Annotated in this window: 50 protein-coding genes, 1 other RNA gene and 1 pseudogene (2 of these 52 only partly in view); 20 read left to right on the top strand and 32 right to left on the bottom strand. The window is 67.9% G+C overall.

The window, feature by feature from the left end:
* The 5 genes in view from ACSG06_RS16455 to ACSG06_RS16435 are tightly spaced (at most 25 nt apart) and all read left to right on the top strand, a layout consistent with a single transcriptional unit that may run on beyond the window.
* On the top strand, positions 1–433 hold the 3' portion of the coding sequence (locus ACSG06_RS16455; protein ID WP_440991356.1) for a chemotaxis protein CheA. The gene continues 3,113 nt to the left of window position 1, outside the view; only the last 433 of its 3,546 coding nucleotides appear in the window; its start codon lies beyond the left edge, outside the window; its stop codon occupies positions 431–433.
* Between the two features lie 25 nt (positions 434–458).
* Complete coding sequence (locus ACSG06_RS16450; RefSeq protein WP_089733111.1) at positions 459–1,064, top strand: chemotaxis protein CheC; 606 nt, start codon at positions 459–461, stop codon at positions 1,062–1,064.
* The gene (locus tag ACSG06_RS16445; RefSeq protein WP_440991355.1) at positions 1,061–2,305 is read left to right on the top strand and encodes a chemotaxis protein CheC; all 1,245 of its coding nucleotides are present in this window, start codon (positions 1,061–1,063) and stop codon (positions 2,303–2,305) included. Before ACSG06_RS16450 ends, ACSG06_RS16445 begins: the two co-directional genes overlap by 4 nt.
* Complete coding sequence (locus tag ACSG06_RS16440; protein ID WP_440991354.1) at positions 2,302–2,823, top strand: chemotaxis protein CheD; 522 nt, start codon at positions 2,302–2,304, stop codon at positions 2,821–2,823. Before ACSG06_RS16445 ends, ACSG06_RS16440 begins: the two co-directional genes overlap by 4 nt.
* The gene (locus tag ACSG06_RS16435; RefSeq protein ID WP_440991353.1) at positions 2,820–3,623 is read left to right on the top strand and encodes a CheR family methyltransferase; all 804 of its coding nucleotides are present in this window, start codon (positions 2,820–2,822) and stop codon (positions 3,621–3,623) included. Before ACSG06_RS16440 ends, ACSG06_RS16435 begins: the two co-directional genes overlap by 4 nt.
* Before the next feature lie 146 nt (positions 3,624–3,769).
* On the opposite strand, the gene ACSG06_RS16430 is transcribed toward ACSG06_RS16435, so the two are convergent.
* Positions 3,770–7,045 carry a methyl-accepting chemotaxis protein gene (locus tag ACSG06_RS16430; protein WP_440991352.1) on the bottom strand — a complete coding sequence of 1,092 codons (3,276 nt, stop codon included), beginning with the start codon at positions 7,043–7,045 and terminating at the stop codon, positions 3,770–3,772.
* A 280-nt stretch (positions 7,046–7,325) separates the two neighbouring features.
* Here ACSG06_RS16430 and ACSG06_RS16425 point away from each other — a divergent pair, with 280 nt between their 5' ends.
* From ACSG06_RS16425 to ACSG06_RS16400, 6 genes are all read left to right on the top strand, one after another.
* Entirely contained in the window at positions 7,326–8,537 is a 1,212-nt protein-coding gene (locus ACSG06_RS16425; RefSeq protein WP_440991351.1) for a hypothetical protein, read from the top strand.
* A 75-nt stretch (positions 8,538–8,612) separates the two neighbouring features.
* A complete protein-coding gene (locus ACSG06_RS16420) occupies positions 8,613–9,605 on the top strand; it encodes a glutathione S-transferase family protein (protein WP_440991350.1) in 993 nt (330 codons plus the stop codon).
* Positions 9,606–9,902: 297 nt separating this feature from the next.
* Entirely contained in the window at positions 9,903–13,640 is a 3,738-nt protein-coding gene (locus tag ACSG06_RS16415) for a vWA domain-containing protein (protein WP_440991349.1), read from the top strand.
* A gap of 46 nt (positions 13,641–13,686) precedes the next feature.
* Positions 13,687–14,544 carry a geranylgeranylglycerol-phosphate geranylgeranyltransferase gene (locus ACSG06_RS16410; RefSeq protein WP_440991348.1) on the top strand — a complete coding sequence of 286 codons (858 nt, stop codon included), beginning with the start codon at positions 13,687–13,689 and terminating at the stop codon, positions 14,542–14,544.
* A 141-nt stretch (positions 14,545–14,685) separates the two neighbouring features.
* Complete coding sequence (locus ACSG06_RS16405) at positions 14,686–15,318, top strand: RAD55 family ATPase (protein WP_440991347.1); 633 nt, start codon at positions 14,686–14,688, stop codon at positions 15,316–15,318.
* Positions 15,319–15,357: 39 nt separating this feature from the next.
* Positions 15,358–15,768, top strand: coding sequence for a CoA-binding protein (locus ACSG06_RS16400; protein WP_440991346.1), 411 nt, complete (start codon positions 15,358–15,360; stop codon positions 15,766–15,768).
* A gap of 23 nt (positions 15,769–15,791) precedes the next feature.
* Here the strand turns inward: ACSG06_RS16400 and ACSG06_RS16395 are convergent, their stop codons facing one another.
* Positions 15,792–16,772 carry a PLP-dependent cysteine synthase family protein gene (locus ACSG06_RS16395; RefSeq protein WP_440991345.1) on the bottom strand — a complete coding sequence of 327 codons (981 nt, stop codon included), beginning with the start codon at positions 16,770–16,772 and terminating at the stop codon, positions 15,792–15,794.
* A gap of 36 nt (positions 16,773–16,808) precedes the next feature.
* Entirely contained in the window at positions 16,809–17,201 is a 393-nt protein-coding gene (locus tag ACSG06_RS16390) for a DUF5798 family protein (RefSeq protein ID WP_440991344.1), read from the bottom strand.
* Between the two features lie 103 nt (positions 17,202–17,304).
* On the opposite strand from ACSG06_RS16390, the gene ACSG06_RS16385 reads away from it, so the two are divergent.
* The gene (locus ACSG06_RS16385; RefSeq protein ID WP_440991343.1) at positions 17,305–17,730 is read left to right on the top strand and encodes a DUF7548 family protein; all 426 of its coding nucleotides are present in this window, start codon (positions 17,305–17,307) and stop codon (positions 17,728–17,730) included.
* A 72-nt stretch (positions 17,731–17,802) separates the two neighbouring features.
* An RNA gene (gene ffs / locus ACSG06_RS16380) (signal recognition particle sRNA) lies at positions 17,803–18,113 on the top strand.
* Positions 18,114–18,229: 116 nt separating this feature from the next.
* Here ffs and ACSG06_RS16375 read toward each other — a convergent pair.
* The 6 genes from ACSG06_RS16375 to ACSG06_RS16350 form a co-directional block, all read right to left on the bottom strand.
* On the bottom strand, positions 18,230–19,135 hold the full coding sequence (locus ACSG06_RS16375) for a mechanosensitive ion channel family protein (protein ID WP_440991342.1): 906 nt from the start codon (positions 19,133–19,135) through the stop codon (positions 18,230–18,232).
* Entirely contained in the window at positions 19,135–19,380 is a 246-nt protein-coding gene (locus tag ACSG06_RS16370; protein ID WP_256299532.1) for a YhbY family RNA-binding protein, read from the bottom strand. The genes ACSG06_RS16375 and ACSG06_RS16370 overlap by 1 nt, the downstream gene beginning before the upstream one ends.
* A 99-nt stretch (positions 19,381–19,479) precedes the next feature.
* Entirely contained in the window at positions 19,480–19,755 is a 276-nt protein-coding gene (locus tag ACSG06_RS16365; protein ID WP_440991341.1) for a ribonuclease P protein component 4, read from the bottom strand.
* A gap of 112 nt (positions 19,756–19,867) precedes the next feature.
* A complete protein-coding gene (locus tag ACSG06_RS16360) occupies positions 19,868–20,950 on the bottom strand; it encodes a PAS domain-containing sensor histidine kinase (protein ID WP_440991340.1) in 1,083 nt (360 codons plus the stop codon).
* A gap of 46 nt (positions 20,951–20,996) precedes the next feature.
* Entirely contained in the window at positions 20,997–21,809 is an 813-nt protein-coding gene (locus ACSG06_RS16355) for an ABC transporter permease (RefSeq protein ID WP_440991339.1), read from the bottom strand.
* Entirely contained in the window at positions 21,806–22,837 is a 1,032-nt protein-coding gene (locus ACSG06_RS16350; RefSeq protein ID WP_440991338.1) for an ABC transporter ATP-binding protein, read from the bottom strand. The genes ACSG06_RS16355 and ACSG06_RS16350 overlap by 4 nt, the downstream gene beginning before the upstream one ends.
* 110 nt (positions 22,838–22,947) lie before the next feature.
* Here ACSG06_RS16350 and ACSG06_RS16345 point away from each other — a divergent pair, with 110 nt between their 5' ends.
* Entirely contained in the window at positions 22,948–23,952 is a 1,005-nt protein-coding gene (locus tag ACSG06_RS16345; RefSeq protein ID WP_440991337.1) for a DUF7351 domain-containing protein, read from the top strand.
* Position 23,953: 1 nt separating this feature from the next.
* Here ACSG06_RS16345 and ACSG06_RS16340 read toward each other — a convergent pair whose 3' ends face one another.
* The gene (locus tag ACSG06_RS16340; protein ID WP_440991336.1) at positions 23,954–24,754 is read right to left on the bottom strand and encodes a CBS pair associated ParBc domain-containing protein; all 801 of its coding nucleotides are present in this window, start codon (positions 24,752–24,754) and stop codon (positions 23,954–23,956) included.
* 111 nt (positions 24,755–24,865) lie between these two features.
* Between ACSG06_RS16340 and ACSG06_RS16335 the strand changes: the two genes are divergently transcribed.
* Positions 24,866–26,428: a hypothetical protein gene (locus ACSG06_RS16335; RefSeq protein WP_440991335.1), complete on the top strand. Its 1,563-nt coding sequence runs from the start codon at positions 24,866–24,868 to the stop codon at positions 26,426–26,428.
* Between the two features lie 38 nt (positions 26,429–26,466).
* Positions 26,467–27,999 carry a hypothetical protein gene (locus ACSG06_RS16330; RefSeq protein WP_440991334.1) on the top strand — a complete coding sequence of 511 codons (1,533 nt, stop codon included), beginning with the start codon at positions 26,467–26,469 and terminating at the stop codon, positions 27,997–27,999.
* Between the two features lies 1 nt (position 28,000).
* Here the strand turns inward: ACSG06_RS16330 and ACSG06_RS16325 are convergent, their stop codons facing one another.
* The 15 genes and pseudogenes from ACSG06_RS16325 to ACSG06_RS16255 all read right to left on the bottom strand — a co-directional run bounded on the left by ACSG06_RS16325 (position 28,001) and on the right by ACSG06_RS16255 (position 44,528).
* Positions 28,001–29,470: a DHH family phosphoesterase gene (locus ACSG06_RS16325; RefSeq protein WP_440991333.1), complete on the bottom strand. Its 1,470-nt coding sequence runs from the start codon at positions 29,468–29,470 to the stop codon at positions 28,001–28,003.
* Positions 29,471–29,531: 61 nt separating this feature from the next.
* Positions 29,532–31,208: an NADH-quinone oxidoreductase subunit N gene (locus tag ACSG06_RS16320; protein ID WP_440991332.1), complete on the bottom strand. Its 1,677-nt coding sequence runs from the start codon at positions 31,206–31,208 to the stop codon at positions 29,532–29,534.
* Entirely contained in the window at positions 31,208–32,770 is a 1,563-nt protein-coding gene (locus tag ACSG06_RS16315; RefSeq protein ID WP_440991444.1) for a complex I subunit 4 family protein, read from the bottom strand. Before ACSG06_RS16315 ends, ACSG06_RS16320 begins: the two co-directional genes overlap by 1 nt.
* Complete coding sequence (gene nuoL / locus ACSG06_RS16310; protein ID WP_440991331.1) at positions 32,770–34,848, bottom strand: NADH-quinone oxidoreductase subunit L; 2,079 nt, start codon at positions 34,846–34,848, stop codon at positions 32,770–32,772. Before nuoL ends, ACSG06_RS16315 begins: the two co-directional genes overlap by 1 nt.
* 2 nt (positions 34,849–34,850) lie before the next feature.
* A complete protein-coding gene (nuoK, locus tag ACSG06_RS16305) occupies positions 34,851–35,156 on the bottom strand; it encodes an NADH-quinone oxidoreductase subunit NuoK (protein WP_256299421.1) in 306 nt (101 codons plus the stop codon).
* A 486-nt stretch (positions 35,157–35,642) separates the two neighbouring features.
* Positions 35,643–35,774 (bottom strand): annotated as a pseudogene (locus ACSG06_RS16300) (proton-conducting membrane transporter); the annotation flags it as partial.
* Positions 35,771–36,040: an NADH-quinone oxidoreductase subunit J gene (locus tag ACSG06_RS16295; protein ID WP_440991330.1), complete on the bottom strand. Its 270-nt coding sequence runs from the start codon at positions 36,038–36,040 to the stop codon at positions 35,771–35,773. The pseudogene ACSG06_RS16300 and the gene ACSG06_RS16295, both read right to left, overlap by 4 nt.
* Before the next feature lie 54 nt (positions 36,041–36,094).
* Positions 36,095–36,556, bottom strand: coding sequence for a NuoI/complex I 23 kDa subunit family protein (locus tag ACSG06_RS16290; protein WP_256299415.1), 462 nt, complete (start codon positions 36,554–36,556; stop codon positions 36,095–36,097).
* A complete protein-coding gene (locus ACSG06_RS16285) occupies positions 36,553–37,623 on the bottom strand; it encodes a complex I subunit 1/NuoH family protein (RefSeq protein WP_440991329.1) in 1,071 nt (356 codons plus the stop codon). Before ACSG06_RS16285 ends, ACSG06_RS16290 begins: the two co-directional genes overlap by 4 nt.
* Positions 37,623–39,284 carry an NADH-quinone oxidoreductase subunit D gene (locus tag ACSG06_RS16280; protein ID WP_440991328.1) on the bottom strand — a complete coding sequence of 554 codons (1,662 nt, stop codon included), beginning with the start codon at positions 39,282–39,284 and terminating at the stop codon, positions 37,623–37,625. The genes ACSG06_RS16285 and ACSG06_RS16280 overlap by 1 nt, the downstream gene beginning before the upstream one ends.
* On the bottom strand, positions 39,281–39,982 hold the full coding sequence (locus ACSG06_RS16275; protein ID WP_440991327.1) for an NADH-quinone oxidoreductase subunit B: 702 nt from the start codon (positions 39,980–39,982) through the stop codon (positions 39,281–39,283). Before ACSG06_RS16275 ends, ACSG06_RS16280 begins: the two co-directional genes overlap by 4 nt.
* Positions 39,979–40,389, bottom strand: coding sequence for an NADH-quinone oxidoreductase subunit A (locus ACSG06_RS16270; RefSeq protein WP_440991326.1), 411 nt, complete (start codon positions 40,387–40,389; stop codon positions 39,979–39,981). Before ACSG06_RS16270 ends, ACSG06_RS16275 begins: the two co-directional genes overlap by 4 nt.
* A 199-nt stretch (positions 40,390–40,588) precedes the next feature.
* Complete coding sequence (locus ACSG06_RS16265) at positions 40,589–41,230, bottom strand: AIR carboxylase family protein (protein WP_440991325.1); 642 nt, start codon at positions 41,228–41,230, stop codon at positions 40,589–40,591.
* A gap of 34 nt (positions 41,231–41,264) precedes the next feature.
* Complete coding sequence (locus ACSG06_RS16260) at positions 41,265–42,422, bottom strand: 5-(carboxyamino)imidazole ribonucleotide synthase (protein WP_440991324.1); 1,158 nt, start codon at positions 42,420–42,422, stop codon at positions 41,265–41,267.
* Positions 42,423–42,461: 39 nt separating this feature from the next.
* Entirely contained in the window at positions 42,462–44,528 is a 2,067-nt protein-coding gene (locus ACSG06_RS16255; RefSeq protein ID WP_440991323.1) for a flippase activity-associated protein Agl23, read from the bottom strand.
* Between the two features lie 183 nt (positions 44,529–44,711).
* Here ACSG06_RS16255 and ribH point away from each other — a divergent pair, with 183 nt between their 5' ends.
* Positions 44,712–45,113 (top strand): 6,7-dimethyl-8-ribityllumazine synthase, encoded by a 402-nt coding sequence (gene ribH, locus ACSG06_RS16250; RefSeq protein ID WP_440991322.1) that lies wholly within the window; start codon positions 44,712–44,714, stop codon positions 45,111–45,113.
* Positions 45,110–46,261 (top strand): pyridoxal phosphate-dependent aminotransferase, encoded by a 1,152-nt coding sequence (locus ACSG06_RS16245; protein ID WP_440991321.1) that lies wholly within the window; start codon positions 45,110–45,112, stop codon positions 46,259–46,261. Before ribH ends, ACSG06_RS16245 begins: the two co-directional genes overlap by 4 nt.
* A gap of 42 nt (positions 46,262–46,303) precedes the next feature.
* Here ACSG06_RS16245 and ACSG06_RS16240 read toward each other — a convergent pair whose 3' ends face one another.
* From ACSG06_RS16240 to ACSG06_RS16230, 3 genes are read right to left on the bottom strand one after another with little or no spacing between them, the layout of a single operon-like run.
* The gene (locus tag ACSG06_RS16240; protein ID WP_440991320.1) at positions 46,304–48,244 is read right to left on the bottom strand and encodes a sensor histidine kinase; all 1,941 of its coding nucleotides are present in this window, start codon (positions 48,242–48,244) and stop codon (positions 46,304–46,306) included.
* Positions 48,245–48,298: 54 nt separating this feature from the next.
* Entirely contained in the window at positions 48,299–48,742 is a 444-nt protein-coding gene (locus ACSG06_RS16235; protein WP_440991319.1) for an FAD synthase family protein, read from the bottom strand.
* Positions 48,739–49,242, bottom strand: a complete 504-nt coding sequence (locus tag ACSG06_RS16230; RefSeq protein WP_440991318.1) for a Mov34/MPN/PAD-1 family protein — start codon at positions 49,240–49,242, stop codon at positions 48,739–48,741. Before ACSG06_RS16230 ends, ACSG06_RS16235 begins: the two co-directional genes overlap by 4 nt.
* A 94-nt stretch (positions 49,243–49,336) precedes the next feature.
* Here ACSG06_RS16230 and han point away from each other — a divergent pair, with 94 nt between their 5' ends.
* The gene (gene han / locus ACSG06_RS16225; RefSeq protein WP_440991317.1) at positions 49,337–51,241 is read left to right on the top strand and encodes a Hef-associated nuclease; all 1,905 of its coding nucleotides are present in this window, start codon (positions 49,337–49,339) and stop codon (positions 51,239–51,241) included.
* A 33-nt stretch (positions 51,242–51,274) separates the two neighbouring features.
* Here han and ACSG06_RS16220 read toward each other — a convergent pair whose 3' ends face one another.
* Genes ACSG06_RS16220 through ACSG06_RS16210 form a run of 3 tightly spaced genes read right to left on the bottom strand, consistent with a single transcriptional unit; the run spans position 51,275 to position 54,990 of the window.
* Positions 51,275–52,945, bottom strand: a complete 1,671-nt coding sequence (locus ACSG06_RS16220) for a phospholipase D-like domain-containing protein (protein ID WP_440991316.1) — start codon at positions 52,943–52,945, stop codon at positions 51,275–51,277.
* Positions 52,946–52,983: 38 nt separating this feature from the next.
* Complete coding sequence (locus ACSG06_RS16215; protein WP_440991315.1) at positions 52,984–54,216, bottom strand: HEAT repeat domain-containing protein; 1,233 nt, start codon at positions 54,214–54,216, stop codon at positions 52,984–52,986.
* Between the two features lie 54 nt (positions 54,217–54,270).
* Entirely contained in the window at positions 54,271–54,990 is a 720-nt protein-coding gene (locus tag ACSG06_RS16210; RefSeq protein WP_440991314.1) for a protein sorting system archaetidylserine synthase, read from the bottom strand.
* A 106-nt stretch (positions 54,991–55,096) separates the two neighbouring features.
* On the opposite strand from ACSG06_RS16210, the gene ACSG06_RS16205 reads away from it, so the two are divergent.
* The gene (locus ACSG06_RS16205) at positions 55,097–56,461 is read left to right on the top strand and encodes an NAD(P)/FAD-dependent oxidoreductase (RefSeq protein WP_440991313.1); all 1,365 of its coding nucleotides are present in this window, start codon (positions 55,097–55,099) and stop codon (positions 56,459–56,461) included.
* Positions 56,462–56,486: 25 nt separating this feature from the next.
* Here ACSG06_RS16205 and ACSG06_RS16200 read toward each other — a convergent pair whose 3' ends face one another.
* On the bottom strand, positions 56,487–56,900 hold the final stretch of the coding sequence (locus ACSG06_RS16200; RefSeq protein WP_440991312.1) for a Na+/H+ antiporter NhaC family protein. Its footprint extends 1,308 nt past the window's final position; only the last 414 of its 1,722 coding nucleotides appear in the window; its start codon lies beyond the right edge, outside the window; its stop codon occupies positions 56,487–56,489.

Genomic DNA, 56,900 nt, shown 5'->3' with positions numbered 1-56,900 from the left:
CACCCCCGGCGAGGGGACGACCATCCGGATGCTGCTTCCGGTCACCGTCGCCATCGCCGACGTGATGTTCGTGACCTCCGGCGACGAGGAGTTCGGCGTCCCGGTCAAGGACATCCAGGACATCGGCGACGCTGCGGAGATATCAGTCGAGGACGGCCAGGAGGTCGTCCGCGCTGGCGACCGCTCGTATCCGCTCGTCCGGCTCAACGAGGCGCTCGAGACGCCGGGCAGAGCGAGAAACGGCGACGGCATGCTGTTGCGTATCCGTGACGAGGTCCGCCCCGTGGCGGTCCACTGCGATCAGGTTCGCGGGCAGCAGGAGGTCGTCGTGAAGCCCTTCGAGGGCGTCCTCGGAGGGATCCCCGGGCTGAGCGGTGCGACAGTGCTGGGCGAAGGTGAGGTAGTCAACATCCTTGACGTGAAGACACTATGAACGGACGAAAACACTGGAGGAAGCTATGAGTCTGATGGTCGACATCCGGAAGCTGAGTTTCATCAACGAGATGGCCAAGGTCGGCACCAACGGGGTCGCCGACAACATGAGCAAACTGACAGGCGAGGATGCCAAGATGGAGGTGACGAAGACGAACTTCATCGACATCCAGGACATCAAGACCCAGATGGACGCCGGCAAGCGCGTCGGGGTCCGTGTCCGTCTGATGGAGCCCCCGCACGGGCACATCCTCATCCTGTTCCCGGAGGCGAGCGCCCGCAAGATAACGGCGCTCATGCTCTCTGACATGGTCGACGACATGTCCGAGGTGTCGGGCGAGATGGCCCGCTCCGCGGTCGAGGAGCTCGGCAACATGATGGCCTCGGGCTTCATCGACGGCTGGGCGGACGTGCTCGGCCGGACCATCGACATCGCCACACCGCAGCTCGTGTACGCACCGGCCGGTGAGATCGTCGAACGGACCGCGGGCCTCGGCGGCGAGGACCTCGCGCTGTTCTTCGACTCCAATCTGACCGTCCCGAGCTACGACATCGACGCGGAGATATACGCCTTCCCGAACTTGGAGGAGTTCGTGGAGATGGTCAACGGGATCGAAGCCAGGCCCACATGAAGCTGGACATCACCGCGCTCGGCACCTTCTACGACATGGCGCGAGAGGGTGCTGGACTCGCGGCGGGTCGGCTGACCCGCATGACCGACGTGGAGACGCGCGTGGGCATCACCAAGCTCAACTTCATGCGCGGCTCCGAGATCCGCACGGAGTTCGAGGACGGCGTCCCGAAGGTCGGCGTCCGTGTGGAGCTCTCCGGCGGACTCGACGGCCACTCGCTCATCCTGTTCGAGCGTGACGCGGCGCTCCGCGTCGTCAGCGCGCTCGTCGAGGAGGCGTCGGCCGACGAGTTCGACGACATGAGCCGGTCGGCCGCGACCGAGGTCGGCCAGATCATGAACGCCGGCTTCATCGACGGCTGGGCGGACGTGCTCGGCACCGCCATCGACGTCTCCACCCCGGAGTTCATCGAGGGCGAGACGGCCGAGCCGTTCCTCGGCGACCTCGAGGAGGCGCCCACCGACGACGACCTCGCGCTGCTGTTCCAGAGCCAGATCGAGGCGGTCGACACGGAGATCGGGTTCAAGCACTACCTGTTCCCGGAGCGCGAGTCGATGGCCGACATCCTCGACAAGCACACCGACCCGGACAGCAAGGGCATCGAGTACGACAAGCTCGCCGGCTTCGACGAGATGGCCCAGCAGGGCGCGAAGGAGGTCGCCTCGAACATCACGACGCTCACCGGCATCGACACGAGCGTCAAGATCCGGCGGCTGAAGTTCGCCTCGCTGGCGGCCATCCCACAGGAGATCGACGACGAGATGCTCGTCGGCGTCGCCCACGAGCTCGACGGCACGCCGTCGGGCTACCTGCTGTTCCTGTTCGACGAGGCGTCGGCGCGGGAGGTCGTCGAGGCGACCATCCCGAACCCGCCCGAGGACGAGTTCGGCGAACTCGGCAAGAGCGCCATCAAGGAGCTCGGGAACATCATGGCCTCGGGCTTCATCGACGGCTGGGCGAACGTGCTCGATACGACCATCGACCACTCGCCGCCGGAGTACATCCACGACTACGGCGCGGCGGTCATCGACCCCGTCATCATCCAGCTCGGCGAGAACCAGGACTTCGCGTTCGTCTTCGACACGGTCATCAAGGCCGAGGACCGCGAGTTCGACTGCTCGATCTACGCCATCCCGGACGAGGCCGACCTCGAACGGGCGCTGAACAACCTCGACATCGAGAAGATCGAGGACGCACAGACCAAGGCAGATTTCCCCATCGACGAAGTTGAAAACGCATGAAGACGTACGGCAGTGAACCGGGTGCACCCGAGCCGGTCCAGGTCGGTATCTCGGAGTTCGTAGTCAGGGGCAAAGAGTCGACGGAGACGCTGAAGTCCTACGGGCTGGGCTCGTGTCTCGCCATCGCGCTGTACGACCCCGATTCGGGCATCGGTGGGCTGGCCCACGTGATGCTGCCCGACGGCGACGCCGCCGACGGCGCGGACACCCAGCCCGGCAAGTACGCCGACACGGCCATCCGAGCGATGCTCCGCCGGATGGTCGAGAAGGGCGCGGCGTACACCTCCGTCGAGGCGAAGATCGCGGGCGGCAGCGACATGTTCGAGTTCGAGTCCTTCGGCGACGGCGTCGGCAACCGCAACGTCGCCGCCGCGAAGGAGGAACTCGGGAAGCTCGGCGTCCCAATCGTCGGTGAGGACGTCGGCGGGCAGCGCGGTCGGACCGTCGAGTTCGACGTCGGGACTGGAACGCTCCAGATTCGAACCGCCGACGGCGACCGTGGAGTGACGGAGCTGTGACCGACGACTCCGACTTCAGTCGGGTCGCACAGTACATCGAGGACGAGATCGGGTTCGCGACGAGTCATTACAACGACAGCTACCTCAAGCGGCGGCTCTCCTCGCGGATGCGCCGCACCGGCACGTCCGACTACGACGAGTACTACGAGCTACTCGTCGACAACCCCGACGAGGCACAGGAGCTCCTCGACGCGCTCTCGATCAACGTCACCGGCTTCTTCCGTAACCCAGACGTCTGGGAGGGTATCCGGTCGGTGCTGCGGACGCTGTCGGCGGAACAGAACCGCGTCCACGTCTGGTCGGCGGCCTGTGCCGACGGCCGCGAACCGTACTCGCTGGCGATGCTCATCCTCGACGACCCGCGCATCGACGAGTCGAAGTTCCGGGTGTACGGCACGGACATCAACGAGGAATCGCTCGCGACCGCGCAGGACGGCGTCTACCACAGCACCCGTACCATCGACATCGAGGACCAGCTCGGCTTCCTCTCGAACTTCCACGCGTACATCGACCGTGACGACAACCGCTTCGAGGTGACCGACCGCGTGAAGCGGCTGGTCACCTTCGCCAGACACGACCTCATCAACGACGGTCCGAAGTCCGGGTTCGACCTCGTCGTCTGTCGCAACCTGTTCATCTACATCGACAACGAGTACAAACAGCCCATCCTGAAGACGATCGCCCAGTCGATCCGGCCGGATGGCTACTTGGTCATCGGCAAGGCGGAGACGATCCCGCCGCAGCTCAAGTCGGCGTTCGAGGTGCTCGACGGGCGACTCCGCATCTACCAGCGCGAGTGAACCAGCCGTTTCTCCGGTCGCTCGACCGTCCAGATAGCCGTGGCGACACGCTCGTGACGACTGTCCCGGCAGTCTCGCAGTGACACCTCGGCGGGGGAGCCGCCGCTCACGGGGTCGAGCGCGGAAGAAAGGGAATCGAGGGTCGTCTACTCGTCGTCCTCGGGCTCGGTCTGTGCGAACGAGAACATATCGTCCTCGGTGGACGTGTCGGCATCGTCGTCGTCCTCGCCACCCTCCTCGTCACCGGCGTCCTCCGGTTCGGTCTGGGCGTCGGTGTCGGCGGGCATCTCCTCGGTCGTCTCGCTCCCGAAGTCGATGTTCTCGACGCCGGGGACCTCCTTGGTCTCTGTCTCCGGCTCCTCCTCGCCCTCGTCCTCCAGGTCGTCGAAGGAGCCGTCGTCGAAGCCGAGCGCCTCGTCCAGCTGCTTGTCGATCTCCTCCGTGTCCTCGTCGACGATGGGGTCGGCCTCGACCGGGTCGTCGTCGTCCATCGCGGGCGACTCGTCCTCGGTGACCGGTTCCGCCGCGAACCCGTCGTCCGTCCCAGGCTCGGCCGGCTCCTCGTCGACAGCCGGTTCGGCTTCGGCGTCTGCGTCGACCGCAGGCTCGTCCGGCTCGTCCATCTCGGGTGCCGCCGCGCTCGTGTCGAACGCAGCCTCGTCGATACCCGCGTCGTTGGGTTCGCCGTCGCCGAACTCGATGTCCGGGTCGAAGTCCTGGATCTCGTCCGCTCCAGCGTGGTCGTCCGCCTCGTCGAGCTCGGCGTCCACCGGAGCGTCGGTCTCGTCGACCGGAGCCTCGGACTCGGTCGCGTCGTCGACCACCTCGTCGGCGATGGCGTCCGCGTCGGCCGGCTCCGCGTCGGCCGGCTCCACGTCCGCCGCCGGTTCGTCGCTCGGGACCGCATCGTCGAGCTCCAGCCCGTCGGCGTCGACGTCCTCCTCGACCGCGAGGGCATCGTCGTCGCCGAAGCCGCCGGTGTCCTCGAACGGCTCGGCACCGGCGTCTGCGGTCGGCTGGGTGTCCTCGTCGAACGTCGCCGGCGCACCGAGACCGCCACTGCCGCCGTCGTCCTCGTCCATCGTGTCGATGTCGCCCTCGTCAGAGAGCTCCATCACGGCCTCTGCAGCCTCGGCGTCGTCGGTGACGACGGGCTCGTCGGGCTCGGCCTCCACGTCGGCCAGCAGCTCGGCACCGTCCTCGAACTCCATCGCGGCGTCGACGTCGGTGTCGAAGCGGTCCAGCGCCTCGCTCAGGCGGGACGCCTGGTTGGCGAGGTCGCTCGCGCTCTTGGACACCTCGGTGAGTGCGGTGGTCTGCTCCTCGGCGGCTGCCGCGACCGTCTCCGCCTCGCTCGTGGTCTCCTCGGAGATGGTCGCCGCGTCGTCGACCATCGCCACGACCTCCTCAGTGGAGGCCGCCTGCTCCTCGGTCGCCGCCGAGATCTCCTGGACACCCGTGTTGGTGTCCTCCGCGTAGCCCGCAATCTCGTCGAGTGCGTCGACCGTGTCCTCGACGGCGTCGGTGGTCGCGGAGATCTGTTCGGACGCACCCTCGACACCTTCGACGGTCTGCTGGGTGGTCGACTGGATGCGCTCGAGGCGCTGCTCGATGTCCTCGGCAGCGTCCTTCGTCTCCTCCGCCAGGTCCTTGACCTCCTGTGCGACGACGGAGAACCCCTCGCCGGAGGAGCCGGAGCGCGCGGCCTCGATGTTCGCGTTCAGCGCGAGCATGTTCGTCTGCTCTGCGATCTCGGAGATGAAGTCGATCAGCTCGTCGATCTGCTCCATCTCCGTCTCGAGCTGCTCGATCTGCTCGGTGACCTGTTCGCTCTCGCGTTCGAGCTGTGCCATGCGTTCGATCGCGTCCTGTGCGGCGTCGCGACCGTCGCGGCCGGTCTCGGCGGTCCGCTCCGCCAGGTCGGCGACCTCGTTGGAGGAGGACGCAATCTCCTCGATGGTGGTCGACAGGCCGGACATCTCCTGGCTGACGCGCTGGAGGCTGTCGTTCTGCCGGTCCGCACCGTCGGAAATCTCCTGGATGGACTCCGTGACCTGCTCGGAGGCGGACCGGACCTCCTCGCTGGAGGCCGTGACCTCCTCGGAGGAGGTGGCGACCTCGTTCGCGAAGTTCTTGAGCTGTCCGACGGTCTCTTCGATCTCGCCGATCATCTCGTTGAACTCGGTCGCGATGTCGGCCATCGCGTCCGATTCGGACTCGGCGTTCATCCGCTGGGTCATGTCGCCCGCGGACACCTGCTGCATGACGCCGCGGTACTCGTCGGCCTTGCGCTCCAGGTGCCGGTTCATCTGCTCCGCCTCGGCACGGGCGAGCTCGGCCTCCTCGCGTGCGTCGCGGGCCTCCTGGATCTGCTCGCGGAGGGCGTCGCGCATCGACGCGAACCCGTCGTACAGCCGGCCGATGTTGTCGATGCGGTGCGTCTCGAAGTCGACGTTCAGCGTTCCCTCCTCCATCTGCTCGGTCTTCGTGGTCAGACGGTCGATGGAGGCTGCGGTGTTCCGACCGATGATGGTCCCGAACACGACGATGATGGCCATCCCACCGATGGTCGCGTAGAGACCCCACTCGCTCACCGTGTTGACGAAGCCGTACACCTCGGTCTGCGGCGAGCTGATGGTCACCACCATATCCCGGTTGGGAATCTGCGCGTAGCTGACCGCGTACTCGTCTCCGCTGTAGTCGCTGCCGACCATCGCGGCGACCGCCTCGGGCGGCTGGCTCGTGGTGAACGTCCCCCGGCCGCTGAAGGATTCGTCGCTACCGAACGAGCTGCCGATGAACCCATCGGAGTCGACACGGCTGACGTTCGCGAAGGCGACCTCGTTCTCGCTCGTCAGGATCATCGTCGCCTGTCCCTCGTTGTTCTGGATGGTGCGGCCGTAGTCGTTGACGTCCACCGCCGTGACGATGACCTGCGAGCCACTGGTCCCCTTCACGGGGTAGGCGTAGGCGACGACCGTCCGGTCGTCGTGGTTCTGGTAGACGCTGTAGTACGCGCCGTTCTCGGGGACGGTCCCCATACCGCCGCCCGCCAGCGCACTCGCCCAGGCCGTATCGATGTCGTCGACCGAGGACCCGTTGTAGGCGACGTGCGAGGACGCGAGCACGTTGTTGTTCTGGAGGCTCACCCAGTGCATGTCGCGGATGCCCCGCTGGAACTGCAGTTCTGTCGTCCGTTCCTTCAAGACGGACTCGACGGCCGACCGGTCGTTGCTACCGACCGGTTCCTCCAGTGCCGTCGCAGTCGTCTGTGTGATCACCAGGTTGCGTTCGTCCCAGGACTGGAGGTTCCGTGCCTCCTGCTGTGCCTGGTCGGCCAACCTGTCGTTGACGCTCGTCTCCACTTCCTCTGTAATCTGACCGGTCGCGACGAACCCCACCGCCCCGACTGCCAGACCCATGATAAGAAGCGCGATACCGAACTTCAACGCGTAGCTTTTGCGGATAAATTTTGGTACGAGTCGACGGAGTGGGCCCAGCATATGTGCGATACGGTAGGTACTAGAAGATAAAACGCTACCGGAGATTATCACAGATGAAAACACCGTACCGCGGAGGGTCGAGTTACCTGTCTTTAAATTAGTGGCCGTTGCATTACTCGATTAAAAATACTGAGTCCCCGTCGTGTCGACCATCTTGCATGGGTAACATACATCCCGGTGACCGACGTACGCGGGGACGATGGGGCCGGACGAACTGGCAGCGTACGTACAGCGGGCCGAGAGCGCCGTCGCTGCCGCCGCCGAACTCGGCCTCCGGAACACACAGCTGCGACTCGTGGAGCCGTTCCTCGAGTGCCTCGGCTGGGACGTCCGCTCCCCGGCCGTCGAGGCGGCGTTCACCGTCGACGGGGCCGACCGCGTCGTCGACTACGCGCTGCTCGTCGAGGGGCGGCCGGCGGTGTTCGTGGACACGCTGGCCTGCGAATCGTCGTTCGACCCCGCGGACGTGGAGGCCCTGGTGTCCGCGATGGGCACCGCCGGCGTCGAGTGGGGGATACTGACCAACGGCCGCCGGTTCGCCTTCGTCGCCCGCCGTGCCGACGGGGACGACGGGTTCACCTGCTCGCTCGGCGAGCTGCCGTCGCACGCCGACGACCTCGAGCGGTTCACGCCCGAGCGGGCAGGCGAGCACGTTCGCGGACGCGACCAGCGACGGGCTGCGGCCGCGGCTATCGCCGACCACCGGACGGCACTCATCGACGCCATCGTCGGTGAACTGCGCTCGCTCGCGGGCGACGACGCGGCCGCCGTTCCCGTGGCCGAGCTCAGGACGGTCACGGACTCGTTCGTCGACGAGGTGGTCGCGACCGTGGCACCGGAGGCACCTCGGAACGAGGCCACCGCAGACGACGGCGAGGCCACCACCGAACCGGCATCGGAGACGCCCTCCATCGAGCCAGCCACCACGCAGCCGACACGGGACGAGCCGGTGGAGACGGCGAACGGGAGCGACATCGACGGGCCGAACGACGAGGCCACCGACGTGGCATCATCGGACGACGACCACGACGTCGACGGCGCGACCCACGCTCCCATGACCGACGACGGTGAGTACGTCGCCCGGCTGTTCAAGGACCGCACCTCCATCGGTGCCGTCGGGGGCTCCTCCGTCGCCGGGACGATGAAGGAAGCCGCCGACTATCTGCTCGACCAGCACCACCTCGACGTCGGACTGTCGCTCCCCTACGTTCCGGACGACGGCGGGCAGGCAGTCCTGAACCGGGTCCCACGTCATCCGAGCGGCGAGCCGATGGGCGAGTACGTCGAGCTCGACGCCGGTGCGTACCTCTGGACCGGAGGGTCGCTGGACGAACGACGAGAGCGCATCGAGGCGCTCGCACGGGAGGCCGGTCTGCGCGTGATGTTCCAGGGTGACTGGAGACCGCGCTGACGCTGGACCTGAGAAAGCGGTAGGATAGACACGGAGGCAACGCCGTTTTCCCCGGCCGTTTCCTACCCCCGGCCCATGCACATGCTCGTCGACGGCGAGTGGCGCACCGACGCCTACGAGAGCACGAACGAGGACGGCGAGTTCGACCGCCAGGAGACCGCGTTCCGTGACTGGATCCGTGACGAGCCCGGTGCGACGTTCCGCCCCGAGGCGGGGCGCTACCACCTCTACCAGTCACGGGCGTGTCCGTGGGCCCATCGGGTGGTCGTCGCGCGCCGACTGCTCGGGCTGGAGGACGTCGTCAGCATGGACGTCGTCGACCCGTACCGCGAGGCGCACGGCTGGCAGTTCACCCCCACGAAGGACGGCTGTACCGTCGACACCGTCACCGGCGCCGACCACCTCCACGAGGTGTACACGGCCGCAGACCCGTCGTTCACCGGCCGGGTCACGGTTCCGGTGCTCTGGGACCGCGAGACGGAGACCATCGTGAACAACGAGTCCGAGGAGATACTCAAGATGCTCGCAGACGCCTTCGGCGAGTACGGGCGACACGACGTCGACCTCTACCCGGAGGACCGACGCGAGGAGGTCGACCGGGTCATCGACGACATCTACGACCCCATCAACAACGGCGTCTACCGGGCCGGGTTCGCAGATGCACAGGCGGCCCACGAGGACGCCGTCGTGGAGCTGTTCGACGCTCTCGCACACTGGGACGACGTGCTCGCCGACCAGCGGTACCTGCTCGGGGAGCAGCTCACGCTCGCGGACGTCTGCCTGTTCACGACGCTGGTGCGGTTCGACGAGGTGTACCACACGCACTTCAAGTGCAACGTCGCGCGGGTCACCGACTTCGAGAACCTCTGGGGGCACACCCGGGAGCTGTACCAGCTCCCCGGCGTCGCGGAGACGGTGAACATGGACCACATCAAGGAGCACTACTACACGACGCACACCGACCTCAACCCGAAGCGCCACGTCCCGGTCGGTCCCGACCCGTCGTTCGACGCACCCCACCACAGGGGCGATCTGCCGGGTGGTCCACCGGCAGCACTCCGCGAGTGACCCGCCCCGAAATCATACGGACGCAGTCATGTAGATTCAGGACGACGTCTGGTTTCGACGGAAGCTGGATTGGATTAGCGTACACGTCGTAAGTTCATCGCCGATGGTTCTCGAAGGAAGCCTAAATTTGTATTAATAGCTTGTGGCCGCCATTTTCCGAACGTCCGTCACTGATGCGCCTTTCATGCTAAATAATGTGAAAACAACTGCCCCGAATCGGGCAATAATATAAATGATTCGCCCGATACACTTATACAGCGCGCGACGTTGTTATCAGTCAATTCACTGGTGCCACCTATGTTCTCGATATCCCCCAGTTTCGGCCCGTCGGAGCGTCGTGCAGCCTCTGCAATCGTCGGACTGGTGCTTCTTTTCGGGATGGTGATGATTGGCGCCGGCCTCATCCTCGTGGCGAGTATGTCTGCGACGGAGGAGGTCCAGCAGCAGAACGAGCTCAACAACGCCGAGATGTCGCTGCAGGAGGCGAGCGTACGGCTCCAGACGCTCTCCTACCAGGACAGCGACGACGTCGCGGCGTTCGACCTCAGCGGACGTGATTCGAACAACGTCCAGATCGAGCAGTACGGGAACCTGACGTTCCGGTTGAACGGGGAGGCGTCGTGTACAGCCCAGATGGAGCTGGGCTCCATCGTCTACCGGAACGACCGGGGACAGTCCGTCGCCTACCAGGCCGGTGGAGTCTGGCGCGACAGCGGTGACGGGGTGAGCATCGTCTCGCCGCCGGACCTGACCTACCACACCGAGGAGATCGACAACCAGACCGTCAGGAGCCTCGACTTCCCGGTCGTCAACGTCCGCGGCGACCTGCAGTCGTCCTCGGGTGAGGTGACCGCACGGCAGGTCGAGAACCCCTCCGGTCCCAGTCTCGAACAGCAGCTCTGCCTCCCGGCATCGCGGAACGGGACCATCGACCGCGTTCGGATCATCACCATCACCGTCGAGAACAACCCCTACTACGAGGCGTGGGAGCGGTACCTCGACGACGAGTTCGGGAACTCCGTGATGACCAAGGCCGTCTACCACGCCAACCAGTCGGTGCGGTACCGCGTCCCCCTCGGTCAGGATATCACGCCGTCGGAGTTCCGGATGGACGACGCGGAGGTCCAGGCAGCGGTGTGGGGGACCGGAAGCACCCAGATGCTCTTCGAGGACTCCCCGTCCGCCGTGACCCAGCCGACGCGCGTCGACAGCTACGACTCCTCGGTCGCACCACACAGCGTCCAGAACGGATCGAACGCGACGGTGGTGAACAACGGGTCGATGGTCGTCCGCCAGAGCGCCGAGATCATGGGTGACATCGCCGTCGACGGCGACATCACCATCGAGGGCAACGCCGCCGACCCGACGCTCATCGACGGCAGCGTCTCGTACAACGGGACGAACACGACGCCCTCGAACCCGATGCAGTACGAGGTCACCGGGGCGTTCGCGGACGGGTTCTCGTTCGACCCGAGCACCACTCCCGGTCCGAACGCCGACATCATCTACGCCATCGACTCCGCGAACCAGACGAACCACAACAACCGGACCGCCGTCTTCAACGGTACTTTCACCGACAGCGTCCGTCAGGGCGGCACCGTCGAGACGGGCGTCTACTACACCCAGGACTTCGGCGTCGACGGCGGTGAGGCGTTGACGTTCGACACCACCGGGGGCGACATCGTCGTCGCCATCGACGGCGACGTCTCCGTGGACGACCGCATCGAGGTCCGCGGCGACGGGCAGGTCAGACTGTTCGTGATGGGCGACGTGACCATCGACGACGACGTCAAGGTGTACGGGACCAGCACCAGCCCGACGAACGAGTCCAACCGCCTCTGGACGTTCGCACACGACGGTGCCGAGATCGCGCTCACGCCGGGCTCGAGCTACACCGGTGTCATCTACGCCCCCGGCTCCGACCACACGAGACTCGAGTCCAACTGGGTCGGCGTGAACTCCGACCACTCCGAGGTGTACGGCGCCATCGTCACCGGCGAGGCCATCGTCGAGATGGGGTCGCAGGTCCACTTCGACAACCGCGTCCGGACCGGCAGCCTCGACTCCGACGGCGACGGCGTTCCGGACAGCTCCGACAGCAACAACACTGTCCCCGACAGCGACCAGGACGACGTGCCGAACTCCTACGACGACTGTCCGGACGGTGACCAGAACCACGAGGGGGTCAACGGCTGTCTGAGCGTCTCCGAGGACGATTCGCTGAACGCACTCGTCGTGAACCAATCGCAGGCCCGCCTGACCATCGTCGGCTCGATGGTCGCCGACGAGACCACGCGCACCCGGACCGTCGGCGAGCGTCTCCCGCTCGACGTCCAGTTCGCGATCGACGACTCCGGGTCGATGGGGGACCAGCGGATCCGTACCTACTACGACCCCGGCCAGTGGACCACGGTCCACAGGAGTCAGTACTACTGGATCCCCGAGGGACAGACCTGGCGCATCAACCCGGACCGCGGGTCGCCCTACACCGTCTCCGGCGGCCAGTGGGAGCCTCTCTACCGTGGGTACCGCTACAAGATCACCCAGGTGACGGTGCAGGACGGGAACTACTGGAGCGTCGAGTACAACACCGGCGGCACTGACCGGTTCGACGAGGGCGAGACGTTCACCCCGAACAACGTCGACAGGGCGGACGTCTACAGAAGCGGGAACGACCCGAACGACGAGCGGGTCGACGCGACCCAGGCGTTCATCGGTTCGCTCAACAGCTCCCTCGATCAGGTCGGTGTCTACCTGTTCGACGCCAACCCCAACAGGGAACACGACATCCGCGACCACGGGGACGAGTTCGACAACGCGAACAGCAGCGTCGCACTCGTCGACTCGTCCGGGAACACGAACATCGCCGAGACTATCCGTGACGCGACGGACCGGTTCAACCTCAGCACGGACGACGATCGGGTCATCGTGCTGCTGACCGACGGCCAGCACAACGTCGACTCCGACGACGAGGGGTCGACGGGACCGGACGACGAGGTCCGCAACGCCGCGGCTTACGCGCACAACAGGAACGTGACCATCTACTCGGTCGCGCTCGGCGACGGCGCCGACGAGGGGCTGCTCGAGGACATCTCCGAGACGAACAACGAGCACACCAACGGCTCGATGTACCAGGCCGCGGACTACACCGAGCTGGTCGACATCTTCGACCAGATCGCCGGCGAGACGACCGAGCAGGAGTTCAACGTCATCGAGTACAAGAACACGACGGTCGACGTGAACGTCGGCGGGACGAACTACCCGATCAGCCTGAACGCGAACACGCCGACGGACAGCTCGCGCCCGAGCACGACCATCGACATCGCCGGACTGCAGGGTGCGACCGACGACGAGCTGGAGGAGTACGTCGGAACGCTGCTGTCGGCCGAGGTCACCACCCGGTCCTGCCAGAACACCTCGACGTTCAACACGGTCTCCCACGACGGCGAGACCTACGAGGAGGTCACCTGTGACGGGACCACCGGGACCTTCGACGACGTCGACAACGGCTCCAGCACCGACCACGAGATATTCGTCGACGGCGAGTCCGTGCCCACGAACTCGGAGTTCAGCGGGGGCTGGTTCAAGGACCAGAGCTTCCGGCAGGTCATCTACGAGTACGAGAACGACGTCGGTGAGACGCTCATCGACAACGGCACCGATACGTTCGACATCGGTCAGAACGACGCCGTCATCGTGGTCCGGACGAACAGCTCGGGCGGCGACACCGACTACGTCGTCATGCACTTCGAGGCGTTCGACACCAGCGTCACCTACGACGTGAACACGTCGAACACCACCAACGACGCCGGCGACTCGAACGACGACAGCTACTCCGGCGAGGAAGACAACAGCTACGTAATCGACATCGACGAGAGCACCGTCGAGATCGGGAACGAGTCCGCCAGCATCGTCGCCCTCCCGGCCGACATCGCCGACGCGGTGACGACCGGCGCGGCGGGCGTCGGAAGTGACGCGGGAACCGCCCCGTCGATGGCGCTCGCCGCCGACGCTCGCGCCCGCCCTGCGGCCTGAGCCGACAATCACGTGTTTTTTGTCCACCCCCTCGGGAGTGGAGCGTATGACGACGAGGGAGCGGCTGGCCGGACTGCTCGAGCTGACCCGGCCGGTCAACGCGCTGGTCGCCGGTGTGTTGACGTTCATCGGCGCGTTCGTCGCGGTCGGTGCAAACGTGTTCGACCCCGGACCGATGACGAACGCCGTCGCGGCCGTCACGGCCACCGTACTGGCCGCCGCCGCCGGGAACGCCATCAACGACTACTTCGACCGGGAGATCGACCGGATCAACGACCCCGACCGTGCGATCCCACGTGGTGCGGTCACGCCACGTGGCGCCCTCCTCTGGAGTGCCGTACTGTTCGTCGGGGCGGCGGTCGCCGCGCTGTTCCTGCCCGTTCTCGCCATCGGTATCGCGGTCTTCAACCTCGTCTCGCTGGTCCTCTACACCACGTTCTTCAAGGGGACGCCCGGGCTCGGCAACCTGCTCGTGGCGTACCTCGGCGGTAGCACGTTCCTGTTCGGTGGTGCGGCGGTGGGGAACGCCGAGACGTCGGCCACGCTGTTCGCACTGGCGGCGCTCTCGACGGTCAGCCGAGAGATCATCAAGGACGTCGAGGACATCGACGGCGACCGCGAGGAGGGGCTCACGACGCTCCCGGTCGCCATCGGGGAGCACCGGTCCCTCCTGGTCGCCGCCGGTGCGCTCGCGGTCGCCGTGCTCGCGAGCCCGGTCCCGTACTTCACGGGGACGTTCGGTGTGGTCTATCTGGTCGCCGTCCTCCCAGCGGACGCGGTCATGGCCTACGCAGCGTACGAGGGCTTCTCTGACCCGACAGCGAGCCAGTCCCGCCTGAAGTACGGGATGTTCCTCGCGGCCGGTGCATTCATCGTCGGCCGTGCCGTAGTTGCATTCGGCTGACGTCATGGAAATAACCGTTCCTGTCGAGAGTAGGATAATCAAAAACACTATAAGCTGGATGCCGTATCGTTCTATCAGACGAGGGAATGGGTAGCGCGTACAACAGACCGCGGTGCCGGTTTCAGGTGACGAGGGCACGCCATGTATGACCTTGCTGACGTTCTACCGGATGCGGAACTGGACCCGGGGACGAACCTGCTGATTGCGGGACCACCGCTGACGGGGAAACGACGGATCGCACTCGACATACTCGCCAGTGGCTCCGGGCAGGGCGAGGGTTCTATCGTAGTGACGACGAAGGACAGCGCAGAGAAGATACTCGAGGAGTACGCGAGCCGGGTCGAGGACATCGACGCGGCGGACATCGGTGTCGTCGACTGCGTGACGAAGCAACGCGGCGTCGGGAACGTGAAGGACGACGCCCGTATCAAGTACGCGTCGTCGCCCGTCGACATGACGGGCATCGGTATCAAGCTCTCCGAGTTCCTCGAGGAGTTCTACGAGGTGCGTGGTCACCGAAAGAACCGCATCATGCTCCACTCGGTCTCGACGCTACTGATGTACTCAGACCTGCAGACCGTGTTCCGGTTCCTCCACGTGTTCACCGGCCGCGTCCAGTCGGCGGACGCGCTGGGCGTCTACGTCATCGACTCCACGGCCCACGACGACCAGACGATGAACACGCTGAAGCAGCTGTTCGACGCGGTCATCGAGGTCGAGGAGGGCGAGGGCGAGCAGCCGACCCTCCACACCGCGGGCATCCCGAGCAGGTGACGAGATACGCTTTTCGCGCTGGCGACCATCTAGCGGCGCATGCCGATTCAGACCGACGCGGAGCTCGAACACATCTTCGACCTCGACACCATCGCCGTCGTCGGATGCTCGACCACGCCGGGGAAGGCCGCCCACGACGTACCGAAGTACATGCAGACGATGGGCTACGACATCGTCCCCGTCAACCCGTTCGCGGACGAGGTGCTCGGCGAGCGGGCGTTCGACTCACTCGCGGAGGTCGACAGGGAGGTGGACATCGTCGACGTGTTCCGTCCGTCGGAGGAGGTCGCCGGCATCGTCGACGAGGTACTCGAACGCGACGACGTACAGGCGCTCTGGCTACAGCTCGGAATCGCCGACGACGAGGCGGCCGCACGGGCGGAGGCGGCGGGCCTGCTCGTCGTCCAGAACAAGTGCATCAAGGTCGAGCACAGCCGGCTTCGCGGGTAGTCGAGAGTCTGTTCGTCGCGCCGCTACCCGTCCCACTCCGCGAAGGAGCGGTAGATGCCCTTCGAGAGGTAGCGCTCGGATGAGTCCGGGAACACGGTGACGACGGTGTCGTGCGGGGCGTCGATCTCGCCGCTCGCGATGCGGTCTGCGACGCCCCGGGCAGCGACGCTCGCGGCGGCTGCGGACGAGGCGACCAGCTGGCCCTCCTCGCTGGCCAGCCGGCTCACCTCGTCGTGTGCCGCGCGGTCGGCGACCTGGACGACGTCGTCGACGAGCGACGGGTCGAACAGCTCGTTCGTGTCGGTGTCGTGGGTGCCGATGCCCTCGATCTTGTACTCGCCCTCCTCCGGGTGGGCTCCCGTGAACTCGCTGTACAGCGAGCCCTCGGGTTCGACGGCGGCGACGTAGGTGTCGGCGTCCTGCTCGCGCCCGTACTTCGCGATCCCCATCAGGGTGCCAGCGGTGCCACAGCCGGCGACGATGGCGCCGACCCTGCCGTCGAGCGCGTCGTAGATCTCGGGGGCGGTCGTCTCGTAGTGGGCCTCGACGTTCAGCGGGTTGCCGAACTGCTGTGGGACGACCGCGTCGTCCAGCTCGTCGGCGAGCTCGTAGGCCCGGTCGATGGCGCGCTCCATGCCGTCCTCGGTCGGGGTGTTGATGACCTCGGCGCCGAGGGCGCGCATGAGCTGCTGTTTCTCGACCGAGAAGCGTTCGGGCACGACGAACACGGCGTCGACGTCGAGCTGGCTCGCCGCCAGCGCGAAGCCGATGCCCGTGTTCCCGGCGGTGGGCTCGATGACGGTACCCCCGGGTTCGAGCTCGCCGCGGTCGAGCATCGCCTCCAGCATGTACTTCCCGATGCGGTCCTTCACGCTCGCGCCGGGGTTGAACGATTCCAGCTTCGCATATACCGACACCTCGTCGGGTGCGGCCTGCACAGCAACAAGCGGTGTCCGGCCGACGGTGTCGAGCACCGACCCCAGTGGCCGTTCGTGCGTCGTCATCGGTCGGCAATAGTTGCCGCCGCCCGATAGGTGTTGTTACTCGTCGCCCGTCGTCGCGTCGACAGATCCGTCCGCAGAATCCCCGTCTCCGTCGGCCGATTCCGCGTCCCCGGTCGTCGCGTCAGCACCGTCCGAGCCGGCCTCCGAGACGGTGGTCTCGTCGGCCTCGTCCTCCCCGCTCTCGGCGTCCGTGATGGACGCCTCCGCGATGCGCCGGTCGACGTCGAGCCCGGCGTCCTCGGCGAGCGCGTCGAGGATGACCCGTTGCTCCTCGAGCTCCTGTTCGATCCTGACGACGCGGTCGCTCGAGTCGTCGATGTCGTCCTCGATGCGGGCGAGCCGCTCCCGGACGTCCATCAGCTGTGCGTAGAGCTGCTCCGCGCGGTCGGCGAGGGTCTGTAGCGCCTTCGCCTTCGAACCCAGTCCCATACCCGGCCATGCGCACTCCGGGGTGTTGTGCGTTCCGCCTCCGTTCCGGTGGGACGGCTCGCCCTTCGTCGGGCTTATGCGGGCCGCACTCGGAGCCACCGACATGGTAGACGTCCGGACGCCACCGACGGTCGGCATCGCCGCCGGAATCGGGTTCGTCATCGCCGTGTTCGCCCCGTACGTCGCGCTCTCCGCCTCCGGTGTGGCCGCACTGGAGACGTACTACGGCTACGGGCTGGTCGCGCCGACGTACCTGACGCTGTTCGCGCTCGTCGGCATCATCGTCCTCGCGGCCGGGCGCGAGGCACGAACGGAGCCGGACCTCGCCGCCGGCGTGGCGCTCGTCATCGGGCTCACCGCGACGCTGCTGACGCTGCTGTGGGCCACCGCGCTCGAGGAGAGCGTCGTCCAGAGCATCGGGACGGAGACGTGGCTCGCGTACCACCGCTGGGTCGTCCTCGCCCTCGGCGTCGTCTTCACCGCCGCGAGCGTGTGGTACGCGGACGTCATCGGCGTCCTGCGTCCCTGAGGTCCCGGCGACCCCGCCGCCGCCGGTCGGTTTCCGAGTCGAAAAGACCTTAAGAGGCAAGCGGCTACGGTGGAGTGGACTAGGTCGGGCAGTTAGGCCCTGCTCGAAACCCGCGGTATGGTCTTTAGCGGGGACCGAAGCCCGTGGGCGTCCGGTCAGACGCGGCCGGGCCCCGGGAGCCAACGTGGAAGCCTCGTCCGTCGGGGACGGCGGTCGTCGGGTGGTGCCCGCAGGGGCGCTCGCCCGACGTTGGTCGGCGGCACAGGGTCAGGCACGGAAGTGAGCAGCCCACCGTCGGACACCCGTCGCTCGATGGGTCGCGGGGTGGAGAAGGCCACCGGGATTCCCCGGTCGTGAACGCCGGGCAATCGCGGGGTCCACCATTCATATCGCATTCTCACACGACCAGCCGAGGCGCTCCCGTGCCAGCTGTTGGAACGTCGTCCGACCGCCGAGCCGTCGGCTCGCGGCCTCGGAGACGTGAAAACGGGTGTGCCGCTCAGTCGTCGGCCGGCACGTTCGCGAGCTGTTCGACCTCCAGCGCGCCGCCGACGGTGCGGTTCGGGTAGGGGATGTCGATGCCCTCCTCGTCGAACCGCTCCTTGACGGCCTGGACGTACTCGCCGCGGGTCTTCACGAAGTCCGCGCGCGAGGGGTTCTCGATCCAGATGCGCGACTTGAGCCCGACCGAGGAGTCCCCGAGCTCGGTCAGCCGGACCGACGGCTCCGGGTCCGCGAGGATGCCGTCGTGGTTCGCCGCCTCCTCGAGGATGATGTCGGTCGCCTGGTCGATGTCGTCGTCGTAGCCGATCCCGAACAGGAACTGGAGCCGTAGCGTGTCCTTCGCGACCGGGTTCTTGACGACGTTGCTCGTCAGCTGGGAGTTCGGCACCGTCAGCAGCTCGTTGTCGAAGGTGCGGACGCGGGTCACGCGGAGACTGATGTCCTCGACGATGCCCGAGTTGCCGTTCCACTCGATCCAGTCGCCGATGCGGAACGGCTTGTCGGTGAAGATGAAGACGCCGGAGACGAAGTTCGCGATGATGTCCTGCATCGCGAACCCGATGGCCAGCGTCGCCGCCGCGCCGATGGTCGCCAGCGCGGTCAGGAAGTCACCGAAGCCCGCGAACCCGAACGCGACCGCGACCGCAGCGAAGACGACGACGAAGTGGACGAGCTTCCGGATGGGCAGCTTCGCGTGCCGGTCCAGCCCCCGGCGGTCCATCACGCGGTTCGCCAGCGGAACGACGACGATCCGGCCGAAGACGTACACCCCGACCAGTGCGATGAAGAACCGGACGACCTGGGCCAGCAGCACCGCGAAGCCACCGCGGATGCCGACGTCCCACAGTAGGCCGCCGATTCCATCCGGTCGCCCACTCTGGAGCACGATCTCACCGAACATCAGTGGTAGACTGCGGTGTTCCCCCGGGTCTCGATGAGCTCGGCGTCGACCAGCTCGGCGAGCTCTTCGGCGAGTTCCTCCGTCGAGGTGCCGCCGCGGGCCGCCCGCAGGAACTTCGCCTTCACCAGTTCGCTCGATTTCAGCTGGTCCTCGAGCTCCGCTGTCACCGACTCGATTCCGCTCTTGCCGACCCAGACCGTCACGTCGAGGTCGTGCGCCTGCTTTCGAAGGTCCTCTCTGCTCATTCGTGGCTCCGGCTTTGCAGTCCAGCGGTTTGAATGTTGTTCCAAACGGCCGTGAGAACCGCTACAGTGCCGCCGCTCGCGGCCGTCTCCGGGGCTCACCTACTCGTACGGGTACCGGGCCTGGGCCCCACAGTCGCAGGTGACGACCACGTGCCCGTCCTGCAGCCGCACCCGCGCGTTCGCCCCCGGTACGAGGTAGGCGTCGCAGGCGTCGCAGGTGAACCGCTTGAACCGGCGCGGGAGCGACAGCCGGTTCCGCTCGGCGATGCGTCTCGCCAGCCGGACGTAGTACCGGCCCCTCTCCGCGTCGCCCGCTCTGGTCGCTTCCCGGGCAAGCCGGTCGAGTCGTTCGATCCGCTCCGCCGCGACGCTCATCGGTACTGCGACGTTGTCTGTGGGTCGGCAAAGGGCTACCGTTGTCTGGCCGTGCGTCGGGACGAGCAACACGCCGTGCGTGCGGCCTCGACCGTTGCTCGTCGCCTTAGGCTCACCATTCGGGAGAGTTGCGCGCGTCGGCCTCGTCGTCGGCCAGCGGCAGCGTGACGACGAAGACGGACCCGCGGGGCTCGTTGTCCGCGATGGTGACCGACCCACCGTAGCCGTCGACGAGGCTGTCGACGAGGTAGAGACCGATGCCGGTGCCGGGACTGTCGATGCCGTGTTCGCCGCGACCGAAGACGGTCTCCTTGCGAGTGTCCGGGATACCGGGGCCGTCGTCGGCGACCGAGACGACGGCGGCATCGCCGTCGTGCTCGACGTGCAGCGTCACCGTCGGGCTGTCGCGGTCGTGGTGGATGACGGCGTTGCTCAGGAGGTTGTCGAACACCGAGGAGAGCATCTCGTTCCCGCAGACCGTGACGGGCGGGAGGTCGCCGTCGACCTCGAACGTCGCGTGCTCGAACTTCTTCCGGTTCTTGGCGAACTGTTCGCGGAGCACGTCGTCGAGACGGGTCGGTCGCGTCGGGAACTCCTCGCCGCGCGTGATCGCCTCGGCCAGGTCGCGGACCTCCTTCGTCAGCTCGACGGTGTGCTGGACGGCGTCGACGATGTTCTCGTAGGATTCGCGCCCCTCGGGTGCGACGTGTGGCTCCAGCTCCTCGGCCCAGCCGAGGACCACGTTCATGTCGTTCCTGATGTCGTGGCGGAGCACCCGGTTGAGCACGTCGAGCTCCTCGGAGAGCTCGGTGAGGCGCCGCTCGCGTTCCTTCTGTTCGGTGAGGTTCCGGAGGACGGCCACCGTCTTGCCCTCGTAGCGGACGAACCGGGCGTCGACCGGTACGCGTCGGCCCTCGCTGTCGATGAGGTCGAACGTCTGGCGCTCCTCGGTCGACGCCGGCCCCTCGATGCGCTCGAAGGTGGCGGCCAGTCGCTCGCGGTCCTCGGGCGCCACGTACTCAGACTGGAAGTCGGCCAGCTTCCACCCCAGCAGTTCGTCACGCGGGCGTCCACTCACCTCGCCCACACGCGCGTTCGCGTCGATCAGGACCCGGTCGGCGTCGAAGACGTAGACCGCGTCCTGCAGGGCGTCGTGTGGTCCCTCGAGGACGGGGTGGTCCACCGAATCGGTCATACACACCGTAGGACACACCCGATGTAAGAACTGTCGGCTCGGTGAGTCAGTAGTGGCCCATCACGCCCTCGCGCCGTGCCCACCGCTGGCAGTAGGTGAACGCGGCGAAGCCGAGCCCGAGGTAGAGCGCGGCGGTGAGGACGAGCACTCCCAGTTCGTCGGCGGGCAGGTCCCAGAGAGCGATGCCGTCCTCCATCGCGCGTCGGAGGAGGTAGCTGCCCTGCGCCAGCGGGAGCCACTTCAGGACCGGATACTCGGCGACCGGGGCGGAGATGAGCCCGATGAACACGAACTGGACCAGCTGGAAGGCGTTCTCGATGCGCTTGAACCGGATGGCCAGCCCGCCGAAGACGAAGCCGACGCCGACCGCCGGGAGGATTGCGAGGGCGCCGAGCGGGAGCACCGTCAGCGGGTCGAGTGCGAGCGACTGCCCGGTGACCAGCAGCATGAACGCGAGCGTGGCCGCTCCCCACAGGAACGACTCGGCGAGGTTCGTGAGCGTCTTCCCGAGCATCACCCGACCGAAGCCGAACGGCGACATGAACAGCTGTTCGAGCGTCCCCCACTGCGCCTCCCTGGTCACGTTCCAGGCGAGCCCGGAGTACGCCGATATCGACAGGCTCCAGAGCAGGTAGCCGACGACGAGCCCGCCGGTCGTGTCCTCCATCGCCGCCGGTGCGAGCGCCTGCCCGCCGAAGAACAGCACGAGGAACACGAGGAAGATGGTCCCGAGCATCGAGAGCGTGTTGACCGGGTAGCGCCACAGCAACACGAGTCGCTTCCGGGCGGACTGACGGAGGAATCCGAGGTAGCCCCGGAGCCCGGTGTCGACGGTGGCCGCCTCGCCGACCGTGCTCACGCGTCGTCACCCCCGTTCGCCCGCCCCGTGACCTCGAGGAAGACCGTCTCCAGGTCGGGGTCGTGCCCGTCGATGTCGACGAGGCCGAGGTCGGCGTCGCGGAGCACGTCCAGCACGTCGTAGAGGGCGTCCCCGTCGGTGAGGATGACGTCGAACCCGGTCCGATCGCCGGTCTCGGTCCAGTCACCGGCGTCGAACTCGCGGTCGAGGCGGCTGCGCGTCGCCTCGGTGACCGGTCCCTCGACGGTGACCCGGTAGGCCTGCGTCTCGAACACCTGCACGAGGTCGTCGACCGGGTCGTCCGCGATGACCGACCCCTCCGAGAGGATGACGACGCGGTCGCAGATGTCCTCGACGACGTCCATGTCGTGGCTGGAGAGGACGATGGTGATGTCCTCCTCGTCGGCCAGCCGTCGGAGCTCCCGACGGAGCTCGAGCGACGCCTCTACGTCGAGTCCGAGCGTCGGTTCGTCGAGGAACACCACGTCAGTCCCACGGGCGAGGGTGCACGCCAGCGACACCTTCTGCTTCTGCCCCCGCGAGAGGTCGTTCACCGGGTCGTCGGCCTTCCCGGCGAGGTCGAAGGCCTCGAGGAGCCGGTCGTGGCGGTCCCGTGCCCCGGAGACGGACTGGCCACCGAGGGCTGCGAAGAACTCGAGGTTCTCTCGCACGGTGAGCTTCCAGTAGACGTTCCGGGCACCCTCGAGCATCGCGCCGACGTGGCGGTACACCTTGCGGGGGTTCTGGTGGGCGTCGACGCCGGCGATCTCGCTGCTGCCCGCGTCGGGCAGGACGAGTCCGAGCAGCGACTTGATGGTCGTCGTCTTCCCCGCGCCGTTCGGACCGAGGACACCGACCGTCGTGCCGCGCTCGATGGTGAGGTCGACGTCGTCGACGGCCCGGATGGCGTCCTCTCCGTCGCCGTACACCTTCGTCAGCCCCTCGACCGCGATGGCCGGTCTGGATTCTGACGCGTCGGGGTCGGCCGTCGCCTCCAGCCGTCCGTCGAGGGACGCGTTCGTGTTCATGACCCTTCGTTGTGGAACCCGGCCATTAACGGTTTTCAGAACGGCGTTTCTGTAAGATATATTACCTTCTTGGTCGAAACTCTTTGGAGCCCGCGTCACGGCGAACGAGTATGGGAACAGGAGACGGCGACGAGTCCGGTCCCGGCGACCGACCCGTCCCGCCCGACGAGCCCACGCCTCCGGCCGACGCCTTCGAGCTCCTCGGCCACGAGATCAGGCTCGCGACCATCGAGGCACTGGCCGAACAGCGCCGGGAGTCGTGGCTCCCCCAGGGCCTCCGCTTCTCGGAGCTCCGCGAGGCCGTGGGCGTCCGCGATACGGGGCAGTTCAACTACCACCTCGACCAGCTCCGTGGCTCGTTCGTGAACCAGTTCGGCGACGAGTACGTCCTCACGAACGCCGGCTTCGAACTCGCCGGGGCGCTCCGGGCGGGGACGTTCGACCAGACCGCCGACGACGTCGAACGCCGGACCGAACTCGACCGCAGCTGTCCCGTCTGCGACGACTCCCTCGACGCCGTCTACGAACACGGCTACCTCAGGGTCCGCTGTCCCGAGCACGGCCGGATACTGACGACCACCCTGCCGCCGGCCGCGGTCAGGGGCCGGGAGATGCCGGCGGTCGTGGCGCTCGCGAACGCCCGTATCCGCGACCAGGTCCAGCGGGTCCGCGCCGGCGGCTGCCCGCACTGCTGGGGCCGGAGTACGGTGACTGCACCTGCCGTGCCGAGCGACGCGTACCTCCGAACCATCGTCGGCGAGGCGGCCGAGGCGGCCACCGCCGGCGCCGACTCCGTGCCCGAGTACGACCCCGAGGCGGACGCCGTCCTCGCGGAGTGCAGCTGCGACGACTGCGGGATGCGGTTCTGGCTCCCCGTGTCGATCTGCGTGGCCCACCACCCCGCCGTCGTCGCGTACTACCACGACCACGGCGTCTCGATGGACGGCGACTACCTCGCCATGCCACACGCCACCGGCTCGAACGGCACCGTCGTCTCCGAGGACCCCGTCCGCATCGAGGTGACGGCCGCCGTCGCGGCCGCCGAGGAGCAGCTCGTCCTCACCCTCGACGCGGAGACCGAGGTCGTCGACCAGCGGCTCACCCCGACCGACTGATTCACTGGAGCCGCTTCGTCGTCTCGACCAGCGGGTGTCGTGCGTAGTCCACGACCTGTACGTCCTCCAGCGACTCCAGCCCCTCCTTGCGTGCCGTCTCGGCCATGCCCAGCTCCAGCGGCTCGTCCACCACGATGACGTACGCGTCCATCTCGGTCATGTCGAGACGGTCGGCCGCCATGACGCGGTGGTGGCCGTCGGCGAGCAGCAACGTCCCGCCGTTGTCGATGACGACCAGCGGTTCGGCCAGCCCGCGCTCTAACTCGTAGCGTCGCCCCTCAAGCTCGTCGGCGTACACCTTCTTCTGCGTGGGGATGAGCCGGCCGAGTTCGACCCGACGGCGCTCCTGGTCCAGCGTCACGCCGTGGATGTTCTCCAGCGTGCGGCGGAGCTTGCCGACCTTCTCCGGGGTCGCGCGCTCGATCTGACTGCGGATGACGTCCGCGTTCGAGATGATGCCGACGAGGTTCCCCGCATCGTCGACCACCGGCAGCTTCTGGATGCCGGACCGGAGGATAACCCGGGCGGCGTCGGTCACCTTCATCTCCGGGTGGGCGACGATGAGGTCGGTCGTCATCACCTTGAATATCGGCTCGTCGTCGTCTGCGAGCAGCAGGTCGCGTGCACTCACGAACCCCTCGACGCGCCGACGGTCACAGACGGGAAAGCCGCTGTGCTCGTCGCTCTCGTCGATCCGCTCGGCGACCTCTCTGACCGTCGCGTCCGGCGACACCGTCACCACGTCCTGGGTCATGTAGTCCCTGACCCGGGGTTTCCCGTGGTCACTCGGCTCCTCGTCCATGGGCACCGATAGCCGTCCCGCGGGCAAAAAGCTGCGTTCTCACGACGGTAGTCCCGTCAATTTTTCAAAACATTCATGTTGCACAGACCAGTTTCTAAGTTTATACCAGCAGTGTACGAGAAGGTAATCGGCATCGTCGTCGCGTTCCTCACCACGCTGTGGTCGTGGGTCGCCTTCGCCGCGACGATGGCGCTGTTCTCGGGGGACCGAGCGACGACCGCGATTCTGGGGAACAACGCGCCAGCGGCGATGAGAAACAGTCTCCGGTCGGAGATCCCCGGCTACTGGGGCACGTTCGTCGAGACCCTCACGTTCGGTGACCGGCAGTCCTGGGTGCTCTTCGATGGAACGTCCGGCTGGGAGGTCGTCGGACAGTTCGGCGGTCGCACGATCAAGCTCGTGGCCGTCGCGCTGGTGCTCGCACTCCTCATCGCTGGCCCCCTCGTCGTCCTCTCGCAGGTGGACATCGGCCGAAAAGTCGTCGCCGGTCTCGGGCTCCTCGGTGGCATCCCGACGTTCGTCTGGTGTCTCTTCGTGTTCGACGTCGCGTCGGACCCCGGCAGCCACATCCGCGCCGAGACGTACCCGGAGATGGTCGTCCCCGGTGCGACGCTGGCGCTCCCGCTGGGGCTCGGGCTGGCCCACATCGTGAGCCGGTACGACGTGACGGCTGTCAGGACGACGGTCCGCGACGTCCTGCTCGACGGGTGGCTGTACGTCGTCTGGGTCCCCGGTGCCATCGCACTGGTCGAACTCGTCTTCGGCGTGAACGGGTTCTTCTACGTCTGGTTCCAGGCGCTCATGCAAGGGGACTTCCCGCTGTTCACGCAGCTCTCCTCGGTGGTGGTCGCGGTCGTCCTCTGCTGTGCGTTCCTGCGAGACGTCGTCCTCGCGGTCACCCTCCCGGGGAGCACGTCGTCCGCTCCCACCCGGGGCGTCGCCGCGGACGGCGGCAGCACCTCTATCGTGTCGCCACTGGTCTCCGCAGTCCGGAACAGCCGCATCACGCAGGCAGGGCTCGGCCTGTTCGGTCTGCTGTTCGTGGTCGGAGTCGTCGGGTCACAGCTCACCAGCCGCCCGGAGCGATGGGTGAACAGGCAGACCGTGCAGCCGTATCAGCTGTTCGACGCGCTCGCCGCCACCACGCTCACCGCCGCCACCGTGTTCGTGGTCGCGGCAGCCGTCGGTGTCGGACTCGGCCTGCTCACGACCGAGACGCCGCTCCCTCGTCACGTCACACGGATACTCGACCCCGTCGCGAACCTCCCATTCGCGGTGCTGTTCATCGCCGGCGTCGTCTCCCTCGAGTCACCGGACCGGATCGTCGCACACCTCCTCTTCGGCGTCGTCGGTGGCCTGGCGGTGGCTCCCATCGTCGCCCGACGGTTCGAACGCGAGGCGATGGCGGGACGGGACGAGCGGGCCGTGCTGGCGTCGACGGGAGTAGCCCTCAGCGGTGCAGTTCTGGTGGTCTTCACCGCCGGAGAACTGAGTGTCCTGGGGCTCGGGCTCACCGATCTCTGGATGGGAGCCACCGACGTCACCCTGGAGTCCAGACTCTGGAGCTGGGTCGGTGTCCTCGCCGTGCCCGCGACCACGCTGTTCCTGCTCGGAGAGGGGGTCCGCCGTCACGAACCGACCGATGGCACGTCCCCATCCCAGGACACGCGGTAACCAAAACTGTTATTTTCCAACAACTACACCGCGACATTATGTCGGACATCGACCGGCGGTTCGTCGACGTGATCGTCGCGGTCGTCGCGGCGGTCGTCACGTGGGTACTGTGCGCCGCGACACTCTCGCTCCTGGTCGACGCGGACGCGCTCTCCCGTGCGCTGCCCTTCGAGCTGTCGGACTTCGCCCGGTCATACGCTGTCGAGAGCATCGGCGCCCCCGAGGTCTTCTGGAAGGCCGTCACGCTCAGCTCGTTCCGTCCCCCGAGCGACCGGTCACCGTGGGGGACCATCGAACCCATCGTCGAGACGGCCCCGACCACGCTGCAGTTGCTCACGATGACCGCGGGGGTCGTGTTGCTCGTGGCGGTTCCGGTCGTCTTGCTGCGCTATCTCACGGCGGACCGCCGCGTCGGCTTCGCGGTGGCGATGCTCGGGGGCGTCCCGTGCATCGCGATGGTCTGTCTCCTGGCGGGGACGTTCGCACCTCCCATGAGAGCCATCACCGTCGACTCGGCCGAACGGCTGACGATGGCGTCGGTCGCACTCGGACTCCCGGTCGGCCTGGGTCTCGCTCGTCTCACGTCCGTGTACCTCCACAGCGACATCGAGCGGACGGCTCGGACCCTCCTCCTCGAGGGCTGGCTCTACGTCCTCTGGCTCCCGGGCGCGCTCTTCGTCGCTGAGGGGCTCTTCTACACGGAGGGGAGCACCATGTTGCTGCGGCGATCGCTCCGGTCGAACCAGATCCCACGACTCGTCCAGAGTGCTTCGCTGTTCGTCCTCCCGGTTCTCGCCGCGGGCCTCTACCGTGACGTGTTGCTCGCGTTCCTCCGTCCAGACCCTGGCCACGACCCGTCGAGTGCCGGGACCGTCGCCGACGGCGGCACCCCGCCGGTCCGCCGGCCGCTCGTGCGTGCAGTCCGTTGGAGCCGGGCTGTCCAGCTCGGAGGTGGTTCCCTCGTGGCCTTCCTGCTGTTCGGACTCGTCGGCACCCTCTCACTGTCCAGCGGTGCCGAATCGCCGGACAGCCCACCGCTCGCGGTGATCGCTGACGGGCTATGGATGGGCGCCGGCACCGCCCTCGTCGGCTTCGTCGTCGCGACGACCGTCGGCCTCGGGCTTGCCGTGGCCGGCTCTCGGCGTGCTGGCTGGCGGCACCTTCCGCGACTCCTCGCCCCGTTCGGTCTGGTGCCGACGCTCCTGTTGCTGCTGCCGGTGCCCATGCTGCTCGCACCCGTCGGAGTCCACCTCGTCGCGCCCCTGTTCGGGACCCTCGGTGGCCTCGCCACGGGGGCTGTCGTTGCGCGACGCTACCGGTACGGGGTCCGGGACGAGGACAGTCGCTCTCCGGCACTGGCCGCGGCGGGAATCGCGACCACGGGTGCGGCACTGGTCACCTTCACCACCATCCAGCTGATGCTCATGGTCCCCGGTACCCCCTTCTCGTACTTCGTCCTCGCGTACGAACTCGACACGCTTGCCGTGCCCATCGCCGTGATGTTCGGTCTCCCGGCCGTCTCGATGTTCGTCCTCGGCGAGGGACTCCGCCGGTCCGCCCAGTCCGCGTGACTCAGTCGGTCCGCTCGTCCCCGTCGAGCGGGATACCCCGCGGCCGCGGCTCGCGCACGACACCGCTCTTGCGCGGCCGTTCGTACCACGCATCGAAGAACCGGTCGGTGATGACGTCGCGGATGGCCGCGTCGCGTTCGCCCTCGTCCTCGAACTCGCCGAACGCCTGTGTCACGGGGATCTGCGCGCCCGCCATGTCCGCGTGCCCGCCGGCGCTGCCGATCTGGTCGAACGCAGCCCGGAGCGTCTCCCCGAGGTCCAGCTCGGTGCCGCGGGCGCGGGCCGAGAGGTACGCCGTGCCGTCGATGAAGCCGTACACCAGCGTACAGGTGATGCCGTCCATCGTCAGCAGCTTGTCCGCGGCCTGCGGGAGCGCGTCGCGGTCCGAGAGCGAGCCGACGCCGGTGACGAGCACTGACCCCCGCACCTCGCGGTTCTCGATGGCCCTGGCGAGCGTGTCGAGGGTCTCGCCGTCGACGCTCGGCGACTCGATGCGGTCGAGCACCGCCTCGTCGACGTACGGGAGCAGCCGGGCGGCGGCCTCGAAGTCCAGCCGCGAGGCCTCCCGCCTGAACTCCTTGGTGTCGACCTGGATGCCGTACAGCAGTGCCGTCGCGATTGACTCGTCGAGCGGAACGCCCAGCCGGGCGAAGTGGTCGGTCAACAGCGTGCTCGTCGAGCCCACGTCCGTCCGGAGGTCCTGGTACCGTCCCTGAACCGGGCCACGTGGGGGATGGTGGTCGACGACGATGTCGACGTGGAGCTCCTCGGGGAGCTGGTCGTTCACGCTCGGCCGGGCGTGGTCGACCAGCGCGAACCCACCGAACTCCCCGAGGTCGTCCTCGGGGCCGAGCGTGCGGAGGTCGAGGTCGAGGAGGTTCACCATCGCGCGGTTCTCCTGATGGGAGATCTCGCCGTAGTAGCAGGCCTCGGCGCGGGTCCCCGTGGTCTCGGCCAGCCGACACATGGCGACGGCGCTCGCGATGGCGTCCGGATCCGGGTTGTCGTGCATCACGACCGCCAGCGTGCCGTCGATGTCGGTGAGCACCTGCCGGAGCAGGAGCGAATCCTCTGCCGCGTCGCCGGAGATCTGCTCGGTGGCTCGCGACGCAACCACGGCGGTCGGGTCGACGACACGGTCGACGACCGACCGGAGCTCGTCGATATCTCCGCCGTCGCCGGCGTACGCGAGGATGAACGCGTCGGGGAAGCGACGACGCGCGGCCGCAGCGACGCGCTGGTTCCTGTCGCCGTCGTCGCTCGCGACCACGACCACGTCCGCGTCGTCGAGAGCAGCCAGCGTCGCCGGCTCGACCGGGTCACCGGTGGTCGCGTCCACACCCTCCTCGCGGAGGGTCTCGACACGGCTCTCGGTGGAACAGATGGCTCGCGTCGTCCCGGACCAGCCCTCGGTGGCCTCCAGCAGCCGCTGGCCGACGGCCCCGCAACCGAGGAAGAGCCGGGTTACCATACTCCGGTGGTTCTACTCAGCGGGCTAAAACGTATCGACACGAAGGAGAACCGCGGTCGGCCTACAGCAGTGCCGCGGCGGCCTCGACGGCTGCGTCCGACACCGGGCCGAACACGCCGTACATCGCGGTCGTGACGACCGCCGCGAAGATGACGGCGGCGTACAGCCCGACCGGCCGGCTCGAGATCTCGAGCGGCGGCTTCTCGTCGGGGCGCTCGTCGAACCAGAGCGCCTTGACGAGCTTCGAGTAGTAGTAGAGGCTCACGGCGCTGTTGACGATGGCCACGGCGGCCAGCCAGACGAACCCGCTGTTGACGGCCGCACCGAACAGCAGGTACTTGCTGAGGAAGCCACCGAACGGCGGCAGCCCGGCCAGCGAGAACATGAACACCGTCATCGCCACGGAGGCGACCGGTGCCTGCCGACCGAGGCCGGTGAAGTCCTCGAACGTGCGGCCGACGTCCCAGTACTCCGCCAGCGCGATGAACAGGAACGCCCCGGTGTTCATGAACCCGTAGACGAACAGGTGCATCATCCCGCCGGCGAGCACGAACTGTCCGGCCTCGATCTTCGCGGTGGCGGACGCACCGCCACCGGAGAGCGCGGCCAGCGACATCAGGACGTAGCCTGCGTGCCCCACGGAGGAGTACGCGAGCATCCGCTTGACCTTGTCCTGGGTCACGGCGGCGAGGTTGCCGAGCGTCATCGTGACGACCGCGAGGATCTGGAAGACGAGCACCCAGTCCGCACCGAGGACGATGAACTCGCTCCCACCGACGCGCAGGAACGCCTCGGTGAACACGCGGAAGGCGATGACGAAGCCGGCCGCCTTCGACGCCGACGAGAGGAACGCGCTGATCGGTGCGGGCGCGCCCTCGTAGGCCTCCGGCGCCCAGAAGTGGAACGGGACGGAGGCGGTCTTGAACGCGATGCCGCCGACGACCATCACGACGCCCATGCCGAGCAGACCGGTGAAGTCGCCGGTGATGGCGTTCTGGACGGCGGTCAGCTGGAGCGAGCCGGTCGCGGCGTACACCAGACTGACACCGTAGGCGAAGATAGCGCTGGACAGCGCGCCGACGAGGAAGTACTTCAGCCCCGCCTCGACGCTGCCCTTGTTCTTCTTCAGGAACGCGACGAGCGCGTACGACGGCAGCGACGCGAGTTCGAGCGCGACGAACACCGTCACGAGCGAGTTCGCCGACGCCATCAGCGTCATGCCGGTCGCCGCGAGCAGCACCAGCGCGTAGTACTCCGCCTGATAGCTGTGCCCGGCGAGGTAGTTGTAGCTCGCGAGGGTCACCATCGCCGTGACGCTGGCGACGATGACCGCGAAGAGCAGGCTCATCCCGTCGACGACGAGCGCGTCGCCGAACGGGTTGACGGGCTCACCCTCGAAGGTGAACAGGTACGCGGCGGCGATGCCGAGCGCACCGACCGCGCCGGCAGTCGCCAGCCCCGCGATGAGCCGGCGGTTCTCGGAGCCGGGCTCGACGAACAGCGCGAGCGCGAACATCGCGAGCAGCGTGAAGCTGACGAACGACCAGCCGGCGGGCCCGAGCCCGAGCGCGTCGGGCAGGGCGATTGCGACGCCGGCCACACCGAGCGAACCGAGCAGCGACAGCACGGCGATGGGCCCCTTCGTCGAGGGGCCGATGCTGTCGACGTAGAGCACGAGCAGGCCAGTCAGCCCGAGCAGGAACGCCGGGGCCAGCGTGAGCCAGGTCGTGTCCGCCATCAGGCACCACCTCCGACGAGGTCCGCGACCGGTCCACTCGCCTCACGGATCATCTCGAAGAAGATGTCCGGCTGCGAGCCGAGCACGATGATCAGCACGAGCAGCACCGCGAGCGGTGCGATGTCGTGCAGCGGTGCGCGACCGACCTCGTAGTCGGTCTCGAGACTGAACTCGCCGAACAGCGTGCGCTGCATCGCAAAGAGCAGGTAGCCGGCGACGATGACGATACCGAACATCGCCACCGCGGTGAACGCCGGCAGCAGGTTGTAGTTCGGGATGTCGAACGCGCCGGCCTGGAACGCCCCCAGGAACACGTAGAACTCGGCGGCGAAGCCGGACATGAGCGGGAGGCCCATGTAGCCGAACGCGCCGGCGATGAGGATACCGACCGTGTACGGCATCTTCGACGCCATGCCGGACATGTCGGTCACCATGCGCGTGTGGGTCGTGTTGTAGATGACCCCGACCGCCATGAACATCAGCCCCGAGATGAGGCCGTGGGAGATCATCTGGAACGTCGCGCCGCCGACGCCGTACAGCGTGTAGGCGGCGAGTCCGAGGATGACGTATCCCATCGAGGAGACGGAGGAGTACGCGACGATGCGTTTGAGGTCCGTCTGTGCCAGCGCGAGCATCGCGCCGTAGATGATGGAGATGACGGCGAACGCGGCGATGATGGGCATGTTCGCCCGGGCCACGTCCGGCAGCATCGTGAAGTTGAACCGCAGCAGCGCGTAGGTCCCCATCTTCAGCAGGACGCCGGCCAGGAGCACCGACACGGGCGTCGGTGCCTCGACGTGGGCGTCCGGCAGCCAGGTGTGGACCGGGACGACCGGGACCTTCACCGCGAAGCCGGCGAACAGGGCCGCGAACGCGGCGACCTTCAGCGTCTCGCCGCCGACGAACGCCAGCTCGTCGGGCTGGACGTTCTCGACGACGAGGGCCTGCGTTGTCTCCGGCAGCGCGAACGTCGAGACGGCGTCACCGAGCCCGAAGACGAGCGCGGTGTAGCCGACGAACATCACCAGCGAGGCGACGTTCGTGTAGACGAACATCTTGATGGCCGCGTACTTCCGGCGCGGGCCACCCCAGACACCGATGAGGAAGTACATCGGGACCAGGACGGCCTCCCAGAAGACGAACCAGACGAAGAAGTCGAGCGCCGAGAAGACGCCGAGCAGCCCGGCCTCGAGGAACAGGATGAGGCCGTAGAACTGCGACTGACGCTCGTCGATGGGCGTCCACGCGCTCACGAGGGCGAGCGTGACGAGTACTGTCGTCAGCACGACGAGCGGCATGCTGATGCCGTCGAGGCCGACGAACCACTCGATGTCCGGCAGCGGACCGAGTGCGAGCCAGGTCTCCCGGCTCGTGAACGCGGTCTCGCCGCCGAGCAGCGCGTTGCCTGTTGCGTCGTACGTGGCCCACATGCCCAGACTCCCGACGAGGGGAATCAGGCTCCAGGCCGTCGCCAGCTTCGCCGCGTAGCGGTCGGAGCCAGCCATGACGACGAGCGATCCGACCAGTGTGACTGCGATGAGTGCCTCTATCGTTCCGTTCATCATGCGAACCACCCTCCTGTGACGCCGACGATGAGCAGCAGGGCGACGAGGCCCAGCGCGAGCAGCGCGGCGTAGTTGGTGACGATACCGGTCTGGATCCGCTTGACGTACGAGCCACCGGTGAGACTCGTGCGACCGACGCCGTTGACTACGCCGTCGATGATGCCCTGGTCGAACCGGTCGGCGACCTTCGCGAGGGGCAGCGTCAGCCCCGAGGCCAGCCAGACCTGGTACTCGTCCTGGTAGTAGTTGTTGTACCAGAGCGTCTTGAGACCGCCGAGCTTGTCGGTGTGCTCCTCGGGCGTGGGGTCACGACCGTACAGCGCGTACGCCAGCCCGACGCCAGCGACGGCCAGGCCGAGCGAGAGGCCAGCCGAGATGAGCACGGTCACCGACTCGCTGCCGAAGGCGGTCGCGTCGGCGGTGTAGCCGGCGCTGTCGTGGAGCACCTCACCGTAGTGGTGTGCGGTCAGGTTCGCCACCAGCTCGGACTCGGAGTCGAGGAACTGGTGGAGGTAGTCGATGCCCTTGATCCCCAGCACCTTCTCGACGGGGACCATGTTGACGACGCCAGCGACGGTCGCCAGCCCGCCGAGCACCGCGAGCGGGCCCTTGACGTTCCAGCGGACCGGCTCCGGGTCGCGGGCGGTCTCGGTGCGTGCCTCGCCGTGGAAGGTGAGGAACACCATCCGGAACGTGTAGAAGCCGGTGAACAGCACCGCGAGCAGCCCCATCGCGTACGCGGCGAGGAGCATGGTACCGGTCGTCCCGGCACTGCCGAGGCCGTGGACGAGCACCTCGTAGAGGACCTCGTCCTTCGACCAGAAGCCCGCGAACGGGAAGATGCCCGCCAGCGCGAGCGAGCCCGCGAGGAACGTGTAGTAGGTCACGGGCATCTTGTCCTTCAGGCCACCCATGTCCCACATGTCCTCGTTGTGGTGCATCGCGATGATGACCGACCCGGCACCGAGGAACAGCAGCGCCTTGAAGAAGGCGTGGGTCATGAGGTGGAAGGTCGCTGCGACGTAGCCACCGCCACCCAGCGCGAGCATCATATAGCCGTACTGGGAGATGGTGGAGTACGCGAGCACCTGCTTGATCTCACGCTTGACGACGCCCATCGTCGCCGCGAAGAGCGCGGTGAACCCACCCGTGAGCGCGATGATCGCGAGCACAGTCGGGAGCAGCGCGTAGAAGCCGTACATCCGGGCGACGAGGTACACACCGGCTGCGACCATCGTCGCTGCGTGGATGAGCGCGGAGACGGGCGTCGGACCCTCCATCGCGTCGGGCAGCCACGTGTGCAGCGGGAACTGCGCGGACTTGCCGATGACGCCGCCGAGGACGAGCAGGCCGAGCACGCTGAACCAGGCCTCGGGACCGAACCCGAGGAACGTCGTCACCTCGGCCGCGCTACCGGCGAGCGCCTCCTCCGCGAGGATGGGGAACGCCGTCTGGCTCTCTGTGCTGACGAAGCGGGCCGTCCCGAACGTCGCGACGACGCCGACGACGCCGATGAGGAAGAAGTAGTCACCGAAGCGGGTGACGAGGAACGCCTTCTTCGCGGCCGACGGCGGGCCGTCCTGACGGAACCAGAAGCCGATGAGCAGGTACGAGCAGAGCCCGACCAGCTCGAAGAACATGAACGCCATCAGCAGGTTGTCCGCCATGACGAACGCGAGCATCGAGAACGTGAACAGCCCGAGTTCGGAGTAGTAGCGGGGCAGTCCGGTCTCGCCCTCGTCGTTCATGTAGCCGAGGCTGAAGACGTGGACGAGCATGGCGATGAGCGAGACGATGACGAGCATCAGCGCCGACAGCGGGTCGATGAAGATACCGAAGTGCAGCGGTACCTCCTCGGCCCCGGACCACGTGAACAGGTCCTGCTGGTACGTACTCCCGCCGGCGACCGTCACGAGCGCGAACAGCGAGAGCACGAGCGAGCCGGCCGTCGCGGCGATGCCCGCCGAGGCGCCCTTCTTCGGCATGTAGTCGCCGAGGGCGAGCGCGACGAGGAACGACGCGAACGGGAGCGCCACGATAGCGGGCGCGAGTTCGAATGCGAGTTCTCCTGCCATCGTTACCACCTCATCGTTGCGGCTTCAGCCACGTCGACGTCTTCGAAGTTGCGATACAGGACGAGGATGATGCCGATACCGACGGCGACCTCCGCGGCGGCGAGCGCCATCGTGAACAGCGCGAACACCTGCCCGGTGAGGTTGCCGTAGTACTGGCTGAACGCGACCAGGTTGATGTTCGCGGCGTTGAGCATCAGCTCGACCGACATCAGGAACATCAGTGCGTTCCGCCGGGTCAGGATGCCGAACAGCCCGGTACAGAACACCGCCGCCGAGAGGATGAGATAGTAGGTCGTATCGACTGCCATTCAGTGGTCACCTCCGTCTTCCGTGCCGCCGTCGGCGGCGACCTGCCCGGCACCGGTGCCGGACGGCTCGTCGACGTCGCGCAGACCGAGCGCGGTGACGACCTCGCCGCCTTCGTCGCGGCGGGCGAGGACGACCGCACCGACCAGTGCGCCGACGAGCACGAGGTCGATGATCTCGAACGCGACGAGGAACGTCTCGCCGGGCGCCGAGCGCTGGTCGCTGTCGATGCCGAACATCAGGTAGCCGATGTTCTCGGTGATGGTCGTCCGGGAGATCGCGTAGACGGTGTCGGACTGCCCGTCACCGTTCGTATCGACCTCCTTGAAGTCGACCCCGACGCCGGGGTCGTTCGCGACGGAGACGTTCGCCGCCTCCGAACCGTCGCTCGCGTTGTACGCGACGGCGTACGTCTGTCCGCCGGCGCTGACGGTACCGTAGTCGCCGCTCGGCGACTCGGACTGCAGCGTCTCGTTCTGGATCGCCGTCGCCTCGTCGAACCCGACGGGGTCACCGAGCGGTGCCCCGACGAACACGACCGCCATGATGACGAACAGGGCGACCGCGACGAGACCCGGGGCCAGATGGCCACCGAGCTTTAGCTTCGGGCGTGTTGTCATGCCTCTACCACCTCCGTACTGTCGTCTTCGCGAACCAGCATCACGGCGAACGTGATCAGGATGAGTACCCCGCCGACGTAGACCAGAATCTGCATCGCGGCGAGGAACTCGGCCTGCTGCATCACGTAGTGGACCGCGACGCTGAGTAGCGCGACGCCCAGAAGGAGTGCGGAGTGCCACACGTCCTCCATGAGGACGACGCCGACGCTACTTGCCACCGTGACGATGGCGAAGAGCGCGAAGGCGACGAGTTCTGCGAGTGCCATTGTTTGGGTTCTCCTATCGCTGTGTGTTGAAGATTTCGAGACGGCCGCGGCCGTCTACTGGTAATCGACCTCGCCGTCGCCCTCGCCGATCCACGCGCCACGGTCGGGCTCGCGGGACTCGAGGGGGTCGATGTCCTTGTACCAGGGTACGCTCTTGAGCTGTTCCTTGTTGTAGACGAGGTCGTCCTTCGTGTCGCCGGTGAACTCGAAGTTCTGCGTGAGCAGGATGGCGTCCACCGGACAGACCTCCTCACAGAGCCGGCAGTAGATGCACTGCCCGATGTGGAGGTTGTACTCCTCGCCGTTGCGCTGTGCGTCGGTCACGATGTGGATGGTGTCGTTCGGACACACGTTCTCGCACTGGCGGCACCAGATGCACCGCTCCTGGCTGAACTTGTGGATACCGCGGAACCGCGGCGACACCTCGGGCGGTGTCTCCGGGTACTCGACGGTGAAGGTCTCACCGTCCAGCGCGTGCTTCATCGTGGTCGCCATGGATTTGAGTATGCCGATCATGCAATCACCCCGACGAGGAGTGCGGTCAGCAGCAGGTTCGCGAAGGAGAGCACGAGCATCCCCTTCCAGCCGATCTCGATGAGCTGGTCGATGCGAACGCGCGGCACCGCAGAGCGTGCCCACTGGGTAAAGAGGAACACGCCCCAGATCTTCGCCGTGAACCAGAGGAAGCCGATGGACTCCGGACCCGGGCCGGCGGGGCCGCCCAGGAACAGCGTCGCCACGATGGCGCCGCCGAGGAAGATGTGCAGGAACTCGCCCAGGTAGATCAGGACGAAGTAGACCGAGGAGTACTCGGTCTGGTAGCCTGCGACGATCTCGGTCGGGGCCTCCGGGATGTCGAACGGGTTACGGCCGACCTCCGCGAGGTTCGCGATCATGAACAGCGCGAACGCGAACGGGTTCACGAACGCGAACCACGACGGGATGGAGAAGCCGGCGATGGTCACCAGCGTCTCCTGCTGCACGGCGACGATCTCGCTCATCTGGAGCGACTGCGTGAACAGCACGACGGACGCTCCAGTGAGAACCAGCGGGATCTCGTACGCGACGTTCTGTGCGATCGCGCGCAGCGCGCCGAGCATCGAGTACTTGTTCGCCGACGCGTAGCCGGCCATCGTCAGGCCGAGCGTCGCGATGGAGGCCACCGCGAACACGTAGACCAGCCCCGACTCGGGGTCCGCGAGCTGGATGTTGAGCGGGCCGAGTCCGCCCATCGGGATGACCGCGAAGCCGAGCATCGCCGAGCCCGCGACGACGACCGGTGCGAGGTCGTACGCCGGGCGGTCGGCGTTCTCGGGGATGATGAGCTCCTTCGCCAGGAGCCGGACCGCGTCGGCCACGATGATGAGCAGGCCGAACGGCCCGATGCGGTCGACCGCGATACGGTCCGTGAACGCGGCGGTGATCTTCCGCTTCGCCCACGGGCCAGCGACGCCGGTGTAGGCGAGCATCACGTTGCCGACGAGGAACGCGGCGATGAACGCCGCGATCGCCTGCCCGAGCACCGAGTCGGGCAGGCCGATGAGCGTCCGGAGTGTCTCCGGGAGCATCTGTTCCGTCGCCATCAGCGGTCCACCTCTCCGAGCACGATGTCGAGGCTGCCGAGCGAGGCGATGAGGTCCGGGATGTACTCACCCTCGGACATCTCACCCAGCGTCTGCAGGTTCGAGAAGCACGGGCTCCGGATCTTGAAGCGCCCGGGCTTGTCCGTGCCGTCCGAGCGGATGTAGATGCCGAGTTCGCCCTTCGCGGCCTCGACGGCGCGGTAGGTCTCGGTGTCCGCGTCGGGCTTGAGGGTCCGGGGGACGTTGGACTGGATGGTCCGGTCGTCCTCGGGCCACTCCTCGAGCAGGTCGACACACTGCTCGATGATCTTGGCGGACTCCTCGACCTCCTGCATCCGAACGAGGACGCGCGAGAAGTTGTCGCAGCCGTCCTCGGTGACGACGTCCCAGTCGAGCTCGTCGTAGTAGCCGTAGGGGTCGTCGCGCCGCAGGTCGAAGTCGATGCCGGAGCCACGGGCGACCGGTCCGGTCGCGCCGTAGCTCTTGGCGACCTCGGGCTCGAGGACGCCGGTGTTGACACACCGGAGCTGGAAGATCTCGTTGCCGGTGATGAGGTCGTGGTACTCCTCCAGCTTCGCCGGCAGCTCCTCGAGGAAGTCCCGCGTCTTCTCGAAGAACTCCTCGCGGGGCTCGGGCAGGTCCCAGGCCACCCCGCCGAGGCGGAAGTAGTTGAACATCATCCGCTGGCCGGTGAGGTCCTCCAGGATGTTCTGGATGACCTCGCGGTCGCGGAACGAGTACTGGAAGATGGCCGTGAAGTCGCCGAAGACGTCCAGCGCGAACGTCCCGAGCGCGAGCATGTGCGCGGCGATGCGGCACAGCTCGGCGGACATCGTCCGGATGACCTGCGCGTACTCCGGGACCTCGATGTCGGCGAGGTCCTCCGCGGCGCGGGCGTACGCCCACTCGTTGAGGATGCCGGCGGAGACGTAGTCCCAGCGGTCCGGGTACGGCATGATCTGGTGCCGGTAGGTGCCGTTCTGGCACATCTGCTCCTCGCAGCGGTGGAGGTAGCCGATGTCCGGGTCGACGTCGGCGACGGTCTCGCCGTCCAGCACCGTCTTGACGTGCAGCACGCCGTGGGTCGCCGGGTGGTGCGGACCGATGTTGAGGAACATCGTGTCCGCCTCGCTGTCCATGTGGTCGTCACGGAGCGGGTTGTCCCACTCGCCGAGCGTGACGATCTGCGGGCTGTCCTGGTCGTAGTCGTGGCCGAGCGGGTGGCCCTGCCAGGTCTCCGGCAGCAGGATGCGCCGCGGGTCCGGGTGGCCCTCGTAGTTGATGCCGACGAGGTCGTACGCCTCGCGCTCGTGCCAGTCGGCGGTCCGGAACACCGGCTCCGCGGTCTGGCTGATGGGTTCGTCCTTCGAAGCGGGCACGACGACGCTGACCTCCTGGGTCGGGTCGTCGTACTTCTTCATGTGGTAGATGGACTCGTACCGGTCCTCGTACTCCTGGGCGGTGACACACGAGAGGTGGTCGTAGCCCATGTCGTCGCGCAGCGCGAACAGTGCGTCCTGCACCTGGTCCGGCCGGACGACGACGGAGGCGTCGGCGTTGAGGTGTTCCTCGGTGTCCTGGACGGTGTCGCCGAGCGCCTCGAGCACCTCGTCCTCGACGGTCACGCCGGCCTCGATCTCCGGGGTCTCCTCGACGCTCATGGCGAATCAGCCCAGTTGTACCGCATCGCGAGGGTGTCCTCGTCGATCTGGTCGGCGAGCTTCTCGACGACCTCGTCCTTGGGCATGTCGCCGAACTGCTCGAGCTCGTACGGCTTGACCACGACGGGCGAGGACTCGCCGTTGGCGATGCGCTCCTGCAGCTTCGCGACGCCGTACACCAGCGCCTCGGGGCGGGGCGGACAGCCGGGGACGTGGATGTCCACCGGGATGACCTCCTCGGCACCCTTGATGACGTTGTACCCCTCCTGGAACGGGCCGCCGGAGATGGTACACGAACCCATGCCCACGACGAACTTCGGCTCGGGCATCTGGTCGTAGACGCGCTTCATGCGCGGGGCGAACTTGGAGACGATGGTCCCCGGCACGATGATGACGTCTGCCTGTCGCGGCGACGCACGCGGGATGCCCGCCCCGAAGCGGTCGAGGTCGTGCTTGATCGCGTACGTGTGGATCATCTCGATGCTGCAGCACGCGATACCGAACTGCAGCATGAACATCGACGACCCGCGCACCCAGTTCATGAACTTGTCGAACTTGGTGAGGATGAACGGGGACGAGCCGAACGCCTCACGGAGCCGCGAGTTGAAGCGGTCGTCCAGGCCCTCGCCCATGCGGGCGTCGCGTGTGTCTGTCAGCATGTCTGTACTCCCGCCGTCGATAGGGTTGTCGCTACTCATCGTTTTGCCTGTACCTGCGATTCCGAGCGCGCGCTCTTGGCCCACTTCACCGCGCCGTTGTGCCAGGCCCATGCCAGACCCGCGACGAGCACGGTGATGAACACCAGCATCGGGACCAGTACGGGGCCGAGTGCTGTCCCACCTTCGAGTGCAGAGCCGTAGATGACCGTCCACGGGAAGATGAGGACGGTCTCGATGTCGAAGATGACGAACAGCAGTGCGACCATGTAGTACTGGATGTTGAACCGGATGCGGGTCCCGCCTGTCGGGACCTCACCACTCTCGTAGGTGGCGCGCTTGCTGTCTTCAGGAACGCTCGGCCTGAGCAGTGCCGAGACCGACATCATGCCGACCGGAATCAGCACGCCGACGAGCGCGAGCGCCCCAATGGCTATCCATGGATTCATGCCGTATTCTCCGTAACATCCGGGGCTTTGAAGCGCACCCATATAAGGGTTGATTCTTGCGATTTCCGGGGGTTCTCCCCCGTTCCAGTCCGGGAAACGTAGACGGCCGAGTGGGTGCGGGAGTTTTTAAACGAATCCCCGTAGGAGCCGGCCGGAGATACTGGAAAACGAACAAAACCGGGGGCGGGCGGTGTCGTGGTCAGCCCCGTCGCTCCTTGAACCCGGGCGTGCCGAGCTCGTGGAGGTCCCGCGAGACCCGCGCCACGTCGCCCTTCAGCCCCTCGTGGTAGTCGACGAGCCGGTCCCGGAGCTCGTCGTGTTCCCGAGCGAGGATCTGTGCCGCCGACAGCGCGGCGTTGAACGACTTCCCGGCGTCGACGGCGGTCAGCGGCGCGCCCTGTGGCATCCCGATGACCGAGTCGACGCTTTTCTCCTGCACGGGAACGCCGACGACCGGCACCGGGTACGCGATGGACGCGGTCATGTTCGGCAGGTCCGCCGACTTCCCGCCCGCGCCGGCGATGATGACGTCGATACCGCGGTCCTCCGCCGTCTCGGCGTAGGCGTACATCAGCTCCGGCGTGCGGTGGGCGGAGACGACGTACGTCTCGAACGTGAACCGTTCCTCGGGCGGGTCGTCGTAGTCGGTGACCTCGGCGAAGCCGAGCTCGTCCACGAGCGCGTCGTAGGCACCGCCGCGGCCGGTCTCGGAGCCCATCATCACGTCGAGGTCGGAGTCCGAGCCCATGACGATGCCCACGTCCGGGGTGTCCGCGTCGGGTCGGTCGCGCTGTGCCTCCGCGTGCAGGTCGTCGATGAGGTCGTCGAGTTCGTCGGTCATGGTTGTGTGGTGGTCGGGTGTCGGTCGAAGCCGGTCAGTCGAAGCGCAGCCCCTCGACGAGCGAGCGGGCGCTCGCGAGTAGCTCCGCCCGCGATTCGTCGTCGCCGGTCGCGACCTGCGTGACGTGGCCCATCTTCCGGAGCGGGCGGGCCTCGCGCTTGCCGTACCAGTGCAGGTTCGCGCCGGGCGTCGCGAGCACGTCGTCGACGCCGTCGACCTGCGCGGGACGCGACTCCTCGCCATCGGCGAGCAGGTTCTTCGTCACCGTCGGCGCGCGCAGGCCGGTCGCCCCGAGGGGCCAGCCGACGACCGCGCGGAGATGCTGCTCGAACTGCGAGGTGAGTGCGCCCTCGATAGACCAGTGCCCGGAGTTGTGCGGTCGCGGGGCGATCTCGTTGACGAGGATGCGCCCGTCCGTCGTCTCGAACAGCTCGATGGCGTACACGCCGCGCCCGTCGAGCAGTTCGAGCACGTCGCGACCGACCTGCTCCGCCTCCTCGAGGACCGCTTCGGACGAGCGCGACGGGACGACCATCTCGCGGAGGATCTCCGCCTCGTGGATGTTCTCGCCGACGGGGAACGTCGCGACCTCGCCGTCGCCCTGTGCGGCGACGACGGAGATCTCGCGCTCGTAGTCGACGAACGCCTCGACCATCGCGGGCCCGCCGATGGCGTCCATCGCGTCCGCGGCGTCGTCGACGGACTCGACGGGGACGTTGCCGCGGCCGTCGTAGCCGCCCGTTCGGGCCTTCAGCATCGCGGGCGTGCCGAGCTCGTGCAGCGCCTCGCGCAGCTCCTCGCCGTCGTCGACCTGCCGGAACGGCGGCACCGGAACCCCGGCGTCGGCGAGCGCCTCCTTCTGGTGGAGCTTGTCGTGGATGAGTGCGAGCGTCGCCGGGTCCGGGTGGCAGGGGACACCGGTCTCCGCACTGATCTCGGCGAGGCTCTCCTGGTCGGCGAGCTCGATCTCGAAGGTGAGGAAGTCGGATCGTTCGGCGAGGTCGCGGATGGCGTCCGTGTCGTCGAAGTCGGCGACGAGCTGGTCCGTCGCGACCTGCGCCGCCGGTGCGTCCGGCGTCGGGTCGAGGACGACCAGTTCGATGCCCAGGGGGGCCGCCGCCTCCCCGAGCATGCGTCCGAGCTGGCCGCCGCCGACCACGCCGACCGTCGGGCCTGGTAGGCTCGCGGGCATGTGGTCGGGGATTCCGAAGGAGTCCGCTTAACGCTTGCTCTATCGGCCGGTCGACGCGTTGACGAAGATGACGGTATCCGTCCCGTTCACCGTGAGCTGCAGCTCGTACTGCTCGTAGCCGCCGCCGAGCTCGCGGGCGACGGTGTCGCGGTGGGTGGCCCGGGTCACGACGACCGGCGGGGGCGACTCGAGCGCGGCGCGGAGCGCGGTCGCGTTCCGGGCGCTGGCCGTCACCAGGCCCTGCTGTTCGAAGTACCAGGGGAGGGGCAGCCGGTTGTACCACGCCTCGTTCCGGGCGAGCTGCCGGTAGGTGTCGTTCCGCCAGCCGTACTCGTCGGTCACCGGGAGGCTGTCGGCGGCGGACTCGTCGTCCATCGCGAAGTAGGCGCCGTAGTAGAGCACGTCCGGACCGCCGTCGTGGCCGGCCGTGGCGGCGGAGACGTGGGCAAGTGCCGTGTCGAACTTGGTGCCGGGCTGGCCCGTCTGTGCGAGGCCGTTGTCCGGTGACGCCGGCGCGTGGTAGGAGGTCGTGACGGCCACGCCCACAGCGGTCCCCACTGCACCGGACAGGACGAGAACCGCGAGCGCGACCGAGACGGCGCGACGGTCCGTCACGGCGTCCCGACCCCAGCGGTACACCAGCGAGAGCGCGACCGCCGCGGGCACGGCGAGCGGGACGGCGACGTGGACCGCGTGCCAGGGACCCGTCCCGTACATGACGACGGGGTAGACGACGACGCTCGCGAGCCCCCAGTAGCCACAGAAGGCGACGAGATCGCGCGCACCGGCGTCGCGGTAGCGGTCGAGCAGGAAGCCCGCGACGCCGAAGATGCAGGTCACGGCCGCGCCGGCGAGCAGTGTCCGCACGAAGAAGATGGTGTACGGAAGGATGGACTGGTCCTGGACCGACCCGAACCAGAGGTCGCTGGCTGCGGTCCAGCTCCCGAACAGTGCCGCCTCCACGAGGTCGGCGAGCAGCAGCGGGTCGCCGGCGAGCGCCCCGAGCTCGGCACCCCGTGGCAGGTACAGCGCTGCGACGACGAGGGTGAACACGGCGCCGGCGAGCACCACCGGGCCGCGCCACAGACCGAGCGTCCGGCCCGCCTCGGAACCACGGAGCAGCACGCCGAGGACGTAGGCGGCGGCGACGAGCCACGCGACGGCGTACGTGGCGACGATCGCGTCACCGACGAAGACGAGCACCGAGACGGCGGCGACCCCGAACCCGACGATGGCCGGGAACGCCTCTCCGTCGTTCGGGACGACCCAGAGCGCACACCGGAGCGAGACGAGCAGCAGCACGATGGCGACGACCCGACCGACACCGGGGACCAGCGCCACGACGAGCGGATTGAGCACGGCGAACAGCACAACAGCCTCGTCGACGCGCTCGCGGAGCCACCCCGGCGCGGCGAGCCGGCTGTCCCCGTCGCCGACGAGCGTCCAGCGCTTCCAGAACAGCCGGTGGTCGACCAGCAGCGCCCCGGCCCCCAGCCAGCAGGCGAGGTAGACCAGCGCGTTCTCCTTGGACGCGACCGCGAGGGCGAAGGCGACGCTCGCGGCGTACAGATAGCCGGGCTGGCGCGTGTCCAGCAGCCGGACGAGCAGCCCGACCGTGACGAACGCGAACGCCGCCACGAGCAGGTCCGACCGGGCGAACCGGGAGTAGTAGAGCAGCGCCGGGTTCACGGCGAGCAGCGCCGCGAGCGCGACGACCTCCGAGCGCCGCAGTCGCTCCCGGAACAGCCACGCCGACAGCGGGAGCAACCCCCCGACCAGCGCCGGGAGCAGTCGAGCGACCGCATCGCTCGGTCCGAGCAGCCCGAAGAGAAGTTCGTTCGCGTGCGCGAGCAGCGGCCCGTGGAGGATGGGCCGGTACTCCCAGACACCGGTCGCCCCGTACCGCAGTACGGCGTAGCCGTGGCGACCCTCGTCCCAGTGCGCGGTTCGTGCCCCCAGGTCGAGGAGACGGAGCGCGAGCGCACCCAGCGAAAGTGCGGCGACGGCCCCGAGAAGGGGCCGGTCGGTCGACTCGGACCCCGCCCCGGAATCGAATCCGGGGTCGGCGTCGTCGTCCTCCGCCGAGGCTGCCGCCGCGTCTGCCATTGCTGTCGAACTGGCCACCCCTCCGGCATACGCTTTCCGTTCCTGTGTCGGCTCGCTTGTGTGTTGGTGCTCGCTGAATCGGCTGCACCGAGGACCCAGCCCCGAACCCCTTCAAGCCCCTCGCTACCGCCCCGCATTGTCCATAACGGTAGACCTTTGACGGACGGTTCCGACGACTCTCGCATGACCTCGCTCGGACTGGTGGTCGCGGAGTTCAACGCCTCGGTCACCGAGGAGATGGAGTCGGTCGCGCGAGACGCGGCGGCAGAGGCGGACGTGACGGTCGTCGAGACCGTCCACGTCCCGGGAGTGTACGACTCCCCGCTGGTCGCGGACCGGCTGGCCCGTCGGGACGACGTCGACGCCGTCGCGGTGCTCGGTGCCATCGTCACCGGCGATACGGACCACGATCAGGTCATCGGGCACGCGACCGCCCAGAAGCTCACCGACGTGAGCCTCGACCGCGACACGCCGGTCACGCTCGGCGTCACCGGCCCCGGCATGAGCGGTGCCGAGGCCAGAGAGCGCGTCGAGAACGCCGCGAAGGCCGTCGAGGGTGCTGTCAAACTGGTAGAACGACTATGAGTATGGATTTCGCCGAGAGAGTCACGAGAGTCGAACCGTCCGCGACGCTGGCCATCTCCGACGCCGCCTCCGCGCTGGAGGCCGAGGGCGTCGACGTGGTGGACCTGAGCGTCGGCGAACCCGACTTCCCCACCCCGGAGAACGTCGTGCAGGCCGCGAAGGACGCGATGGACGCCGGTCACACCGGCTACGCGCCGTCGAACGGCATCCCGGAGCTGAAGGCGGCCATCGCCGAGAAGCTGGCCGACGACGGGCTGGAGTACGACCCCGGGCAGGTCATCGTCACGCCCGGCGGGAAGCAGGCGCTGTACGAGATCATCAACGCCCTCATCGACGACGGCGACGAGGTCGCCCTGCTCGACCCCGCATGGGTGTCCTACGAGGCGATGGTGAAGCTCTCGGGTGGCTCGCTCACCCGCGTCGACACCGCGAAGCACGACTTCGCGCTCGAGCCGGCGCTCGACGACCTCGCCGAGGCGGTCTCGGACGACACCGAGCTCCTCGTCGTCAACTCGCCGGGCAACCCCCACGGTGCGGTGTACTCCCGCGCGGCCCTGGAGGGCGTGCGCGACCTCGCCGTCGAACACGACTTCCTCGTCATCTCCGACGAGATCTACAAGGAGATCACCTACGGCGACGCCGAGCCCATCTCCCTGGGCACGCTCGACGGGATGGCAGACCGGACCATCACCGTCAACGGCTTCTCGAAGGCGTACTCGATGACGGGCTGGCGGCTCGGCTACTTCGCCGCGCCCGACGAGCTGATCTCCCAGGCAGGCAAGATCCACAGCCACTCCGTCTCCTCGGCGGTGAACTTCGTCCAGCACGCGGGCGTCGAGGCCATCACGAACTGCGACGAGGCCGTCGCGGAGATGACCGAGGCGTTCGAGGCCCGCCGCGACATGCTCGTCGACCTGTTCGCCGAGCACGGTGTCGACGTCGCGACGCCGGAGGGCGCGTTCTACATGATGCTCCCGGTGGACGACGACGACTCCGCCTGGTGTCAGGGTGCCATCGACGAGGCCCACGTCGCCACGGTCCCGGGCAGCGCGTTCGGGACGCCGGGCTACGCACGGCTCTCCTATGCGGCCAGCGAGGAGCGGCTCCGCGAGGGCGTCGAGCGGCTCGCCGAGCACGGCTACATCTGACGCCGCCCCTTCTCCCGTCCGTCGTCGCCGACCAGCGACTGCTCAGACGAACTCGACGCCGGCGATCTCGAAGCAGGCACCCAGGTCGGGCTCCGGCGGGTCGACGACCGCGACCGTCCACCCGTGGGCGGAGACGATGCGGTCGACGATCGCGAGCCCGAACCCGGTTCCCGAGTCGTGCGTCGTGAACCCGTGCTCCAGCACCTGCTCGCGGTTCTCGGGCGGGATGCCGGGGCCGTCGTCGACGACCCGGAACCCCGTGGGCGTCCGTGATACGTGGACGGTCACCGGGCCGTCCCCGGGGGAGCCGTGCTCCACCGAGTTGCGGAAGAGGTTCTCGAACAGCTGCTGGAGCCGGTCGGGGTCCGCGAGCACCCGCCCGAGGTCCGGCCCGACGTCGAGCTTCGCGTCGCCGGAATCGACCGAGGCCCAGGCCCGATGGACGACCGGTTCCAGGGCCGTCCGTGTCGGGTCCTCGACGACGGCCCCCTGTCGAGCGAGCGCCAGCACGTCCTCGATGAGGTCCGTCATCCGGTCCAGCGCCAGACGCGCCTCGGCGAGGTACGTCCCGGAGTCCTCGTCCGCCGCCTCGACCATCTCGAGCGTCGCCTGCGCGACGTTCAGCGGGTTGCGCAGGTCGTGACTGACGAAGCTGGCGAACTCGTCGAGGCGCTCGTTCTTCGCCTCGAGCTCGGCCTGGTACTCGTGGCGTTCGGTCACGTCCCTGGCGAGGAAGACGACCCGACCCGCGCCGTCGGCGGCGCGTTCGAGGAGGGTCGTCCTCGCCTCCCAGACGAACGTGTCGCCCTCGAACGGCACCGTGTACTCGATGGTCTGGCCCTCGCCGGTCTCGATGGTGTCCCGGACCGCTCCGAGGACGCTGTCTGCAGCCTCGTGGGGAAGGATCTCGTGGGCCGTCCGCCCGAGGAGGACGTTGGGGTTCTCGAGTCCGAGCACCGGCTCGTTGGTCAGGACCTCCTCGTAGCGCGCGTCCTCGTCGTAGACGATGACGAGGTCGGGGATCGCGCCAGTGATGGCCTCCAGCCGGTTCCGGCTCAGACGGACCGTCTCCCGGTCACGCGCCGCCTGGATGGCGTGGGCCGCGTTCTCGGCGACGTCGGTGAGCAGGGCCTGCGCCTGCTCGTCTATCCCCTCCCGCGTCTCGGAGTGGACGACCAGTGCGCCGAAACAGCGGTCCTCGTAGACCAGTGGTGCGACTGCGACCCCGAACGGTCCGTCGACGCCGTCGGGACGGTATCGCTCGGCGAGCGGTTCGTCCCACGCGACCTGTATCTTGTGTGTCGCGAGCGCCGCCGCGAGCGGCCCCTCACCGTCGACGCTCTCCGCCAACGAACTGGCGTCGGTGGTCGACCCTGTCCGTCCGGCGATGGCGCGCACCTCGACCGGGTCCTCGTGGGTCGACGCGATCCAGGCGAGCGTGTACCTGGTGCCGACCAACCGGTCGCAGACGGTCGACTCGACCTCCCCGCGCGATGTCGCCCGTACGATACCCGTGTTCACGTCGCGGACGAGCGCGGTGTCGACTCGCAGTCGTTCGGTCTGGACCTCGAACTCGTGGACCTCGATGGCCGAGTCAACGACCCACGCCAGCGTCGCCGCAGCGGAGTCGTCGGTGACCCGGCAGACGCCCGAGACCGGGTACGTGCCGGTGTGGACCGCCCGTTCGACCTGCCGGTCGCTCGTCGCCACGACCACCGGGTCGAACGCTCCGAGCTGGGCGTCCTCGAGCACCGACGGGTCGTTCGTGACGAGGACGATGGCCGCCGGGGGCTCTGCCCCCGTCGCCAGGCGTGCGAAGCAGCGTCCCGCCTCCGATCCCGAGTCGGAACCGACCGCCAGCGCGTGCTGTTCGACCGTGAAGCCCCGCTCGTGGAGTGACTCGGTCAGGTCGACGGGGAGCGAGCCGGCCCGGAGCAGGCAGACCGTCGGCTCGTGGTCGCTGTCGGACCGTCCCGATGACATACCGTGGCAGACGGGGGCGACCGTAATGATGGTACCGGCGTCTCGTCGGTCGAATCACCGACCGCGGCGTTCGAGGATGCGGTCGACGATGCGGCCCGTCGAGAGGAGTTCGCCCTCGTACTTCGGCTCCCTCGCGCTCGCCCGGCGGACCTCGCAGTCGATGCCCCGGGAGGCGAGTGCGTCGGCGATGGCGGCCTCGTCGTGGTGCTGGTCGTGACCGAGGACGATGCAGTCCGGGTCGATGCGCTCGATGGGGACGAAGATGTCCTCGGTGTGGCCGAGGTGTGCCTCGTCGACCATCTCGAGCGCCGCGACCATGTCGCGCCGCTGGCGGTCCGGGAGGATCGGTTTCTCCTTGTGGGTGACGTTCTCTCGCCGGGCGATGATGACGTGGAGCTCGTCGCCCAGGGACGCGGCCTCCGAGAAGTAGTGGAGGTGCCCCGGGTGGAGGATGTCGAACGTGCCCTGTGCGATGACGGTCGTCTGTGTGTCAGTCATTTGTCTCGTCGCAGTTCCGCATCGATGTCTGCCTGTGTGAAGTCGAAGAACTCCTCGTGGTCGTCGAGGTCGACGTCGAGCACCGGGAGGTCGCGGTACTCGCCGTGCTGGTCGAACGCCCGCCAGTCGTTGCGACCGTACGGTGCGCCCATGATGATGTGGACGGTGCCCGAGGTGAACGTCCCCAGGTCCTCGTCGCTCGGTCGGAGGACGCCGTTCGGATGCGAGTGGATGCTCCCGAGCGAGCGCATGTCGTTCGGAATCATGTTCGAGTCGACCGTCGCGCTCACCGGGTTCGACCGGGTGCCGGGGATGACGAGGATGTCGGTGATGACGTAGCCCCGCTGGTCCATCCCGAGGTGCTTCGCGGGCGTGCCACGGAGCATCCCCATGTACTCGTTGGGATGGGTGTCCTCGGCGGACTCCAGCGCGAACTCGATGGTGTCGCGGGCGATGCCGACGACCCCCTGGCGCTGGAAGAACCGGTCGAACAGTCCCATGTCCTCCCCTCACGCCTCGCCGGTGCTAAACGTTCCGAAAGGAGCGCTCGTCTTGACAAGGGTTATACGCGGTCGTTTCGAACTCACGCCCAACATGACAACCGACTCCGTCGGCGACGACGCTGGCGACGGGGACGTGCCGGTCGTCTACGACCTCGCACCCGACTGCACGGTCGAGGACATCGAATCCGACACGCCCTACCTCGCCACCGTCAACGGCATCGTCGAATACGGTATCTTCGTCGACCTCTCCGACTCTGTCTCGGGACTCGCCCACGAATCGACCCTCGACGGCACGTACGCCGTCGGCGACGAACTCGTCGTCGAGGTGGACAACGTCCGCGACGACGGCGACATCTCCTTCGCGCCCGTCGCCATCGACGACTACCGCGTCGAGGCCGTCGACCACGACTACCGTCCGACCGCGACGACAGCGCTCGACACCAACCTCGGCGAGCAGGTTCACGTCGAAGGTGTCGTCACCCAGATCAAGCAGACGGGTGGCCCGACCATCTTCCAGGTCCGCGACGAGCACGGCGTCGTCCCGGCGGCCGCGTTCGAGGCCGCGGGCGTCCGTGCCTACCCGGACATCGAGGTCGACGACGTGGTCCGCGTGACCGGCGTCGTCGAGACCCGCGAGGAATCGGTCCAGCTCGAGGTCGGCTCGCTCTCGGAGCTCGTGGACGACGAGGAGACCGAGGTGCGCGACCGCATCGACGCCGCGACCGCCGAGTGGGCCGAGCCCCACGAGGTCGACCCGCTCGTCGAGTGGGACGCCTTCGAGAAACTCCGCGACGACCTCCGCGAGGTCGCCCGGCTGCTCCGCGAGACCGTCATCGAGGGACGGCCCATCCGGGTGCGTCACCACGCCGACGGCGACGGGATGTGCGCCTCGGTTCCGGTCCAGCGCGCGCTCGAGGGCTTCATCGCAGAGGTCCACCAGGACCCCAGCGCCCCGCGCCACCTGTTCAAGCGCCTCCCGAGCAAGGCCCCGTTCTACGAGATGGAGGACGCCACGCGCGACCTCAACTTCGCGCTCGAGGACCGTGCGAAGCACGGCCAGAAGCTCCCCCTCGTCCTGATGCTCGACAACGGTTCGACCGAGGAGGACGTGCCGGCCTACGAGACGCTCGCGCACTACGACATCCCCATCGTCGCGCTCGACCACCACCACCCCGACCCGGAGGCGGTCGACCCGCTGCTCGACGCCCACGTCAACCCGTACCTCTACGACGAGGACTACCGCATCACGACGGGCATGATGTGCGTCGAGCTCGCACGGATGATCTACCCGGACCTCACCGGCGACCTGCGTCACGTCCCCGCCGTCGCCGGCCTCTCCGACCGCTCGAAGGCCGAGGTCATGGACGACTACCTCGAGCTCGCCGCCACGGAGGGCTACGACGAGGACGACCTGCAGGACATCAGCGAGGCGCTGGACTACGGCGCCCACTGGCTCCGCTACGACTCCGGCCGCCACCTCATCGACGACGTGCTCAACATCGGCGTCGACGACGAATCGCGCCACCGGGAGCTCGTCGACGTGCTCTCGACCCGTGCCGAGGAGGCCGTGGACGACCAGCTCGACGCCGCGATGTCCCACGTCGAACACGAGTCCCTCGACAACGGCGCGCACCTCTACACCATCGACGTGGAGAACCACGCCCACCGCTTCACCTACCCCGCGCCGGGCAAGACCACGGGCGAGATCCACGACCGGAAGGTCGAGGAGACGGGCGACCCCGTCATCACCATCGGGTACGGCCCCGACTTCGCCGTGCTCCGGTCCGACGGCGTCCGCCTCGACATCCCGCAGATGGTCACCGAGCTCGACGAGGAGATCGTCGGCGGCGGCGTCTCCGGCGGTGGCCACCTCGTCGTCGGCTCCATCAAGTTCGTGAAGGGGCGACGGCAGGAGGTCATCGACGCGCTCGTCGAGAAGATGGCCGAGGCGAACCTCGACGAGGACCTCAGCAGCGCCTCGCCGCTCACCGAGTAACTGCACCCCGTTCTCGCGTTCTCCCGACGGCGTTCACCCCTGTAGCTCGCCCTCGTACTCGAACTGCACCCGTCGCCAGCACACGAGCACCGCCAGCGCGGCGGCCGCGATGGCGGCGACCCAGAGCAGTCTCGGCTGGCGGCCGTCGCCCCCGCCGCCCCCGCCCCGCCAGTCGGTGTCGAAGGCCTCGGCGTAGTACCGCCCGACCTCGTCGCCGGTCAGCACGACGGCGACCTCGCGGTTGTCCCGGAGCGAGTTCCGGTTCCAGTTCACGCTCCCGACGACGACGTGGCGCTCGTCGACGACGACGCCCTTCGCGTGGAGCTTCTCGAACCGGCCGCCGGGGTCGACGAGCCGGGCCGCCAGGTCCAGTCCCTCTCGCTCGGCGATAGCGTTCAGTCGCTCGACGACCCGACCGTTCTCGTCCTCGGCGTACCACGCGCTGCTCAGGAGGAACCTGACCCGGCTCCCGTTCCGAGCGGCCGCGAGTGCGGCCTGTACGAGCGGCGTCTCGACCCCACCGACGCTCATCTGCTCGACCCGGACCGACGACTCCGCGCCGGCGACCAGCGAGACGAGCGACGCCTCGGCGTTGTCCGGCGCGACCAGCACGGTCGTCGAGTCGACAGGGACCGTTGTGGGCTCGATACGCGTCGGGTACGACCCGCTCGCGGACTCCCGCAGCACCGGGTCGACGGCCTCACGCTGGTCGAGCCACGGTGCGGCGTCGTGGGCCGTCCAGTCGGCGTGGAACGTTCGGTTCAGTGCGGCGACAGGCTCCGAGCCGTTCAGTGCGACGCCCCAGCCCCGGTTCGCGTGGCCGCCCGTACCGGATGGCTTCCAGTTCTCCGTGAGCACGAGCGCCCGGTCGTCCGCGACGAGGTACTTCGCGTGGTGGAAGTCGTAGCGGGCGGCATCGCCGCCGAGGAGCCGGACGGCGACGCCCCCGGCCTCCAGCCTGTCGAGTGCGGCCACCTCGCGTGCGGAGAGCCCGCCGACGGGCGCGTCGTCGACGAGCACCCGGACAGCGACGCCGCGGTCGGCGGCGGCGAGGAGGGCGTCGGTCACCCGGTCGGAGGTGAACGTGTAGCCGGCGAGGAGGACCCGGTCGTCTGCCCCGACGATGGCGTCGAGCGGAACCGCAGTGTCCGGCGTGACGAAGGCCCGGACCTCCCCGGGGCCACCGCGAGCCGGTTCGAGGTCGGTCGCGCCTCGCGGCACCCACCGCTCGCCGGTCCACCGCTCCGCCTCCGGCGCGTCGGTGTAGCCGAGGACGTCCACCCGCGAGCCGTTCCGCGCGAGGACGACCTGCTCGCCACCGTTGGCGAGTCGCGGGAAGTCGGCGACACGGACGACGCGGTCGACGGTCCCGTTCGCGTCCGCCGGGAGTGCCGCGGGGTCGGCGGTGAACGCGACGCGTCCCGCGACGGTGACGTTCGGGAGTGGTGCGGCCCCGTCGTCGTCACCGACCGTCCAGCCGTCGAGCGCGGTCGGTTCCGAGAACCTCGCGACGACGTACTCGCCGGCGTCGCCCTCTGCGACCGGGTTCGGGAGGACCGCGACGAGTGCGGCTGCGTCGGTGGGGCTCTGGTTCTGCGGGCCCGGGGCTTCGCTGGGGTCGGTGGCGGGCGCGCTCGCACCGGCAGTCGCTACGAGGCTCAGGACGACGAGCGTGGCGAGGACCGGACGGGCCGTGCGTGACACACGGGCTCTGGTCCCGCCTCCCTACAAAAAGGCCGAGTTCAGACCGCCTTCTTCGCCTCTTCCTGGACCAGGAAGGAGTGGTCGTCGGTGTACTCTGCGACGGCGTCGAGTGCGGCCTCGGTGCCGATACGGTTGAGGGCCCACGCGGCGCTGGAGCGGACGGTGTCGTCCTCGTCGTCCGCGAGCACGTCCGCGAGCGGCTCGACGGCGCGGGTGTCGCCGATGAGACCGAGCGAGCGGGCAGCCCGCGAGCGGGTCATCGCGTCCTCGGCGACGAGCTTGTTCGCGATGGCCTGGGTCGCCTCCTCGCTGCCGATCTCGCCGAGCGCGCGGAAGGTGACCTTCTGGAGCTCCTTGTCGGAGTCGGCGTCGACGTACTCGACGAGCGTCTCGACGGGCTCGTCGCTGCCGATCTTGCCGAGGATGCTGATGGCCTTCTTGTCGCGGCGCTGGGCGCGCTGCAGCATGGGGTCGAGCGCCTCCTCGGGGCCGAAGTTCTCCAGGGCATCCATGCAGTGGCGCTCCATGAAGTCGGACTCGAACATCTCGAGGCCGATGAGGATCTTCTCGGCGTCCATGCCGCGCTCGAAGATCTTGATGGCGTTCCACTCCGGCGGGTAGTCCTTGCGGTGGTCGAGGACGTCGTAGAAGCCGTGGTAGTCGAGCATCTCCTGCTGGGAGAGGTCGTCCCACTCCTCGGCGTCCTCGAGGTCGGAGAGCAGCTCCTCGCTGGCCTCGAGCAGGCTCGCGATGTCCTCGGCGTCGTCGTCGGCGTCCAGACCCATCGCCTCGACGGTCGCCGCGGCGTCCTCGAGGAGGGTCTCGGCGTCCTCGACGCTGTCGGCGTCCGCGCTGACGTCGAGCAGGTCCGTCCCGAGGAAGTCGTTCACGGCGGCGACCACGTCGGGCTCGCCGTCCTCCGTCCAGCGCGTGTCCGCGACTGTCGACTGTGCCTCCTCGACGTTCGCGACCACGTCCTCCGCGTAGGGGCCGCGCTGCTCCTCGAGGTCGTCGCGTGCGTCCGAGAGGTCGCTCTCGAGCGCCTCGGCCGGCGGCTCCTCGTCCTCGTCCTCCGGCTCGGGGAGCTCGGCGGCCTCGAGGTCGCCCTCGAGCGACTCGATGTCTGCCTCGACCTCGTCGAGATCGGCCTCCGTCTCGGCGGCGTCCAGGGCCTCGCTGATGGCGTCGAGGCGCTCGCGCAGGGACTCGACGTCCGCGACAGCGACCTCCTCGGTGCTCTCGTCGCCGGCGTCGCCCTCGTCCTCGCTCATAGGGTACCACCCGTTACCGTCACGTTCATGCGCGAGTGTCGGGCCAGCGCCTCCCTAAGCGTTTCCATACAATTTCGTCACGACCCACCCGCCGCGCCAGTAGAACAGGGGACCTGCGACGAGGTAGGCCAGCCCGAGCGTGAGCAGTGCCCACGGGAACGTGCGCCCGAACTGGTACGGGATGAGCACGGCGAGCGCGTGGACGACGCCCATCAGCAGCGCGTCGCGCGCGAGCAGGTCCGGGTAGCGGATGGTCGAGACCATCAGGTAGACGAACGCGGCGGTGCCGACGAGCAGCACCGTCGGGTCGTGGACGCCACAGAGCACCGTCGACCCGATGATGGTCGCCGCGAGCGTCGTCGGCACGCCCTCGGTGAACTCGTCGCCCGCGTCGTAGGCGGTGTACATCCCGAGCCTGACGACGCCCATGGCGACGAACAGCGCGGGAAGCACCGCGGTGGCGGCCGTCTTCGCGGTGAGCGGGTCGAAGGAGACGGGCCACGCCGCATCGACCGTCGCGTAGACCAGCACCGCTGGGGCGACACAGAACGTCGCCACGTCGGCCAGCGAGTCGAGGTACGGGCCGACCTGCGAGCCGCCGGCGTAGCGCGCGACGACGCCGTCCAGTCCGTCGGCGATGGCCCCGAGCAGCACGAGCCGTGCGGCGAGTTCGACGTCGCTGAAGGCGACGACGACGGCCACGAACCCGAGTGCAGCGTTGGCCGTCGTCACCGCGTCGGCGGGGCCGAGCCGGCCGACGAACCGGGGGAGCATACCCACCGGTTCGCCGTCCCCGTTTTACGCTCTTTCGGTCTCGACGGGCGGGGGGAGGGGTTCACCGACCCGGCCGGCTAAGGAGCCACGGACCCAAGGTTGGCCCATGCGAGTCGCCGTACTCGGTGCCGGATACGCCGGAGTCACACTCACGAAGAAACTCGAGCGACGGCTCCCGGAGGACGTGGAGCTGGTGCTCGTGGACGACACGGGCGTCCACCTCGTCCAGCACGAGCTCCACCGTGTCGTCCGCAAGCCCTCCCTCGCCGACGTCATCACCATCCCGCTGACCGAACTCGTGGACCGCGCCGAGGTGCGCGAGCGCCGCGTGACCGGGGTCGACCGCGACGACCGCGTGGTCAGCTTCGCCGACGGCACGACCATGCACTACGACGTGGCGGCGGTCTGCCTCGGTGCGGAGACGGCGTTCTACGACCTCCCGGGCGTCGAGGAGCACGCGACGCCCCTGAAGCGCCTGGCGGACGCCCACCGCATCCGCGAGCAGTTCGCGGCCGTCAGGGAGGCCGAGGGTCACGTCGTCGTCGGCGGCGCGGGGCTCTCGGGCGTACAGGTCGCCGGGGAACTCGCCCAGGTCGCGGTGGACGACCGCGAGGCGGCGGCCGAGGTCGAGGCCGCAGAACAGGAGGAGGTCCGCATCTCGCTCGACGAGGCCGACGGGGCGCCCGAGACGGACGTCGGCGACGCCACTGCTGAGGAGGCTGTCGACGCGTTCGAACCGACGACGGAACCGGACGACGACGGGTTCGATACGGCGTTCGAAGACGACTTCGACGAGTTCGGTGAGAGCGACCCGCTCCCCGAGGAGGGCGTGACGGTGACGCTGCTCGAGCAGTTCGACAGCGTCGCCCCGAACTTCCCCGAACGCTTCCAGCGGGCGGTCCACGACCAGCTGGTCGAGCGGGGCGTCGACGTGCGGACGGGCGCGACGGTCGAACGCGCGACCGACGACGCAGTCCACCTCGCGGACGGGACGAGCCTCGAGTACGACCAGTTCATCTGGACCGGCGGTATCCGCGGACCGGACGCGATGGCGGGCGAGCGACCGGTCGTCCGGAGCACGCTCTCGCTCGACCGCACGACGTTCGTCGTCGGCGACGCCGCCCGGATGGTCGACGACGACGGCGAGGCGGTCCCGGCGAGCTCCCAGTCGGCGATCCGTGCGGCCCGCGTCGCGGCCGAGAACATCGACCGGATGGTCGACCACCTGCGCGAGGGAGAACCCGGCGACTTCGACCCGCGGCTCGACCGCTTCGACTTCGAATCGCCGGGCTGGCTCGTCTCGGTCGGCGACGGCGCGGTCGCACAGGTCGGCCCGACGGTGTTCACCGGCACGGCCGCGCTGGCGCTGAAGGCGACCGTCGGCGGCGGCTACCTCTCCTCGGTCGGCGCGGTCCGGAACGCGGTCGACCTGGTCAACCAGGAGCTCGGCATCGACCCCGGCGACGAGTGAGAGACGACCCGCGGATGGGTTCGCCTCAGTACGGGATGATCCGGAAGCTCTCCGGCAGGACCAGCCCGAGCACGAAGAAGAGCAATGCGGCTCCAGCGGCGCTCAGCAGCGCGTAGGGTATCTGCGAGCGGACGTGGACCATGTGGTCACTCCCGGAGGTGGACGACGCGAGGACGGTCGTGTCGCTGATGGGCGACGTGTGGTCCCCGAAGATGCCGCCGCTGAACACCGCACCGAGCACGAGCGGCAGGTTCGCGCCGGTGGCGAACGCGAGCGGGATAGCGATGGGGAACATGATGCCGTAGGTCGACCACGACGAGCCGTCGGAGAAGCTGACGAAGCTGGTCGTCGCGAACACCGCGACGGGGACGATGAACGCCGGGATGTCCCCGAACGTCTCGGTGATGAACGGGCCGATACCGAGCAGCGAGACGGCGTT

Source organism: Haloarchaeobius baliensis (assembly GCF_052060055.1).
In the GTDB taxonomy this organism is placed as follows: domain Archaea; phylum Halobacteriota; class Halobacteria; order Halobacteriales; family Natrialbaceae; genus Haloarchaeobius; species Haloarchaeobius baliensis.
The sequence above is the reverse complement of the archived record's forward strand: the minus strand, read 5'-3'. Positions and strand labels throughout refer to the sequence as shown.

Coding starts and splice junctions, on each gene's coding strand:
- ACSG06_RS16450 (WP_089733111.1), top strand. CDS start 459: ATGAGTCTGATGGTCGACATCCGGAAGCTGAGTTTCATCAACGAGATG.
- ACSG06_RS16445 (WP_440991355.1), top strand. CDS start 1,061: ATGAAGCTGGACATCACCGCGCTCGGCACCTTCTACGACATGGCGCGA.
- ACSG06_RS16440 (WP_440991354.1), top strand. CDS start 2,302: ATGAAGACGTACGGCAGTGAACCGGGTGCACCCGAGCCGGTCCAGGTC.
- ACSG06_RS16430 (WP_440991352.1), bottom strand. CDS start 7,045: ATGGGTCTGGCAGTCGGGGCGGTGGGGTTCGTCGCGACCGGTCAGATT.
- ACSG06_RS16425 (WP_440991351.1), top strand. CDS start 7,326: ATGGGGCCGGACGAACTGGCAGCGTACGTACAGCGGGCCGAGAGCGCC.
- ACSG06_RS16420 (WP_440991350.1), top strand. CDS start 8,613: ATGCACATGCTCGTCGACGGCGAGTGGCGCACCGACGCCTACGAGAGC.
- ACSG06_RS16415 (WP_440991349.1), top strand. CDS start 9,903: ATGTTCTCGATATCCCCCAGTTTCGGCCCGTCGGAGCGTCGTGCAGCC.
- ACSG06_RS16410 (WP_440991348.1), top strand. CDS start 13,687: ATGACGACGAGGGAGCGGCTGGCCGGACTGCTCGAGCTGACCCGGCCG.
- ACSG06_RS16405 (WP_440991347.1), top strand. CDS start 14,686: ATGTATGACCTTGCTGACGTTCTACCGGATGCGGAACTGGACCCGGGG.
- ACSG06_RS16400 (WP_440991346.1), top strand. CDS start 15,358: ATGCCGATTCAGACCGACGCGGAGCTCGAACACATCTTCGACCTCGAC.
- ACSG06_RS16395 (WP_440991345.1), bottom strand. CDS start 16,772: ATGACGACGCACGAACGGCCACTGGGGTCGGTGCTCGACACCGTCGGC.
- ACSG06_RS16390 (WP_440991344.1), bottom strand. CDS start 17,201: ATGGGACTGGGTTCGAAGGCGAAGGCGCTACAGACCCTCGCCGACCGC.
- ACSG06_RS16385 (WP_440991343.1), top strand. CDS start 17,305: ATGGTAGACGTCCGGACGCCACCGACGGTCGGCATCGCCGCCGGAATC.
- ACSG06_RS16375 (WP_440991342.1), bottom strand. CDS start 19,135: ATGTTCGGTGAGATCGTGCTCCAGAGTGGGCGACCGGATGGAATCGGC.
- ACSG06_RS16370 (WP_256299532.1), bottom strand. CDS start 19,380: ATGAGCAGAGAGGACCTTCGAAAGCAGGCGCACGACCTCGACGTGACG.
- ACSG06_RS16365 (WP_440991341.1), bottom strand. CDS start 19,755: ATGAGCGTCGCGGCGGAGCGGATCGAACGACTCGACCGGCTTGCCCGG.
- ACSG06_RS16360 (WP_440991340.1), bottom strand. CDS start 20,950: ATGACCGATTCGGTGGACCACCCCGTCCTCGAGGGACCACACGACGCC.
- ACSG06_RS16350 (WP_440991338.1), bottom strand. CDS start 22,837: ATGAACACGAACGCGTCCCTCGACGGACGGCTGGAGGCGACGGCCGAC.
- ACSG06_RS16345 (WP_440991337.1), top strand. CDS start 22,948: ATGGGAACAGGAGACGGCGACGAGTCCGGTCCCGGCGACCGACCCGTC.
- ACSG06_RS16340 (WP_440991336.1), bottom strand. CDS start 24,754: ATGGACGAGGAGCCGAGTGACCACGGGAAACCCCGGGTCAGGGACTAC.
- ACSG06_RS16330 (WP_440991334.1), top strand. CDS start 26,467: ATGTCGGACATCGACCGGCGGTTCGTCGACGTGATCGTCGCGGTCGTC.
- ACSG06_RS16325 (WP_440991333.1), bottom strand. CDS start 29,470: ATGGTAACCCGGCTCTTCCTCGGTTGCGGGGCCGTCGGCCAGCGGCTG.
- ACSG06_RS16320 (WP_440991332.1), bottom strand. CDS start 31,208: ATGGCGGACACGACCTGGCTCACGCTGGCCCCGGCGTTCCTGCTCGGG.
- ACSG06_RS16315 (WP_440991444.1), bottom strand. CDS start 32,770: ATGAACGGAACGATAGAGGCACTCATCGCAGTCACACTGGTCGGATCG.
- nuoL (WP_440991331.1), bottom strand. CDS start 34,848: ATGGCAGGAGAACTCGCATTCGAACTCGCGCCCGCTATCGTGGCGCTC.
- nuoK (WP_256299421.1), bottom strand. CDS start 35,156: ATGGCAGTCGATACGACCTACTATCTCATCCTCTCGGCGGCGGTGTTC.
- ACSG06_RS16295 (WP_440991330.1), bottom strand. CDS start 36,040: ATGGCACTCGCAGAACTCGTCGCCTTCGCGCTCTTCGCCATCGTCACG.
- ACSG06_RS16290 (WP_256299415.1), bottom strand. CDS start 36,556: ATGATCGGCATACTCAAATCCATGGCGACCACGATGAAGCACGCGCTG.
- ACSG06_RS16285 (WP_440991329.1), bottom strand. CDS start 37,623: ATGGCGACGGAACAGATGCTCCCGGAGACACTCCGGACGCTCATCGGC.
- ACSG06_RS16280 (WP_440991328.1), bottom strand. CDS start 39,284: ATGAGCGTCGAGGAGACCCCGGAGATCGAGGCCGGCGTGACCGTCGAG.
- ACSG06_RS16275 (WP_440991327.1), bottom strand. CDS start 39,982: ATGAGTAGCGACAACCCTATCGACGGCGGGAGTACAGACATGCTGACA.
- ACSG06_RS16270 (WP_440991326.1), bottom strand. CDS start 40,389: ATGAATCCATGGATAGCCATTGGGGCGCTCGCGCTCGTCGGCGTGCTG.
- ACSG06_RS16265 (WP_440991325.1), bottom strand. CDS start 41,230: ATGACCGACGAACTCGACGACCTCATCGACGACCTGCACGCGGAGGCA.
- ACSG06_RS16260 (WP_440991324.1), bottom strand. CDS start 42,422: ATGCCCGCGAGCCTACCAGGCCCGACGGTCGGCGTGGTCGGCGGCGGC.
- ACSG06_RS16255 (WP_440991323.1), bottom strand. CDS start 44,528: ATGGCAGACGCGGCGGCAGCCTCGGCGGAGGACGACGACGCCGACCCC.
- ribH (WP_440991322.1), top strand. CDS start 44,712: ATGACCTCGCTCGGACTGGTGGTCGCGGAGTTCAACGCCTCGGTCACC.
- ACSG06_RS16245 (WP_440991321.1), top strand. CDS start 45,110: ATGAGTATGGATTTCGCCGAGAGAGTCACGAGAGTCGAACCGTCCGCG.
- ACSG06_RS16240 (WP_440991320.1), bottom strand. CDS start 48,244: ATGTCATCGGGACGGTCCGACAGCGACCACGAGCCGACGGTCTGCCTG.
- ACSG06_RS16235 (WP_440991319.1), bottom strand. CDS start 48,742: ATGACTGACACACAGACGACCGTCATCGCACAGGGCACGTTCGACATC.
- ACSG06_RS16230 (WP_440991318.1), bottom strand. CDS start 49,242: ATGGGACTGTTCGACCGGTTCTTCCAGCGCCAGGGGGTCGTCGGCATC.
- han (WP_440991317.1), top strand. CDS start 49,337: ATGACAACCGACTCCGTCGGCGACGACGCTGGCGACGGGGACGTGCCG.
- ACSG06_RS16215 (WP_440991315.1), bottom strand. CDS start 54,216: ATGAGCGAGGACGAGGGCGACGCCGGCGACGAGAGCACCGAGGAGGTC.
- ACSG06_RS16210 (WP_440991314.1), bottom strand. CDS start 54,990: ATGCTCCCCCGGTTCGTCGGCCGGCTCGGCCCCGCCGACGCGGTGACG.
- ACSG06_RS16205 (WP_440991313.1), top strand. CDS start 55,097: ATGCGAGTCGCCGTACTCGGTGCCGGATACGCCGGAGTCACACTCACG.